Source organism: Streptomyces sp. NPDC001410, from assembly GCF_042895235.1.
Classification (GTDB): domain Bacteria; phylum Actinomycetota; class Actinomycetes; order Streptomycetales; family Streptomycetaceae; genus Streptomyces.
The window spans coordinates 169,586-225,273 of the sequence record NZ_JBIAWE010000002.1; the positions used below are offsets into that span (position 1 = coordinate 169,586).

The window sequence follows — 55,688 nt, forward strand, 5'->3', positions numbered from 1 at the left end:
TACTCGCACTCGTACCGAGGGCGGTTGCCGCGGTCGCGACTCCCGCGGCCTTGACGAGACTCCGGCGGCTGATGGTCTGAGGTGTCACGTGCATGCCCCGGAGACGGACGACATCCGCCGCCGATAACAGAAACTCAGGCTCCGGTCGTCGACCCCGGCCGCACGATCATCAGGATCGTCACGGCCGCCCACAGCAGGTTGAACACTCCGGTGAACATGGCCAGTCGGACGGTCTTCTCGCGTGTGCCCTCACCCTCCACGAGCGCGGTCTGGGCGGGCAGCACCAGCGCGGCGAGTACGAGGGCGGCCAGCGCCGTGAGCGCGATGGACACGATCAGCCAGGCGCTGCCGAGCACGCCCATATTGCTCGCGGTGGCGAACCCGAAGACCGGGACGACGACACCGGCGACGGCGTAGACCTTGCAGATGCGGTGCAGCAGCTGCAGCGTCTCCGCGGCCCGGGCGTCGTCCGGGGCGGGCAGGGCCCGGCGGGCGGCGGGCGGGAACATGCTGGCGGCGACGGTGACGGGCCCGATGGCGACGATCGCGGCGAGGACGTGGACGGCGAGGAGGAACTTGGTCACGCAGGGACGTTAGGCGGGCGGCGGATCTTGGAGAAGTGGCGTGGCTGCCAGGGAGCGACTGATTCTCGCCAGAGGTGGCCGGGGCCGGAGGCGAGGGGCCACCCCCGCAGGCGCGACAGTGGCCCCGGTGTTCTTCCGCTGTTACAGCCAGCGAACCACGTCGACCGTGTCGTTCGTGGGCGGGGGCTCCTCAAGGTACTGCCCGGGGAACAGGGGCCGGTCCTGCTGGTCCTCCTCGTCGATGAGCAGGGCGGCGTAGCCGGTGTTGTTCACCCACGAGGAGACGTTGTCGGCGGCGCTGGGGCCGCCGACGCCGCCGGGCATGGGCAGCCGGCGCAGGTCGACGTAGTAGCCGGCGCCGATGCCGTACGCCGGGCCCTGGCGGCCGTAGTCGCGGTACAGGCACAGGGTGGCGGGCGGACAGGGCTCGCTGTCTTCGAGGTGGATCACGCCGGGGGGCAGGGCGGCGGCGGGTGCCGCGGCGGCGTTGGCCGGTGCGGCGGACAGCGGCAGCAGCAGGGCGGCCGCGGCGGCCGCGGCAGCGGCGGTTGCGCGGGCCAGAGTGAGGGGGCGCCTGATGGTCATCGTCTTCCGATCCTCCTGAAGAGGGGGCGGTGGTTTCCGTTCGGGCTGGTACGTCCCCTCACCCGCGACTGGTCACGCAATGGAGTCGATCTGTGACGCGAAGTCACCACACTGGCCGGGGGACCGCTCTTGCGCCTTCCTGGTACGTGCCTGACCTGCGCCGACAGTGGCCCGCGGCGATCGGCTGAAGCGTTTCCGCGTACGTCGTGGCAGCCGTGCCCCGTCCTCCTTGCCGGTGATCGCGTAGCACGGGGTGCCGCGCGACGATCCCGGTTGCGCGCTCCGGCCCGGGCGAGTTGCGGGCGGCAGTGCAGCTGGCGACAATCCGTCGCACTGCTACGTTCTTGCCATGCACGCCGTGGCCGTCCTGGCGCTGGACCAGGTGATCCCGTTCGACCTGTCCGTCCCGATCGACACCTTCGGCTGGGCCCGGCTGCCGGACGGGCGGCCCGCCTACCGGGTGCGGGTCTGCTCCCCGGCGGGGGAGGTGAGCGCGGGTGCGGGGGTCTTCACGGTGCGGGCGCCGTACGGCCTGGAGGCGCTGGCGGAGGCGGACACGATCATGCTGCCGGGCGTCGCCGACCCGACCGCGCCGCTGCCGCCGGGCGTCGCGGAGGCGTTGTGCGCGGCGGCGGCGAACGGGACGCGCGTAGCGTCGATCTGCGTGGGCGCGTTCGTGTTCGCGGCGACGGGTCTGCTGGACGGTTGGCGGGCGACGACGCACTGGAGGGCGGCCGGGGACCTCGCCGCGATGTACCCGAAGATCACCGTCGACCCGAACGTCCTCTACGTCGACAACGGCCAGTTCCTCACCTCGGCGGGCGCGGCCGCGGCCATGGACATGTGCCTGCACATGATCCGCAAGGACCACGGCTCGGCGGTCGCCGCGCACGCGGCCCGGATGTCCGTGATGCCGCTGGAACGGGAGGGCGGGCAGGCCCAGTTCATCGTCCACGACCTGCCTCCGGCCCCGGCCGGAGCGACCCTGGAGCCCCTCCTGACCTGGCTGGAGCACAACTGCGACCGCGACCTCACCCTGGACGAGATCGCGGCACAGGCCCGCATGAGCAGCCGCACCCTCAACCGCCGCTTCCGCGAGCAGACCGGTACGACACCTCTGCAGTGGCTGCACCGGGCGCGGGTACGGCGGGCGCAGTACCTGCTGGAGACGACGCCGTACCCGGTGGAACGGATCGCGGCCCAGGCGGGCTTCGGGTCGCCGACGGCTTTCCGGGAGCGGTTCCGCCGGGTGGTGGGGACGAGTCCGCAGGCGTATCGGCGGTCGTTTCGGTCGGCGAACGGGGTGGGGTGATTCAGATGTGGGCTGACTCGGCCCCGGCGGTCCGGTCGGCGAACGAGGTCGGCTGGCTCAGCCTCGGCGGTCGGCGAATGACGTGGGGATACTCAGCCCCGGCGGTCGGCGACAGCCCAGGAGGCCAGGGCCACGGCGCCCGCGACACCGAAGACCGACGGCCACGCGCCGACCTTCTTCGCCAGCGGGTGGGATCCGGCGAACGCGGCGACGTACGCGGCGGTCAGCGCACCGGCGGCCTTCCCGCCTGCCTGTTGCCGCCACTGCTGCGCGGCGGCGGCCCCCGCGACGGCCAGGACGGCCCCGCCGAGCTGTCGCTTCTTGGTCCAACGAGCGACGCCGTAACCACCGACGAGCCCGGTCGCGGCGATCACCGAGCTGGGAACCTTCGCCATGTCTGCCTCCCTTTGTCTGTGCCCTGAGGCTAACGCCGGGATCGGCGGACGAGCTGAACCTGAGTCGGGGCTTGTCAAGTTTCCGACGACCCCGGAGGAACCGAGGGAGATGAGCTTCTGATATCGGCAGGCTCTGATATCGGCGAGTTCCTGGTGAAGTCAGTCCCACTGCTCGGCCGCGAGGGAGCTGACCGGCTGGGGCTTGCCGATGACGGCCAGGGCGATGAAGAAGTTGATCTGGCCGATCGCGATGGTGAGGGTGGCCAGCGCCTTCTTGTCGTAGTGCTTCGCCACCTCGGCGTACAGCTCGTCGGAGACGCGCTCCTGGCCGTGCGGGGCGGGCTGGAGGGTGGCCTCCACCAAGGCGAGGGCGGCGCGCTCGGCGTCCGTGAAGTACGGGGCGTCCTGCCAGGAGGAGACGGCCGTGATGCGCTCCTCGGACTCCCCGGCCTTGCGCAGGAAACCGGTGTTCAGGACCGTCAGGTAGGTGTTCCCGACGATCTGCCCGGCGCGCAGGTGGACGAGGCTCATCGTGGCGCGCGGCACCGAGCGGTTGCCCGTGGCTCGGAAGAGGGCGGCGCTGATGTCGTTCAGCTCGGGGACGAACTCGGCCGGGTTGGGCATACGGGAGATCGAGGTGTTCGTCATGTCTGCTCTCCTTGGCGTGGGCCTTGGTTGGCGTCTTCACAGCACTGACGGACGGGCGTACGGGGATGTGACAGGAGTCGGGAGAGATCTTTTTCCGGCGTGCTCCGGGCCTGGTGGGAGCCTGTCTTTGCCTCAACTTCCCTCGTGCAAGGAGTTGTTGATGCCGACAGCACCCGATGCGGCGACGGAGGCGGCAAACCCGTGGCGAGAGATTCGCGCACGTGTACGGCAGTAGCGCGGCACCCTCACCGCTGCCTCGTTCGCCCCGACGGGTGTGCCGACCCTTCATCGTCGAGGCGCGTGGCGGGCGTGGCCTTCAAGCCATGGAAGGATCGGTGCCATGGGCGGCACCGAGAAGCGCTGGGTGTACCGGGTCGACGAGCCGCACGGTTCGGAGGGCTGGCGCCCCTACGGCGGCCACCCCGGGCGCCGGCAGGGGACCGTCACCACCGACGACCCGGCCCATGGCGCGCAGTACGTCGCCGCGCTCGTCGTCACCGACCTGGTGACCGAGTGGGAGGTGCGTGGCATCGGGGAGAGGCATGTGCGCGTGATCGTCTGGGAGGACGAGGAAGGCGTCGGCCCCGAGGACGCGGTTTTCACCGTGGAGATCCAGCCCGACATCGACGCAGGGTGACCAGCTGGTCGCATGCGGATATCCGGAGGCACTACCGGGTACAAAAACAGTCCCCGGTAGTGCTGCACGTGTCCTGAAGCTTCAGTCGTCACTGTCGCCTCGGTATCGCGCCGGCTTGCCGGGGGCCTGAACCACATCCTGTCCAAGTCACTCCGTCGATTAGACGTCCTCATCGACTTTGTGGCTCTTTCGGTGTTGTGGTCTAGTAATGGCCTAGTATGCGATACGTCATGAGTCAATAGGTATTGGGTAAAATTTTCGCATTTGGCGGCGGGGGGAGCCGTGAAGAGGACGGGCCGTCGGCCACGCAGCGCGCGGCCCAGCATGAGCGCGGCGGACACACGGTCGCCGGCTACGCCATCCACTGGGACAGCCCGAAGGGGCCGTACGAGGCGACAAGGGCGTTCCTGTCCACCACCTGAACACCCTTCCCCTGACAGGTCGCCTTTCAGACCCGCTCAAGCGCCCGATGCGGGCGGTCAGGCAGCTCCACGGCGATGGGATCCCCGGGCCGCACCACGCCCCCCACCTTCACCACACCCATGACCCCGGCCTTGTGCACGACGCGCCCGTCCTCACCGCGCCCCACGACCTCCTTCAGGAGCCCCTTCTGAAAGTTGTCGATCTGAGCACAGGGATTGCGCAGCCCGGTCACTTCGACGACGGCGTCGTCTCCGATCCGCAGCAACGCCCCGGTGGGCAGCCCCAGCAGATCGATCCCCCGGGTGGTGATGTTCTCCCCTAGCTCCCCGGCCACCACCCGGAACCCGTTGCCCGCGACCTCCTCGAAAAGCTCCTCATGAATGAGGTGCACCTGACGCAGGTTGGGCTGCGTCGGATCCTGAGCAACGCGGGACCGATGCTTGACGGTGACGCCGGCATGCACGTCCCCCTCGACCCCGAGCCCGGCGAGCAGCGTGATGCTCTCCCGATTCGGCTTGGTGAAGGAGTACTCCCCGTTACTGCTCACAGCAGTGACAGCCCCACCCATGTCGCAACCCCGTTTCCGCCGCTTGTCCGCTCTCAGCTCCAAGATCAGCCGAGAGCCTAACCCGCCTCAGGTGTGACCCGATAGCGGTGGGCTGGGGAGGGGCGGGTGCTCGCCCGACGGGTGATCCGCCGGACAAGCACCCGAAGGTACGGCGACGTCCTACTTCTCGGCGCGGAGGGTGCCGAGGAGTCCGTTCTCCTCGTCGTTGATGCCCGCGGCGAACCAGACGCTGTTACGGCCGCCCGACTTGTCGGTGCCGCGCTGGAGCCCCCACAGCCCGTCGATCACGATCGGGTCCCCGTTGCGGTCCTCAAGGGTTCCCTCGAAGTCGCCGGTCCGCAGGTCGAAGACGTTGATCTTGCCGTCACCGAAGTTGCCGACGAGCAGGTCGCCGGAGAACTTCCCGAACTTCTCGGGCGCCGTCTCCAGACCCCAGGGCGAGTTGAGCGGGCCGTTGCTCGCGAAGCGCTTGAGGAGCTTGCCCTCGGTGCTGAACACGTTGATGAAGCCGTTGCCGGGACCGGGGACGTCGTCCTCCTTGTCCTCGTCCTGCTTGGCGTAGGTCACGAAGACCTTGTCGCCGATCAGCTTGACGTCGAACGGCGCGAAGTCGTCCGGGAGGTTCGGGTCCTGGAATCGGCCGTCCGGCGGCAGGAGGTCGAAGTTCGTGTCGAAGCTGTCGATGCGGGCGTCACGGAAGTTCGCGACCAGCACACGCGGCTCGTGGCACTTGCCGCCCTTCTTGCAGTCCTGCCCGCGCTTCTTGTTGCCTCCGTTCTCCTTCTTGCCCGGCACGAGCGCCAGGCCCTTGAAGACGGCGTTCTCCTCGCCACTGTTCTCGTGCGCGACCCGGACGGCGCTCGTCGGGTTCACGTTCTTGTTGAAGGCGAAGATGTCACCGTCCTCCCCCGCGAAGAGGTAACGGGCGACCCCGGACCTCCCCGACTGGGGGTCAGTGAAGCGAAACCTGTCGGTGTCGTTGCGCACGACCCCGGTCGGGGCGCCGCCCTCGGGGATCGACACGACCGGGGAGAGGATGTTGACCGGCTTGTTGTCCCGGGCGCCCGAGTACGTCGTGGCCAGGTTCGAGCCGTTGTCCGAGACGAAGATGTTGCCGGAGGGCGTACGGACCAGACCCCAGGGGTTGACCAGGTTCCGGTCGGTCTTCTCCGCCCTGCCCGGGATGTCGGACACCAGGTCGCGCTCCCGGAACCCGTGATCGGCCCTGCGCGGCGAGCCCGCGGCCCCGGCCGGCGTAGCGGCGACGAGCGCGCCGAGCGTACCGAGGGCGAGCGTGACCGTGGTCAGCCGCTGCAGGCTGGGGCGGGGTCTACGGGCGGGTGCCTGTGATGCCATGCGGATTACTCCTGTTCAAGTACGGGCAAACCGCTAGAAGTAATCTCATGTGAGCGCATATATACACATAAGCGACACGCAGGGCTCGTGATCGTTGGACGGAATTTGACGCTGCCGTCCATCGGCGCCCGCGGCGAGCACCGGTGCGGAGCCATGGCATCCTTCCCGAGGACCGTCCCTGACCCGACCGGCGGTGAACCCTGTGAACGACGACCTGGACCTGGATCTGGACCTGGACCTCGACCGGGCTCTGGCGGTCGCGACCGACTTGGCAGCCTGGGCATCAGAGACGATCCGCCGCCCGCGTGACGGCGGTGTGCGGGAGAAGGCAAGCCCGGCAGACATCGTCACGCAGACGGACGAGACCATCGAGGCCCACGTCCGCTCGGTCCTACGGGCGTCCTTCCCGAACCACGGCATCGAGGGCGAGGAATACGGCACCGACAAGCCGACAACCCCGAACGCACCGTACTGGGTGGTGGACCCGGTGGACGGCACGACAAACTACGCCCACGGCATCGGCTGGTGCTCCTTCTCCCTGGGCCTGGCGGCCCCCGACGGCACCCCACTACTCGGCTTGGTGGCCGACCCATGGCGAGGCGAGACCTTCACGGCAATCCGAGGAAGAGGCGCCCACCTGAACGGCACCCCGACCCGCGCAGCCACCCACACCACCCTCACGGGCCACCTCTTCCTCACGGAATGGGCAGCCCACGCCCACTGGCCGGGCCTGGACACCCTCCTCACCGCTCTGTCCGCCCGTCACTGCACGGCAAGGGTGATGGGCTCGACGGCCCTGTCCCTGGCCCAGGTGGCAGCAGGTCGGGCCACGGTCGCAGCCATCGGCGAATTCCATGCGGTGGACGGGCTTCCGGCGTACCTGATTGCGAGGGAGGCGGGGGCGGTGGCGCTCCCTCAGGTGCCTGTGTATGACGAGCCGTTGCTGCTGATGGCGCCTGGTGTGGTGGTGGAGATGTCGGAGCTGTGGGGCACTATCCGGAATGGAGAGGCGTAGAAGGTCCAGAAAGCCGCCACGTGTCCCAAAAAAACGGCCGTGCTTATGCCTCCCTTTTACGCTGTCCTCTGAAGCTCAGCGACAACCTGCTTCGCCATGTGACGTGCTGGCTCCAGCCGAGGATCCTCCCGATGGGCACTCGGCCCGAGGATCTTCGAGCACACGAACAACGTCATCAACTGGCCGTCGCGACTCCTGAAGTCCGAGCGACGCTCTCGCCGTACACGATCGGCCAGAGGCGGGACGGCAAGGGAACTTGCCCACAACGAGGCGGAGTCCAGCCCCAGCGGTGCGATTCCCCAGTCCTCCCAGTCAAAGAGACTGAACGTCGGGGCGGTCATGTTGGCCCAGTTCAGATCGGCGTGAGCCGGCACCCACCGCTCAATGGTCGTATCGAAGTCGCTGGGAAAGACACTACGGATGGACTCGGTGACGAGGGATTGGGTGATAGTGACGGTGTCCGGTGTGGCGATGCGCCCGGTGTCCTGAGTCGCGAGGGCATCCAGCGAGACGTTGAGCGCCTGCCACCACTCATCCGGCAGCCCTGGGTCTCCACCGAGCACAGCGGCTCCAACAGGTGAACCAGGCAGGAGCCGGGTCTCATCAGCTCGCCACACCACCGGCTCGCTCGCGTCCTGCCAGACTACGCACCCAAGCCATGCGGGCTGCGCGACGCCCTCCAGACGTGCAGCGCACTCCGTGCCGTTCCAGCCCTGGACTCCGATCCTGTCGACCGCCCGTTTCTCGACGCGTACCCACGTTCCCCGGTCCGTCTGTGCCCCGACCGTGCGGCGCTTACGCACGACCGTGTCGCGGTCCAGGCAGGTGTCAAGCGACCGCTCCACCCGATCGAGCACGTGATCAACTGACTCGACCCGCAGGTCGAACGATCGAGCTGCGGATGCCGGGGGCGTCATAGGGACGACCGTAGCGGCGCAACCTTGCGCAGTGAATCTTTGCCCTGCCTTGGACCCTCGGAGAATCACGCCCGCGTAGACCTCACTTCCGTGCCGGTGGCCGGTGCCGATCCCGGGGAATCAGGCTGGTCACACCATCCCTGTGCGCTCAACGGGACACGTCAGTTCAGGCTTTGAACGGTTCGGAGAGCACGTCACCACCGCCAGCGACAGGTACGAGGGGCGTTCGAGATAGAACCCGAGAGACACATCGCCCCCGAAGCTCAGCTTCTCAACAACGGAGTTGGCTAGGAACGCGAGATCGTTGAAGCTGCGCTCCCATTCGGAGGCAAACCGGGGCGCGTACTCGGCCACGCGCGCCTCGATCCAGGCGGCCGCGTACTTCGCCTCATCCCACGTGCCACGAACTAAGGAGCGCGGTTTGACGAGCCAGTAAGCCGTCTCCAGCGGAGGGAGATCCACGGTCGGGAACTCCGCTGCCACCTCGCGATGGCGCTGGATCAGCTCCGGCTTACTTCCGGCCGGCGGCGGCTCGGGATGCGGAGGCCGCCGGAGGGCCTCCTGGTCGAAACGCTCTTTCGCCCCAACCCATTGATAGCCGTGGTAATGCACCAGTCGTTCCTGTCGGGCGTCGAAGGTCGGGGGAGGACCGGTCCCGGTTCCACGCGGGAGCCGGGACCGGTCCTCGGGGGGAGATCAGACAGGCAGCCCGAACCTCGCCGGATCGATGCCGGCTGCGTCCAGCTCCTCCGTGGTGAACCGCAGCGGCTCCACATCCGGCCGCTTGCTGTCCCCCAGCGCCCAGGCGTCGTCGCCGATCCGGGCGAGGGTCACGCACCCCTCAGTGCAGGGACCTCCGCACGCCTTCACGAAGGAGGCCCCGCTGATGTCGAGCCCGTACAGCTTGGTTCCGTCAAGCATTACTGCACCTTCCTGCTCAGCTGACGCGGCCATGAATGACCGCCGCCGCCCATCCCGGGCGGGAGATCTTGGAGTGACACAGATGCCTCGGGGCGCGGCGGAGCTATCCCCGGTGGGAGGAAACGGTCACACGAGCGCGGTCAGTGCATGTACGCCGGAACAGGTCGTGGCCCGTCTTGGCCGTGTGCCGCATGGCCCACGCGGAGCACTTTTCGTCTCGGTCGGCGATGTGAGAGTCGGCGCAGCCGAAGGTCGCGCAGAAGATCTCCCATGTCACGCCGCCCTCGTTCACGTGACTGATCGTGTAGTTCACGAATCGCCATACAGAACGCGCTGGCATCAGAACCGCCTCGTGTTCATCTCGGTCACGCGTGCTCGCAGGCGTTCGTTGGCGTCGGCCGACCGGAGCTCGTCCGGGTCTGCCTCCCATTCGATGCCCCCACCCAAGGGGCGCAGCAGGGCCCGTCCCGCCTGGTAGTCCACTACCTCACCGACACGGTCTCGCTTGGTGTCGTAGACCAGCTCACCTACGTCAGGAGTCACCGTTTCCGCCATGCGAATCACGCTAGGTAGCGGCCAGGTGCGCCCTCAACGAACGTGCCAGAACTTGCCGACGATCACCCGAGTGCGTCGATCGCCGAGGTGATCAGCTCGCGAGCCTTCGAGCCGTAGACGGCCAACTCCTGCAGTGCAGAGAAGGTCTGCGCATACAGGTCGATCTCGTGGCTCTGCGTCACAGTGAGGTGCGCGGAGACCAGCTCGACGTTGGCGACCTCGGCGTCGTACAGAAAGAAGCCCTCAACGGGCCAGATGCGAGACCGGTCCGCGGTCAGCGGGATGATCCCGAGCGAGACGGACGGGAGGGAGGCGGCGGACAGTAGGTGGCCAAGCTGTCCGGCCATGACCTCGGGGCCGCCGATGCGGTAGCGAAGCGCGGCCTCCTCCAGCACGATTGCGAAGCTGTGGTCGCCTTCGTGGATGACGTGCTGCTTGGCAACACGGACGCGCACCGCTTCTTCGACGTCATCGACCAATTGCCGGCGATCGCGGATCGACGTCAGCACCGCCTCAATGTAGGGGGCCGTCTGTACTGGGCTCGGGATGAGCCAGGACGAGTAAATACGAAAACGGCGGGTGCGCTCCCAGAGTGGGACCACAGACTCTTGCGCGCGACGCAGACCGGATCGCTCCATGCGCCGCCACTCGACGTACATGCCGTCGATACCGCGTGCCGTCGTGACGAGATCGTCAGCGAGGTGGGGCACACCGCAGTGCAGCGCCCATGCCCGAAGATCGGCTTCAGAGGGACTACGAGCCGCACTCTCGTACCGAGAGCACTTGGATTCGTGCCAGCCGGCAAGCTCAGCCAACGCCCGCGCCGTGAGACCGGCGTCAAGCCGGATCTCGCGCAGGCGTTGGCCGAGCGCCTTACGGGCTTCCTGAATGCTGGAGGAAGGGGACGACATGGCGCTGCGTTGGACTCTTCCCCTGCCGATCAGGCGAGTTGGTAGTCGGCGTGAGGGACACCCAGTTTCCAGACCGCTTCAAAGGCACTCGCGCACAGCTTGATTTCCTGGGGATCGGTGCTGAGAGATGGCTCCAGCCACTCACCCTCGCCGTCGAAGTGGTTCACGAGTAGCAGGGACGAGTCGAACAGCCAGAAGTCGTTGCCTGGCAGAGCGACGCCGGTGGCCTTTCTGCGAGGCAGCCAGCGTACTTCTTCGCCTGCGGCTATGTTCAGGCCGTTGGTCACCTCATGCTCGAACCGGATGTACTTGCTCACCGGCTCGGACACGACACGGGCGCGGCGGACCTTCACTCCTCGGCTCGTCGCCTCGGCGACCAGGGCGAGCCAGTCAGCCCACCTTTCAGCGGGGTCGATCACCGCGCCGGCGTCCCAGTCGATGTACGCCGGATCCGACTTCATGTAGGCGTCCCGCATCTCCAGATGGACTGCCGATGCGCGGCAGTCGCGGAACAGCTCCTCAAACGTCGGAACCGTGGTCACGCTGTACCTCCAAGAAGAACTGGACCATGCGTCGCGGGATCTCCACCACGGACTCGTGGCCGGGGATGTCCATCTGGCCGAGCCGCTCGTCGTCCAGCACCTTCCATCCCTGCACGAGATAGGTGTCCTTCTCCTCGTCCAGATACACAGTGGGCGAGCCACCGCTCGGGCTCTCGGGGTCCTTGCCGAGCTTACGCAGGGTCATAGGTCCACCTCCGTCGTAGGTGACGATCCGTATGCCAGAGCCTGCCGCCCAAGACGCTTCAGAGGGCAGAAGCTTGCCAGAACTTGCCAGAAGTGACGAAGCAATCCCCTGCGGCGAGGGGTGCGCACACATTGCCGGCCGAGTCGGACGGCGTCATCACGTGGCGTTGCGGCGGGCTTCGAAGCTGTCATTACAGGAGAAGAGAAGGGCCGTGATCGAAGCGGAGAGCTGAAGGCCCGGGATCCGCTCGCCCGAGGGTGCTCACGCGGCAGATCGATGAGCGTGCGACAGCTGGCGATGAGGCGTACCGGGTCACGTACTACGACCGGCCCGACGGCTCGTTGAACAAGGCTGACCAGGGGATGTGGCGGGGCGAAGCCGCCGTTCAGGTGCCGTCAGCCTTCGGCGCCATGCTTCACGGAACGTATGAAGGAGAGCCAAGCCCCGCTGCCGACGGTGATCTCAGGTCCGTCTGCGCTCTTCGAGTCCCGCACCAAGGTCCGGTCATCCGTCAGTGCGCACTTGACGCACTCCCCTCCCGCACCGTTGCTGTACGACGACGTGCGCCATATCGGTCGGCTGCTCCCGTCCAGGGCTGCAATGCTCAACTCGCGTATCCCTTCAAGACCGTTTCGATGAGTTGGGCCGAACGCTGAGGGCTCAGGGCGGCAGCCCGGAGGCCGTCGAAAGCCCGGGTGTACTCACGGACATGATGCTCGCCCTCCAAGTAGACAGCATCAGTGATGCCGTCCCGGTAGACGATGTCGGGATCCTCAGGGGCAGGAAAGCCCAGCATGGTGAAGGAGCCCGTGGCCGGATAGGTGCCCGAGTCGAAGGGGAGGACCTGCAGAGTCACGGTCGGCAACTGGGCTGTGTCCAGGACGCGTTCGACCTGTTCCCGCATCAACCCCCGATCCCCGATGACGTTGCGCAGAGCGCCTTCGTTCACGATGAACCAGGCTTCTGGCGCATCGGGCCGCGTCAGCATGGCTTGGCGCTCCATGCGCACTTGTACGGCCCTGTCGATGTCCTCGGCGGACATGTGCGCACCGGTCTTGTGGAGCTCGGAGGCGTAGGCGTGGGTCTGCATGAGGCCGGGCACCAACTCGCACTGGTACTGGCGGAAGCTGGACGCGTCCTGTTCCAGGCCGATGTAGATGTTGAACCACTCCGGAACACCTGAGCCGTGGACCTGCCACCAGCCCCGTACCTTGGCCTGGCGGGCCAGCGACTTGAGAAACTCGCGCAGCTCGTCGCTGGTGCCGTAGAACCTGCACAGGGCATCGATGTCCGAGGGCTGGACCCGGCCGCTGCCCGTCTCCATACGGTTGACCTTGGAGCCGCTCCAGTCCAGAGCCTGGCCGACCTGGGCGCAGGTCAGCGTGCTCTGCTCACGAAGCTTCTTCAGTTCGATGGAGAGGCGGCGCCGGCGTGCCGTGGGTGATCCGGCCATATCAACCCCGTTTCGAATAGCGGGCGTTCAGTCTCGCGCCAAGGGGTGGGCTTGCCAATCACTCGGAAGTGGGAATCCCGCTGTGCACATTGCATGAAGGGATTCGCTCGTCGCACTCTGATGGCAACGCAACTCATCGTGATCCCCTGTGACGCTGTGTGGTTCATGGGGTGTCGCCTGCGACGAGAGGGGTTTTCGTGGGGCAGGAAGCGTGCATGACGCGCAAACCGTGGGACCTTGCCTTCACCGCCGAGCCGACGGAAGTGGCCGCCTTGCGACGGGCTATGCGGCTGCACCTCGGCATCTGGGGTTTGCACGAAGTCACCGACGAAGCTCAGCTCTGCGTGAGCGAGTTGGCGTCCAACATCATCACGCACGTCGGCCCTGGCACCCCGGCCACACTCGCGGTTTCGATGAACGGAGTGCACCTGCGTATCGAGGTCCACGATCCCGATACGCGCGTTCTGCCCACCCTCCTCGACGCGAATCTGGACTCGGAGGGCGGGCGAGGCATGGCCCTCGTCGACGCGATCGCCGCCCGCTGGGGTGTGCAGCTCCGCCTCGACCGGAAGGTCACCTGGTGTGAGCTGACAACCGGTCTCACCTCACCGAACGGTCACGTGGAGGGCCCCGGCGTGCAGCGGGCCGAGGCCCTGTTGGAGTTCTACGCAGGTGCGAAACCGCCCCTCCGGCCCGGCTCGGGAAAGCTGGGGAGGGCTGTGGCCGAGGAGTCGGCGATCACGGTCATCGCGGACTTTCTTCATTGGCTCCGCGCGCACGGCTGCGACGTGGACGAGGCGTTGGATCGTGCTCAGACCCGCTACGACGCTGAACTGGGCAGTTGAAGCGAACGGATTGCCTCGCGGGTTGAGTACCTGACGGCGGGAACCGGCCGAGACGTCCCCGTACATGGCGAGCAGAAGTGCATCGTGCAAGCCACCCGGCACCCCCTGCCCTGGGAGGGGTGGTCCTGCACCAAGGCGACAAGCCACTGCTCGCTGCACCACCGCAGTTCTGTCGTGCAAGACCGCCGATCTGTGTCGGTGTCCCCCTGCCGGCCGGATGCTAGTGGCCCACTATGTTCGCGAAGAAGCCCAGATGAGGATCGTCCGGCTTGCCGACGATCAGGGCGCGATCCAACAGGATGTTGTTGTGCTCGCAGCTCGTCTCCGGGAGCATGACGCAGGCGTGGCAGGCGGCGAGGTTGGTTCCGCCGGTGCCCGACACCTCGGTCTCCATACAGAGAGGGTCGGAGGAACACCACTCGGCGCGGCGGACGGCCGAACGGACCGTGCGATCGAGAAGCTCCGGTTCGCCCTGGACGACAAGTCCGCCGAGGCTGCCCGCCGAGTCGCTCGTCGCCGTGTAGACGAGCACCCCGGCCATGTCGTCGGCGGCGTACAGGCGCTCGCGCAGAGAAGCGGCGGGGTAGCCCGCCTCCAGGCTCCACTCGTTGATGAGGATGTGGGCCAGAGTGTGCAGCAGCACCATGCGAGGAGTGGCCGGGGAGGGGACGGCCCGGCTCGGGTCGTCGGCCCGCTGCTCCAGCACCCGCTGGTGGGCGGTCCGCATCCGCTCGACCCGGGCTGCCACCGCCGGGGCCTTCTCCCAGGCGCCGAGTCGGTCCTCGTCCAGGCGGAGGAAGACTCCCTCGCCACGCACCTCCATGGCCGGGAGCCAGCGCAGGGGACGTTCGGAGAGCGGCATCTCCTTGGAATCGGTCGTCGACTCGGCGTCGATGAGCCGGGTGAACGCCTTCAGGGCACGCACCTCGCGGAGCTTCTTGACCAGCATCGGGCCGGCGACCCCGAGCGGGTCGAGCACGCTCTGGTCGCCCAGCGGGGTCTCGCACACGAACTGTTCGTCGCGGGAGTGCTCGCTCTCGTCGTTGCCCGAGCGGAGACGCTCGTACTCCTTGTTGCGCAGGGCGCGGTAGCGGTGGTCGAAGGTAGGGGCCGCCTCACTGTCGGGGTCCTCTTCGCGTTCCGCGGCGAGCAGCGTCATCACCTCGTCCAGCGGCACAGGACACTCGTTGCCCTTGAAAGCTCCCTTGAGGTAGATCTCGACGTGCTCCCGACTGTCGTACTGGCGGAGCGCGTCCCAGTGCTCGGCGAGAGGATCCGCGCGGCCGCTGCTCCACGGCGGGATGGAGAGCGCCGACTTCAGCACCGGCTGCCACACCGAGGAAGAACCGCGCTGGAGCGTGCGCAGGGGGAGACCGCACTCCCGAGCCGGGGCGGACGTGCCGAGCCACGGGCGGGGGCCTCGGCACTTGAGGCCCAGGTCCTTGAGCGCGTTCCTGCGGAAGGAGCCCTCCATCGAGACCTCGGGTGCCTGTCCACAGGTGCAGGAGACGAGGATCGAGCGGAGGGAGGACGTACGCCCGGACGAGCGCAGCTTCAACCTGCCTCCGCATTGTCCGATCGGCGTGGCATCGCGGTCGGGGGAGCGGTGCACCCACTGCCAGTACGGGAACTCGCCGAGATGTCCGGACTCGCAGGCGACGACGAAACGGGAGGGGACGAGGTCGACCTCGCACGTGCCGCAGATGCTTCGGCCGGCGGGCGGGTTGAAGTCGCCGTGTCGCTGCAGTTCGGTGCACTCGGGGCAGGAGTGCATCAAGGGGAAGCGTCGGACCCGGAGACCGTCCTTGCTGGTGTCGTCGGACGCGGGCGGCAGACGGAAGTAGTCGACGCCGAGCACTCGGGCCAGGCGGCGTTCGTGGATCTTCGGGGACTCGTCGCCGTTCCAGCTCTGCTCGGCCTCGTCCAGTCCGGAGACGATGAAGGACTCCTGGTCGACGGCGATGAGCGATCCGACGCCGTACGTGGTGATCGCCTGGGCGCGACGTACAGCACCGCGCCGCGGAAGATTGTGGGCGGGCGTACCGCCGCTCGCGGCGGTACGGCGACGACGGGCGGGGGGCGGGGTCATCGGGTTCCCTCCATGAACAGGGCGGTCTCGGCATCGACATCACGCAGACTCCACAGCGTGGAGTACGCCTCGCGTTCGGACTCGTCGTCGTACGGCTTCAGGAGCGAGGGGGCACGATTGCCCCGCTTCGGTTCGAAGAGCAAGCCACTGTGATTGCTGGCTTCCTTGCGCCACCACTCGACGAACTCGTCGAAGTCCCGGGCCACGGCCTCGGCCTCCTCCGGGGTGACAGCGCTCACGCGGTCCATGAGCACGGACCTGATACGGCCCTCAAGGACGTCTGCGTAGGACTCGACCTTGCCGGCGCCCTCGTTGGATCGGGCGGCCGGGATCATGATGCGGGCGAGGGCGACGATCACCGCGTGCAGGCCCCGTTCGCTGGCGCGGGCGGAGAAGGGGGTGACGGAGGTCGACTCGACCTCGCGGTAGAGAGCCGAGTGGAAGTGCTGGAAGCTCTCGTAATGGGAACGGTCGCGGGGACGCGACGAGTTGAGCATGACCGCGACCAGGCCCGGGTGCGCCCGGCCGACCCGGCTGGTGGCCTGGATGTACTCGGCGGTCGTCTGCGGCTGACCCATCACGGCCATGAGACCGAGGCGATCCACGTCCACGCCGACCGCGATCATGTTGGTGGCGAGCAGGACGTCCACGGTGTCCTCGTCGGGGAGCTTCTTCTCGATGCCCTTGAGCCGTGTGGGGATCTCGCTGGCGTCGATCCGGCTCGTCAGCTCCGAGTAGTTGGCGACCGATCGCACCTCCACGCCCTCACGCTCTGCGAGCAGTTCCAGGTAGGCCACCACGTCGTCATGGACCTGGAGTTCGGCCGCGGAGAGCAGCCTGAGGCTGTTGAAGTAGCCGACGAGACTCCAGTACGCGTCGCGCACCTTGTCCTCGGTGTCTGCGTGCATGGCCCGGTGCAGCAACGTGGCGTAGGTGCGGATGAGCAGCGTGGACTGACTGGTGCCGGGGGCCAGGAGGCCGACATAGCGGCGGCTCGCCTTCTCCTCCCGCGGAGTCTCCACGGCGAACCACGAGTCGCGGGAGTCCAGACCGGCGGGCGGGAACTGCCGTACGTCACGGGCGAAGAGGTGAAGCCCCTGATCGGCGGCGCGACGGATAGTAGCGGTGGAGGCGATCACCTTGGGACGGTCGGCGAGGGCGTCCACGGCGGTCTCGTAGAGGCCGGTGAGGGTTCCCAACGGACCCGAGATCAGATGAAGCTCGTCCTGGACGATCAGCTCCGGAGGAGGAGTGCCGTCGTCGGGGTCGTCGAGGTTGAAGAGCGCGGAGGTCGCCGGCCGCCACGGCATCGAGGCGAACTTGTCGACTGTGGCGATCACCAGCGTCGGTCGGGCGTCGTACACCGCCTCGTCGATCAGGTGGACGGGCAGGCCGCCGGTGAAGTCGCAGTCTGTGCCGGGGCAGCGGACGTACATCCGCTTGGCGTCCTCGTCGACCTCGTAGTCCCGGGCGTCGAGGCGGGTCCCGCACCAAGGGCAGGCGTGCAACTGGACGGGATTCTCTGTGGCGAGGCGCTTGTCGAGGTTCGCGCGCAGCTCGTCGAGCTTGGCGTCGGCCTCGGCCAGCGTGTTGGGGGTGGCGGAGCGCCCCACCCACATGCCGACGGAGAACTCCTCGTGCCCGAGTTCGGGAGTGCGGCGCCGCAGTTGCTCCATGGCACAGAGCAGGGTCGCCGCACGCTCGAACTGCTGAAGGGTGAGCAGCCGCAGCGTGTAGCGCATGAGGACGGTGACACCGCCGCCGTCCGCGCCCTTGCGGATGCGACGCAGAAAGGACGTCAGGGCGATCAGCCCGAGGTAGGCCTCCGTCTTTCCACCACCCGTGGGGAACCACAGCAGGTCGGAGATCTTCCGATCGGGGTGCTCACGGTCGTCGATGCCGGCTATGCAGAGCAGCACGAAGGCGATCTGGAACGGGCGCCATTCGCCAGCCGCAGGGTCGGGAGCGCCGATGCGTCCGTCTTTCACCCACTTGCTGCGGGCGCGCTGGTCGGCCATGGCATGGTTGGCCAGCCGGAACGCCCTCATCAGGTCGGGCTTGGTCCGCAGCAGCTCGATGCCCTCGCGGATCCGGCCGAGCGCCTCGCGGCAGGCCCTCACCTGGTCCCGTGCCGGCTTTTCGTGGGTCTCGCCCGCCAGAGCGTCCGCCTCGGCCGACTTGCGGTCGATCCAGCGTTCGTAACCCGTGGCGAGCCCTTCCAAAGCGGCCAGGACCTCGGCGTCGGAGTTTTCGGCCAGCCCCAGCATGGACAGCGACGAGCTGTCGATCTCCGGGTTGGAGTCGGTGAGCAGCACCTCCACGCTGGGCACGAACTCGCTCCGCACCTCGGGCACGGCGGCCTCATGGACGGTGTCGGTCACGCCGATCGGCGGCGGGGTCCAGTCCCACGCGGCGGAACAGCCGTGTCCGACGGCGAAGGTCGGCGCATGACGGTGCAGCAGCCGACTCGTGGCGATCTCTGGGTCGTGGGCGGAGGTCGGGGCGGAGCGCTCGACGAACGCAGTGGAGCCGTTGGCGGCCCGGACCGTCAGCCCGCACTGGAACAGGGAGAAGGCGTCCTGGAGATCCCGCTCGCCGATCTTCTGCTGGTTGATCAACGTGACGGTGACCGTGACCGTGCCGGTCTTCGGGTCGGGGCGACGAACAATGACGTGCAGCGCGACCTTCTCGGGAAGGAGTGCGATCGGTTCGGCCGGTGCGGGTGCGGTCAGGTCGATGTGCTGGTCCGGGAGCTGGAGCTCCCTGCGCCGCCACTGCTCCCGCTGCTCGGCGGTGGTGCGGGCTTCGGCCCGGCGGGCGGGGATCGGGTTGCTGTCGGCGTCCGTGGGTTCGTAGACGGCCGCGCGGGTCGAGACCACGATCGTGTCGCTTATGGTCGGGTCGACGGCGAAGGTCAGGCCCATGGAGGAGGGGCGCCTGTCCCCCGCGGCGCCGACATCCTGCGTGGTGCCGGACTCCTCGGCGTCGTCGCGGGAAGACACGGACGTGGTGTCCTGGCCGTCCTGTTCGGCGGCCATCTCGACCCTTCGCTCCTTCGAGGCCTGCGGATACAGCACGCCGGTGAGGTAGCGGTCGATCGGCGCGTCCTGGGTGAGGACCTCGTCCCGATCGTGGGGCGCGGCGTCCTCGGCGGGGCCGAGCAATTCACGGCGGAGCCCGACCAGGAGCTCCTCGTCACGGACCCGGTAGTGCTCGGAGTGTCGGCCTGCCACGTGCGTCATGCGCGCTGCTCCTCGTCTTCGTCGGCTCTCCGGTACCGGCCGATGCCGGTGATCCGCGGGGCGATCCACACGCCTCGCTCACCCAGTCCGGCGTTGGCGCCGGCGGCCGTGCTGCCCGTCACGGTCTCCAGGGTGTCGATCCGCAGGTCGCGGATCTCGTCGGGCCACCAGGGGTCCCACGTGCGGTTCACCTTCTGCACCTGGAACAGCTCCTCGCGGAACCGCCGCGACGCCTCGCCGATCTCCCGCCCGTAGTGCAGCAGGGCGTACGGCGGGCTCTGCGTCTCGCCCATCGGCAGGTCGTGGCGTCTGCGCAGTACCGCTTCCTGGCCGGGACGGACCTGTTCCAGGAGATACGCCTGGGTGGCGACGGCGTCCGTCTCGCGGCCGGGCGGATTGTCGTGGCACACGTCGCCCGCCTCGGCAACGATCCCGAACCTGTCGTACGACCGCCATCCGCCGACGTACCTGCGGCCGTTCCTTCGGCCCCCCGCTCTCCTGAGAATCGGCAACTCGGGAGACCGAGCGTGGTACAAGTCCTGGCGGACGCGAGTCATCGCCACATACAGGGCTCGGGCCTCGGCGGGGAGGTCCAACTCGTCCTTGTGCTGTTTGTGGAGCTCGGCGATGGTCGGCGGAGTCAGAACGATCACCCGGTCGAACTCGAGGCCCTTGGCCCGGTGCATGGTGGAGACGACGATCGGTGCGGTCTCCGGATCGGCCGCCTCGTCCGGGAACCTGCCGTCGGCGACCAGGCGGCGCAGCCGCTCCAGATCGAGCACATTGCGCCCGGTCCCGCGTGCGGCCCGACGCAGCGTCGTCCAGAGCGCGGTCGCACGCGGCTCGTACGGCAGAGGAATCCCCGCGAGAAGAGAGCGGAACCGGTCGTCGGTGAGGCCGGTCGCCTCCGTGCGGCGCAACAACTCGGCCACCCAGTAGGGCACCGGCCGCTCCTCCAGGGGGCGCCGCAGCCGGTGCTCGACGCCGTGCTCGTGGAGCAGGCCGGATATCACCAGGGCCTGCCGGTTGTCGCGGGTGAGGATCGCGCAGGTGTCGGAGAGGTTCCGCAACCCGTCCAACGCGAACTGATCGGTAAGGTCGCCCATCCCGTTCGCCGGATCCAGGAGCAGGTCGCGCAGTTCCTCGTAGAGCGTCGCCGCCTCGTCCGTGTTGCTGACCTGCTGCAGCCGGGAACCGTGAGCCAGCGCGATCCGGGCCTCGGGGGTGACGGCCCGGAAGTTCTCGGTGAGGCGCAGCTCCACCAGGTCGTCGGGGTACGAACAACGCAGCCACTCGAAGAACCGGCCGGTCTCGTCGTTGCGTTGGGTCAGATCCTCGATCTGGAAGCCGTAGACGCACTGGGCGGCGTCGCCGACCACGGTGAAGCCGCAGCTGTCCTGGTATCGGTCGAGCAGAGCCTCCACCAGTTCCCGACGGTCGCCCAACAGGTCCTGCACCTCATCGATCACCACATGGGCGGGCGGGATGGTGTCGCCGGACTCCAGCGCGCCCTTCTCGATGGCCTCGACCGCGGCCCGGATCCGCTCGTCGAAGGAGGCCGACCCCCACTCCCGATCGGGGTACGCCTGGACGAGCACCCCGTACGCCCAGGCATCGAAGGTCTGGGCGCGCACCCGACGGGCCCGCTCCCCATGACGAGCGATCCGCTCGCGCAACTCGCGGGCGGCGGCCCTGGAAAAGGTCAGCACCAGGATCTCGGCCGCTTCCAGCGCCTCGTCCGGGTCCTCGTGACCGCACAGCGCATCGAGCCGGCGCACCAAGGTGTGCGTCTTGCCCGCCCCGGCACCGGCGGTGACCAGGACACGCGCGTCCCAGGGCTGCTCGACCACGGTCCGCTGCTCGTCGGTGAGCGGAGGGCTGTCGAGGTAGGCGTCGGTCACTTTCGGCTCCAGAGGTGCTCGAACTGCGTGAACGCGAGCTGGGTGTCGAAGTTGGCGATGTTGTCGCTGACGTTGAGGATCAGACAGGTGTCCTTGCCGCCGTTCTTGGGGCCGCGCAGGCCACGACCGATCATCTGCTGGTAGACGTTGGTGCTGTAGACCGGGCGGGCCACCACCACGACGCGGGTGGCCGGTGCGTCGAACCCCTGGGTGAGGACGCCATAGTTGGTGAGTACCCGGATACGGCCCGTGCGGAAGTCCTCGATCCGCCGGCGCCGGTCCTGGGGGCTGGTCGTCGAGTCCACGGCGGCGGCCGGGATCCCGCGGTCGTTCAACATGGCTGCCAGGTACTTGGCGTGATCCACGGAGGTCGCGAAGAGCAGGGTCGGCCAATTGTCCGGAAGCTTGGCCACCTCGTCGACGATGCGTCGGCTGCGCGCGTGGTCGTCGGCGAGACGCTGCTCGGCGGCCCGGGAGAGCACGGCCATCCGGTCGGCCTGCGCCTTCTCGTCTCGCGTGAGTTCGATGCGGCCGCCCTCGAGGGTGCGGTGCTCGACCTGAGCGAGCATCTCCCATTCCTGAAGATCACGGTAAGGATCACCGGACGGAAAGACACCTTCGTCGAGCCGCCGGTTGCCGAAGCGGTTGACCAGTCGACGGGTCTCCTCCTCGTTGGTGTTGCGGAAGGGGGTGGCGGTCAGACCGATCAGGTGCCGTCCCGTCTCGTACTGAGTGAGTCCCAACTGCGTCAGGATCTCGGTGTACCGCTTGGAGATGGCGGTGTGCGCCTCGTCCACGATCACCAGTGCGGCCTGTCGCAGCCAGGTGTACTGCTCGGTACCCAAGCATCGCTCCAGCTTGGCGTCGGTGGCGACGACCAGATGCGGGTGCTCGACGACGTTCCCCACCTCGTTGCTGCTCCAGAGCCGACTGATGGTGAGCGGCCGCTCCGCACCCACCTTGTTCCAAACGAACTTCCAGCTCTGTACGGCCTGTTCGCACAGCTCCTCGGTCTGCGCGATCCACAGCAGCGGGCCCTCCAGGTCGCCCACCCGCTTCACCCATCGGATCACAGCTTCGGCGGTGACCCGGGTCTTACCGGCGCCGGTGGGCAGCGACAGCATGGCGCGCTGCGGGGCCAGCCGGTCGAGGAGGGTCGAGATGTTCCGGACCAGGTCCTCCTGGTAGTCGTGGAGTCGGGGAAAGTCCCGCGGGCCGTCCACGGTCTCCGAGGCGGGCGGAGACGGCGTCCTGGAGCCGGCGAAGGACACGGGCAGCTTCAGGTCCGATACGAAGGAGATGGCGGCCGACGAACCCCCGTAGGCGACCGGCGCGTTGGCGAACTTCGCCTGGACGTCCCGGGCGTGCTGCTGGAGGACTCCGTCGCCGTGTGCGTTGAAGGCCATCTGCGCGATCCGAAGCCCGGACGGCTCCGCACCGCCGGACTCCTGCAGCTCGGCCTCCATGAGCCCTTCGGGCAGCCCGGAACGCAGGGCCTCCGCGCCGATCAGCAGCTCGATCTTGGTGACCACGTCCTCGGCGTCGCGTATGGCCTTGAGTGCCGCCTTGGTCTCGCTGTCTCGCGCCATGCGTTCCTGGTGCTCCAGCACTGCCCGGCAGCCGGTTGCACCGAGCCCCAGCTCCAGTTCACGGTCGATCAGCCGCAGCATCGGCTCGGGGTCGAGCGGGATACGGACCTTGACCGTGGCACCCTGGCGTACTGCGTCCAGGGAAGTGGCCTGCGCGCCGTTCGGCGTGCGGATCACCTCTTCCAGCTCGGTGCACCGCTGCACCAGGCTGTTCCGGTTGGCGCTGTTCAGCCGCTGGCGCAGCGCGGGGTACAGCTCGACCAGAGGCACCGGGTCGCCGTCAGGGACTTCGCGGGTCTCCCGGCTGATCACGTCGGCGTAGCGGAGCATGCCCCACTTCTCGACCATCAGCTCGGCGTCCTCGAGAGTCGCCACGAGCAGCGCGGGCAGCTGTTCGGCCCGCAGCGCCCGATACTCGGCGGCGCCGACGGCAAGGGTGATCTCGTCGTCCGGACGCGCGCCCCAGACGTCGCCGATGCGGCATCGGGTCAGAGAGTCCTCGGGGAAGTCCGCGCCGAACCGGGTGAGCATCACGTAGGTGGCGCCGACGAAGGTGTCGTCCTCGCTCCGGGACAGCTCGGAGAGAAGAATTTCCCAACGATCGGACGGGACCTCGTCGACCGTGGTCGGCAGACGCAGCTTGCGGGCCTTCTCCGGGGAGATGTCGGCGACCGGCAGCACGTCGCGGTAGGCGGCGAGCTGCGGCCCGACGGCTTCCTTCAGTGGTTTGATCCCCTGGGAGGTGGCGACCGTGCCGTACATCTTGACCATCCAACGGATCGGCGAGATCACCGCCTGCCGACTGCTCGACTGAGCACCGATCCGACAGGTCCAGTTGTCCACCACGTCGTCGTCGGCCAGGGCCTTCAGGAAGGCGGCGCGGGACTCCTCCGAGAGGGAACGGAAGAGGTGCAGCGGGCCACCGATCGCGGAGCCCTCCACCTTCATCCGGCTGAGGGACGGACGGGGGGCACGCTCGTCCAGGCTCCGCAGCAGGGCGGAGTGGACCGCTTCCCGGTACTCCTCGAACCAGGCCTCGCCTTCCGGCTGCACTCCCGTCGAGGGCCGCTCCCGCAGCCCGATCTCCGGGAAGAAGGAGAGGTCGTCGGAGTGGAACTCCTTGTCGACGGCGATGCTCGGGTCGCGCCGGGCGTCGACCACCGCGCCGGGAAGCATGCAGTCTCGCACCGGTCGGAATTTCCCGTCGGCGGTCCGCACGCGCAGCGTCTCGCGAGGTGTCGGCACCCGCTCCAGGACCTTGTGTGCCAGCCGGCGACCGCCGGCCTGTCGGAACAGCTCCCAGAACCGCTCCCATTCGGTGTCACCGTAGCCGTCGAATCCCTGGTCGAGGACGCTCACGAAACGCCCTTCGGCGTCCGCCTCCCGGATGCCGAGGACGTTGAGAGCGTGGGAGAGCGAGGAGTCCTGGGCGATGTCGTCGACCACGTACACCGTGGACTCACGCAGTCCACCCTGGTCCGCGCGGCGGAACACCCGACCGGGCACAGGGGCGACGAGACCGTGCTCCTCCGTGAGCACGATCCGCGCCTTCCGCGCCTCTTCGACGGACGGGTTCCGAACCTCGATCATGTCAGCGAGAATGCGGACGGCCGCGGCGGACGCTTCGGCGCTTCCGCTCTCGACCAGTGCCTCCAGCCACTCGCGCACGCCGGTGCGCTCGTGTCCGGCTGCGTCGAGGATGTGCTCGACCTTTCCGGAGCGCAGAGAGTCGGTCTCGACACTGGGGTGCAGCCAGTTCGTGGGCCGGCCGGGGCACTCGTGCCACATCCGCAGCCAGCTGGCGAGGCGCTTCTGGTCCTTGTCGAAGCGGGGGTGGAAGCGCAACTCGGTCGGGACGCGAAGGACCCCGTCCTGGTCGGGCAACGACGGGCGCACCGCGGCCTTGGCCCAGATCTCCCGCGTCAGGAACTCGTCCGCCCAACTGATCGCTTCCTTCACACGCCCGGGTAGCAGAGGGAGGTAGGCGGCGGGGTCCTCGCCGGGGGCGAGGGAGGGAAGGGCGTCGACGACGAGCGCCGCCGACACTCTGATCATTTCCTGGTTGAAGGGCGAGGAGTCGAGGAGGTTCTGCCGGTCCTCGTTGGTCTTCCAGGCACCGTTGAGGATCCCGCTCAGTGACATCTCGTACTTGGTCGGGAAGAAGGACCAGAAGCGTCCCCGACCACGAGCCCTGGGGCTGACGTGCAGTCCGCTGTCCGCATCCTTCGCCAACTCCGGTACAGCCCAAGCAAGATCGAGCGAGAGCCGGCCGTGGAGCTCACCGGCGTCGGCCCGGGCGGCCGAGCCGGGCTCGTGGGTGACCGTGAAGACGCGCCAGCGCTCGGTGGCCGTGGGCTTTCCGGTCCGTTCCTCGACCACGGTGTGCAGATCGCCGCTCTGCTGGGTGGTCAGCACGCGCCGGGCGAGCGGACGAGGCCGACGGTCCTCCAGGACGACCTTCGCGACGTGCGGAGAGAAGAGCTGGAAGCCGACGGGGAACTCCTCGCGCTGCTCGCCAGGACGGCGCGTGCGACCTCCGTGCATGTCCTGGCCGAGTCGTTCGTCCGCCCCTTCGAGCAGTGGCAGACGTACGACGGTGGTTGCCCGCGTGAGCAGCTCATCGAGGATCGGGTCGGTCGCGCGTTCCTGGCGCTCGTCGAGTGGACGGGCCATCCGCAGCACCGGAGCGTCGAAGTCGGGGCCGTACCGCTCCACGACCCCGGGGACGGACTGGATCTGTCCGTACGACCATGCACGATCGAAGCCGAAGCTGCCGGTTCGACTGAAGAATTCCGGGGTGTCGGTGACCACGAGGACCGACTTCACCCCCACGCCGAACCGGCCGATCTGCCCGCCGCGTTTGCGCGACATGCTCATTCGGAGAATGGTTTCCGCGCCCTCGGGGGTGACCGGCGTTCCTTGGTTGGCGCAGTAGAGATGGGACTCGGTGAGGACGACATGGACGGAACCACCGGGTTCCGCGGCGATTTCGTCGGCCGCGTTCTGGACGAGTTCGAAGAGCTGTCGGTCGCCGTATCCGCCTTGGGTGATGCGCCGTTCGCCGTTCGAGTGTTCCGCGACGAGTCCGGGGTCGACTTCGTACGTCTGCAGAACCCTGGAGGACTGCTCGATCACTGTTCTCAGCACAGGGGTCGGTTCAGCGGACACGGATCTCCGATCCTCGAGCACGGGTGGGGCGGATGATGTCACCGACGCGGTTGCGGCCCAAGCGGTTGCATGGGGAACCGACGTGCACAGAAAGGGCGGATAAGCGGTCGCATTCGCTCACGATTCGGCACTGCTCCGCGATCGCGAATCTCGGGTGCGGTGTCAAGGGGTGCCTGCTCTTTCAGGGAGAGCGGATTCTTGTATACGGCAGAAAAAAAGGAAGGAAGTGTGCGTCTCGAAGGCAGTGAAAACGATCTGTCCGCAACAAGGCACACCTGTGGCGCAACTCGGAGAAATGTTTCTCCCGAGGCATGTGGGGCTGCCAGTGGAAGGACGCTAGTGGATTCGAATCCCGCGCACAAGTCCCCGGATTCGAAGGGGTGTTGGGACTGGAAGCGGAAGCTCTTGGTCCACATCTCCGTGGGGTAATCGGCCCTCCTGTCGTCACGAGTGGAGGATTTCGGACAAAAGGTGTCCAATCCGGCGGTCGATGAGATCGGGGAGCCTCCGTGGAAGTCAAACTTCCTTTGACAGTTGCCCCTTGTGTCAATCTCGGGTTTAGGGTGGGGGGCGTCATAGGAACGAGCCGAGACCGGAGCGCAGGTGACCGTGGAAGCAGGCGAGGACTTCGGCCCTTGGTTGGCACGGCAGTTGAAGCTGGCACGCATGACACAGACGCAGCTGGCCGAGGCTGTGGACGTGACGCGGGCGGCGGTGTCCGCCTGGATCACCGGGCGAGCCACCCCGAGGCCGGAGACGATCGAACGGATCGCCCAGGCCCTGAACACCGACCTGGCGACCGTGCATACGCGCACCACCGACACTCTGGCCGGCCTGCCCATCGGTTGGTACCACCGTCCCGGACACGATGACGGCGGGCGGGAGTTGGGAAACGCCGCGGCGTTCGCCTTCGACGCCGACGTGGGGGTGCTGGCTCGCGAGACCTGCCAGAACAGTCTCGACGAGCGCCTCACGGAGAACGGCCGGCCGGTCCGCGTGCGTTACACCCTTCACGAGCTCACCGGTGGTGACCTGGACGCCTTCCGGAAGGCCATCCTCTGGGACGAACTCCATCCGCATTACACGGCGGTTTCGGAGTCCGCCTCCCAGCAGAAGGTCGGACGTGTCGTGGACGCCGGCGTTCGCGACATGTTCGAGAAGGGCCGATTGCTCCTCCTCCGGATCGACGACTACAACGCCTCCGGACTCACCGGCGACGACTACGGTGACGGCAAGTTCGCAGCCGTCGTCCGCCGTCAGTTGGAAAGCCTCAAGTCGGGGCGGAGTGCAGGTGGTTCGTACGGTCTTGGCAAGGCGACGCTGTGGGCGACCAGTGCGCTCGGCTTGGTCCTGATCAATTCCACGCTCTCCGTACCCCACGAGGGTCGAACCGAGCGCCGCGTCATCGGACGACTCGAGCTGCCGTGGCGTTCCGTCGACGGTCGCCCGTATGCGGGCCCCGCCTGGCTGGGGCGCCCCGACCCCGACAGCCCAGGTGCGAAAGTGGCTCGTTCTTGGTGGGCCGACGAGGAGATGGTCAAGCGTCTGTACCTCGACCGCGACAGCGATGAGCCGGGCACCTCATTCCTCATCGTGGGTGCCCATGACGTGGCGAGCCTCGACCAGAGCACCCTCGACCTCGACGTCGACGACGAGGACGCCAGCGACGACGACGGGACGCGCGACATCCGGGCCATGCATCGACGGCTGGTCGAGGCGCTCGGGCGGGACTTCTGGGCAGCGATGACCAGTGGCGGAAGCCGACTGCCCCTGCTGGAGACCTCGGTCCGCACACTGCGCAACGGCAAGGTCGTCATCGAGGAGGAGAAGGTCGACCCCGCCGTTCACCAACCCTCCCGGACCCGGGCGCTGCGTGCCTTCTACGAAGGGACGACCGTGGACCGGCTCACCGAGGCCGGTCAGGTCGCACTCCGAACGGTGCCGTTCCGGCTGCCGCTCTCCGGCGGGCGTCGTGGCACGCTCGGCACGCACCCCGCCGTACTCCTGGTCACGGAGGCCGAGGACGCGGACGGCATCTCGAACCAGGTCCACTCGCTGCGTGGCAATCGGATGACCATCAAGAAGTCCGGTGTCGCAGGCCTGCCGCTGGGTGTGAACGCCTTCCAGGGCGTTCTCCTGGTGGGACAAGCGGCCGGAGAGTCGGTTCCCTTCGCCGAGGAGGCCGAGGAGTTCCTGCGTGCGGCCGAGCCCCCGGAGCACGATCGCTGGGGCCAGACCGAGGAGTTGACCCTTCGCTGGTCGCACACCGCGCACCATCGCATCGCCCGGTTGACCACCGAGGTCAACGCGGCAGTGAAGGAGTTGGTCGCCAGGCCGAAGCGTTCTGGAGGCCAAGGGGGCGCGAAGCTGCGGAAGGCGCTCACCGTCCCGCGCAAGACCGCGCCCAGGCGCAGTTCCGGGCCGGCCCTCCCGGAGCTGGACGGACTCCACGCCGAGATCGGCCCGGGCGGAGAGTGGCAGATCACCGCCGAGGTGAAGCTGCCTCGCGGTGACGAATTGCCTGCCATGACACCCGTGGTCCTGCTCGACGTGCGGTCGGGCAGCCGTCCCAAGCTCGAGTGGGCTGAACTCGTCGCCGTGGACGGCTGTGCGGTCGAGGACGGTGCACTCCGCTTCACGCCGGGTGCCCGCCGAGCCAGCTTCCGGGGCTTCACCGATGTCGCGGGTCATCCCGTCCGTACGGCGCTCACCCGGCTCGTTCTCGAACTGCGTGCCGGCAAGGGGGAGTGAGGCATGAAGTTCTACCCGTACAAGCGGCTCAACCGCCCGATCGCCCTCCGGGTGACCTCGGCTTCCCTCAAGCTGCTCGACGGCTCCAGGGACCGCCTGGACACCTCGGCCTACTCCACCCCGCAGCGGACCGTGGCCCTGGGCGTGGCGCAGCACGAGGACTGGGTGTCGGCCAGGATCGGCTTGTCCGTCACTCTGCCGCCCGGCGCCAACGCCCCCGATGCCCCGTGGAGCGACCTGCGGGTCCTGGCAGTGCTCACCGACGGCGAGACCAATGTGCGTACCGCCGTCGACCTCCGTCAGGACGCCCCGGGGAGCAGGGAGTGGTCGGGCGAGATCGAGGTGTTTCGCGATGATCACCTGGGCCGTGCAACCCTGGCGGCCCAGGCTGTCGCCACGGTCGACGACGTGCCCGGCCGTGCGATCGCCGAGACCGACGACGACTGGGCCGTCGATGTGGCTGCCGATGAGCCGCTCGGTGGTCTGCGCCTCGACGTGAAGCAGATGAGTTTCTCGAAGAGCGCGCGGGAGTGGTTGCACGCCTACTCCGACGCGCCTTGGATCGTGGATGCCTCGGGTCGGATGCCGACGGTGCTGGTCAACACCGACATCGAGGGTTTCTCCGATCTCTTGGGCGGCGAAGGCGGGGGCATCGAGAACAAGATCCACGAGATGTTGGTCTCCCAGATGGCCACCGATGTGTGGACCGCGGTCTTCCACAGTTCTGTGGGCGACCTGGAGGTCGAACCCGACGGTTCGCCGGTTTTTCCCACTGACTGGCAGGGCGAAGTGCTGCGGGAGATGCTCCCCGACGTGGTGCCGGGCGTCCATGTGGAGGAGGCGCTCCGTCACGTCCACCGCCGGCGCACCGGCGACGCGGGGTGGGTGGAGCTCCAGACCCGCATCCACTACGCGGCCGTGCGGCGTGCCGGGGCGAGCAAGGCGCTCGCCAACGCCCTGCGCGGACTCCAGCAGATGAATCGAGGGGACGGAGCATGATCGAGAAGCCGCACCATCTCCCTCAGCGACTCGGCCTGTTGACCGCGACGGCGGCTGACCCCTTCCTCACCGAGGAGCTGCTCAAGGGGATCCAGGGCCATGGGGGCGTCGATCTCGCCAAGGTCGTCGAACCGCTGCCGGAGGACGACCCCCGATGGGAGGTCGAACCGCTCAGGGAACTCGTGGAGGACGCGATGCACGGGTTCCGGAACAACCGGACCGAGGCCGACGCCTGGCTCGCGCCCAGGCTCCACGCAGCTCTCCGCATCACCCGGCGGGAGGCCGCGGACCGAAGGTTCTGGAACCATCTCGCGCTTGCCGTCGCCCCGGACTACGTGGCTTGGCGGCACTTTTCCCAGAGCAAGCTGAGGATCAACCAGGAGCGCTTCAAGGGCGCGCTCGACCGTCAGTGCTTCTCGCGCCTGTGGTGGGCGGCGGAGATGTTCCGCAACGGCAAGGACTACTCCCCGGTGGTCGCGGCCTGCGGCAACCAGGACCTGATCCACTCCGCGCTGCGACGGGATCTGATCGACCACCGTCCCACGGCCCAGGCTCTGGTACGCCTTTTGGGCCGGGGGATCGCCAGTACCGGTCGTGAGATCGAGGGCCTCATGACGGCGATCAACGCCGCCGGCGCGACCTTGGTCTACGACGTGCTGGCCGCGGACGAGCCGCGCGATCCCGAGGTGCTGCGCCAGTGGGTCGCGGAGGCCGAGTCCGCGCCCCCGGTGCCGCGGCACTCCCTGCCGACCGGACCCGACGAGGAGCCCGTCCCGGAGAAGTCGGTGGTCGCACTCACCGACTACTTCACCGAGCTCTTCGAGACGGCCCCGGTCAGGGGCCGGACGCTTCAGGGGTGAGCGGGAGGGGTCATCTGCCCGTGAGCGGGTGCCCCTTCAATCCGCGGTGCCCGCGAGGCTTGACCGGCTCGGCAGGCTTCCAGGACTCCAGCTTCTCGGCGGCGCGCTTCAGCCTGCCCCTGGCCTTCTTGCCCCTCAGCTCGGGTACGAGCACGTGCTGCAACACGTGCAGGGCGAGCCTGGGCGGCACGGCGTTACCGATCTGCTGGGATACGTCGTTGCCGCTCCACGGGTATTCGACGGGGAACGTCTGGAGCACTCCTGCCTCGGCGTGGGTGAAGCGGTCGAACTCTGCGAGGTCGTCGTCGGTGCCCTTGTGAACCAAGCGGTTCCGTGACACCTTCCCGGTGATCGTGGCAGAAGGGGCGTCGTGGTCGCGTCGGCCGCGCGCCTCGGGGTCCCCACCGGTCCCGTAGTTCGAGACCACGGTGAAGTCGGGACGTTCGTACACCTTCCCCGATGAGATCTTCCGCGCCTTGTTGAGAGCCAGCTCCATGGACACCCAGGACTCTTTCGGAGCTTCTTCGGAATCCTCCTCCGAAACTTCCCAAAGGAGGGTGTCCGAGTGACTTGCCTTCCGCGGCCGAGTGGAGGGGCCTCCGGGCTGGTAGCGCTCGTGGGATGCGGGCACGTCGGGGAGAAGGTCGGTGGGGAGCCCGTTCGGGGGGGCGGTCGGATCGAGACGGGCCATCAGGACCGCACGCCGTCGAGTCTGCGGAACGCCGAATTCCTCGGTGTGCATCAGCTGCCTCCCGGTCCGATACCCGAGGGAGGCGAGCACCTTGGCGTACTCCTTCCACACCGGCATCACCGCGGGCACCTGCTCAAGGATGACGGCCTCGTAAGGCTTCGAGCCGGGTCGCTTGCTCCGTTCGATCACCCACCAAAGCGGTTGCAGGACCAATCCCGTCCGCTCGTCGCCCAACTCCTCGAGTCTGTCCTTCAGTGCGTTGAGCCCGTCGTCCAGGTCGCTGAACGCCTTGAGCAGGCCCTTGAGTTCGTCGTCGTCATCGGGGATCTCGAGATCCTTCGGGGCCTTGAGCCCTTTCAGGAAGCTCTTGACCTGGTTCGGGGATCGTCCGAGCTCTTCCAGCCTGATCCTCATGGCCTTGCGGTTCGTGGCCCTGAGCTCCTCGACCTTGCGTTTCTCGGCCCTGACCTCTTTGGCCTCGAGCTCCTTCCGCCGGAGTTCCTCCGAGATCTTTCGCCAGGTTCGGAAGATCTCCATCCAGTCCGCGTTCTTGGGACGCGCGACCTCGTGCAGCTGCTCGATGTACTGAACCACCTGGTCCAGCGCCCTGCGTCCCGCCCCGTGCCCGGCGACGGTGAAGGTCTGGCAAGGCGGCCCACCGGTCAGCACCTCGGCAAGGGGGAAGAAGGCTGCGCGGTAGTGCCGGACATCGCCGTGGAAGGTGTCCATCCCCGCCGCGCTGCGGGTCGTGCATGCTCCGGCGTCCCACTCGATGCCGGTGACCTCATACCCCAGAACATGCGCTGCCACATCCAGCCCACCCGGGCCCGCAAAAAGGTCCAAAATGCGGAAATTCGCAGGTGGGGACTGACTCTCTTCGATGTGGCTCATGGGCTTGAAGTGTAGCCGGCGTTCGAGTGTGATGGCCCCCACAATGCCTCGGCGGCCGCCCGCCCCAGCGCCTCGCCCACGGCCGGCGGCGCGGCGTTGCCCACCTGGCGATAACGGGCGGTCTTGCCACCGGTGAAGCGCCAGTCCTCGGGGAAGCCTTGGAGGAGGGCCGTCTGGTCCACCGTGATCCGTACGAGTCCGTCGTCGCCGAGGGACGGATCCCACTTGAAGTCGGGACCGGGCGGCTCGTTCCCGAACGATTTCGTGTAGACCCCCATCCGCCGCCACTTCGCCTTAGTGCCGCTCGGTCCGAAGTCTGGACCTCCGTGGGTCTTGGACCCGCCCACCAGGGTCGGCGCCACACCCGTCGCCTGAGCGGCCCAGCGGTCGGCGTCCGGCCAGCCGCGGGTACGCATCGACGGCGCCAGCACTTCTCCGACCGACACGTGCTCCTGGACGGTGGGGCGAGGCGGTCGGAAACCACCCGCCCACTGCTGCTTGACGGCCACGAGGATGCCTTGTTTGCGGTCCTGAGGGACTCCGAAGTCAGCGGCGTTCAGGACGAACCAGATCAGCTCGTAGCCGAGGTGCTCTAACTCCTTGCGGAGGAAGTCCCGGATCGGCGCGAAGGAGTCCTCGTCGACCAAGGTGGGCACGTTCTCGATGACCAGCGCACGTGGTTGGACGGCGTGGACCAGATAGGCGGTCGCCTCGATGAGGCGGAGCTCGGTGTCCGACGATCGACGCGTCACCGTCGCGCTCGACTTCACCCGGGGCAGGCCGGCCGCCAACAGGTCGACGTCGTACACCTCCGGGTGGTCCACGGGGTCGAAGTCGAGGAGATCCGCGTTCAGCACGTTCCAGTGCGGCCGGTTGGCCTTGAGCGTGTCGCAGGCGTACGGCTCGATGTCCAGCAGGAGCCGAGGCGTGAAGCCCGCCTGTTCCAGGCCCAAGGCCAAGCCGCCCGCTCCCGAGCACACGTCGACGAACGTCAGCCCGGTCACCGAGCCCTCCCCTTGGATCGACTTCTTTCAACGGCTGCACGGCGTAGCCGGACCGCCTCCACGATGCGCAATGCCACCGCGGCGGGCGGCTCGTGCTCCCAGAACCGCAGGACCTCCCAACCGGCGGCCTCAAGGTGCTCAGTGGTCTCTGCGTCACGAGCCATGTTGCGATCCAGCTTCTGCCGCCACCACTGTGCGTTCGACTTCGGTTGCGTGGCGTGTTCCGGGCATCCGTGCCAGAAGCATCCGTCGATCAGGACAGCCACCTTGACCGAGGTGAAGGCCACGTCGATCCGGCGTCGGGCCATGCCCGGCACCGGGTACTCCAAGCGGTAGCGCAGCCCCGCCGCGTGGAGCAGGCGGCGTACGGCCAGCTCGGCGGCGGTGTCCTTGCTGACCTGCTTGCTCATGCGTGCCGAGACGGCAGGCGACGACGGCTTCATCGTGCTCAACGCGGCTGTGCCTCACGATCTGGCTCGGTCCTGACGACAGCCGAGTCCGCCCGCCCGAGTCGATCGTGCGGCGCCCGCGGGAGCTGCCCTGGTCGCCCGGACGAGGTGGCGTGACGAGATCGAATGTGGTCACGAGCCCGAGCGGATCGATCGAGCCGTCGGTCTACGGCTGCGGTGTCGATTCCATCACGGGGTCCGGTGCAGCCGCATCAGGTTCCGACGGTCGGGTCGGAAGCGGATCCCCCGCGGCCGCTCTGCATCGGGGTGCCAGCCTTCAGATGCTCCGACGCTCGCTTGTTCCGCGGCGGTTTTTGGTGACCGTCGGGGCTGCCCGCTGCCTTGGCAGTGTCGTGCTTCCGCGGGCCGCGTCAAGGGCGCTTCACTTCGCTGCGCTGCGTTCCGCGTCGGCTGCGCCGATCGGCCTGAGGCCGACCCTTGACCCGGCCCGCTCCAGCACGGGGGATAAGCGAGCGCGCGGCCGGGGAAAGCGGGGCCGGGGCGTTGGTGGCAGACGGGTCTACTGATCAGTCGACCGGCGGAGACGGGCACGTCAGCGCTCCGGGGCATGCCGGGGCGATCTCTCGGTGATCGTTTCCAGGTTGGTTCACCCATGCCGGCCGGGCGGAATGAGGCGACGACCGGTTGGCTTACAGGGAGTGAGCCATGGGGCGGGCTGTCGCCCCTACGCTCCGTGGCACCCCTCGTAAGCCCGACCCGCCCCACACCAACACTCCGCCTGCCTGCGCGGAGGCCACCCCACAGCCCGCCCCCGCGCCGCCAAAGTCGTCGCATACTGCGGCAGCAACGTCACATCCCCCGGCGACGACCCCTCCGACGCCGCGAACGCCTCGTACGACGGGACTGTGCCCGTGACGATGCCGAGGTTCGGAGTGCCGGAACTCGCCAGCTCCCTCAGTGAGGACTCTATGGTCGTGAGGTGCTCGGGGTGGGAGGGGTACTCGTCGGCCAGGTCCGGGTACGCCGAGAGTAGTTCGCCCAGTTCGTCGGCCGGCCAGTGGAGTACGGCCACCGGGAAGGGCCGGGACAGGGCCTGCCGGTACGCGCCCAGCTCCGCCCGCAGGCGGGAGATCTCCGCCTCCAGTTCCGCGGGGTTGTCCGAGCCCAGGGACCACACCCGCTTCGGGTCGTGGAGTTCGTCCAAGGAGACCTGGGACACCGGCGACGAGTGGAGCATGTCCGCCAAGGTGTCCCAGTCGTCGTGGGCCAGGCCCAGCATCCTGCGTACGCGGTGGCGGCCGAAGAGGAGTGGGTGGGTTGAGTAGGGGGGCTCCGAGCCGTCCGGCAGGAGCAGGCTCGCCGCCTCGGTGAAGGTCTCCGCCGCCGCCTGCAGCTCGTCGTGCGACTCCAGGGACTCGGCCACGATCACCCAGGGGGCCGGGTCGCGGGGCGCCGATGCCCGGATTCCGTCGATGATCGCCCTTGCCTCTGCCTCGTGGTCGTACTCCCAGAGGTTCGACGCCTTCAGGGCCCGCACCAGGTGCGGGTTCTCCAGCGAAGCGGGATCGGACAGCAGACGGTCGTAGAGCGTCGTCGCGGCGGGACGGTCGCCGGCCAGTTCCAGGTGGGCCGCGGCGCGCAGGAGCAGGGCCTCGGCGTCCTCGGGGTACAGGCCGGCGGTCCGCTCCAGGCGTGCCGCCTCGGCGGTGTGGTCGACATTCTCGGCAGGCGTGTCGGGGCGCATGGGTGACACCGTACTGCCGGGCGGTGACAAACGTGAGGCGCAAAGGGGAGGGAAAGAGGTGAGAAAGGGGAGGTGGGGAAGTGGCTCCCGGCGCGCGGGAGATGATGGGACGGGCGATATGGACCGCTATCTTCGAGGCGGACATCGACAAGCGGAGTCGGCATGGAGAAGACAGGCGCGCTGGTCGCCGAGGAGCAGGCGGCGGTCGGCACCGTAGCGGATGGTGCGGGAGAGAGTGATGCGAGGCAGGAGCGGGGCCGGTACTGGCCGCTCCTGCTCGTCGGTGCCGCTGTCGTGCCCGGCACGGCCGTGGTTCTCCTCGGGCGCTGGGGGGACGCCCCTGCCGTGCAGGCCTGGCGGACCGTGTGTCTGGCCGTCACGGTGCAGGCCCTGCCCTTCCTGCTGCTCGGCACGGCCCTGTCCGGCGCGATCAACGCGTTCGTACCGGAGCGGGTGTTCACCCGGGTGCTGCCCCGGCGGCCCGTGCTCGCCGTACCGGTCGCCGGTGTCGCCGGGGCCGTGCTGCCCGGGTGTGAGTGCGCTTCCGTGCCGGTTGCCAGCAGTTTGATCGGGCGGGGGGTCGCCCCGGCCGCCGCCTTCGCCTTCCTGCTGTCCGCTCCGGCCATCAACCCGGTCGTGCTCACCGCCACCGCCATCGCGTTCCCCGGGAACCCCGCCATGGTGCTGGCCCGCCTGCTCGCCTCGCTCGCCGCCGCCGTCGTCATGGGGTGGCTCTGGCTCCGGTTCGGGCGGGAGGAGTGGCTGCGGCCCTCCGTACGGCACACCGGGCACCAGGAGGGGCACAGCCGGTGGAACGAGTTCCGGCTCGGGTTCCAGCACGACTTCCTGCACGCCGGCGGGTTCCTCGTCCTCGGGGCCATGGCGGCCGCCACCTTCAATGTCGCCGTTCCCCGCTCCGTCCTCGACACCTTCGCCGGGGCTCCCTGGCTGTCCGTGCTCTTCCTGGCAGGTCTGGCTGTGCTGCTCGCCGTGTGTTCCGAGGCGGATGCCTTTCTGGCCGCCTCGCTGACCGGGTTCCCGCCGATCGCGCGGCTGGCGTTCATGGTGGTGGGGCCCATGGTCGACCTGAAGCTCATCGCCCTGCAGGCGGGCACCTTCGGGCGGGCCTTCGCCGTACGGTTCTCCGCCGCCACCGTCGTCGTGGCAATCGCGTGCAGCTCGGTGATCGGCGGGGTGCTGCTGTGAAGCGATTCCTTCAGCCCCTCCTGCTCGTGCTCTGCGGGCTCGGACTGCTGCACGTCTCCCTCTTCACCGACCTCTACCTGAGGTACGTCAAGGAGGGAATGCGGCCCCTGCTGATCGCCTCCGGGGCGGTGCTGCTCCTGCTGGGCCTGGCCGGCGCCCTGCTCGACAAGCAGAAGGAGGAGGAGGAGGGCGAGGACGAAGAGGGGCACGGTGGGCACGGGCACCATCACTCCGGCATGCCCCGCATCGCCTGGCTGCTTCTCCTCCCCGCGCTCAGTCTGCTCTTCTACGCGCCTCCCGCCCTCGGCGCCTACACCGCCTCTCGGCAGCCGCCCAAGGCCGTCCCCGAGGAGAGTGACTTCGATCCGCTGCCCGCCACCTCGCCCGTTCCCATGACCCTCTCCGACTTCACCAGCCGGGTACGGCAGGACCGGGACGACCAGGACATCAAGGGGCGCAGCATCCTGATGACCGGGTTCGTCACACCCGGAGGGCCGGACGGGAGCTGGGACCTGACGCGGGTCGTCCTCAACTGCTGTGCGGCGGACGCCCAGTCCGTGAAGGTGCGGATCTACGGCGGTCCCGCGCTGTCCGCCAACACCTGGGTGACGGTCACCGGGACCTGGCACCCGGGTGGGAGGCTGGGTACCAGGTCCGCGCCGGTCGCGCTCGACGCCCGTACGGTCAAGGAGGTGCCCCGCCCGTGGAACGCGTACCAGGACTCGCTCCCTCCCGAGCGCTGAGCCGCGGGGCTACACGGTGACCCCGTCCACCTGCAGCGTCTGCACCGACTTCGCCGCGAAGGGGACGGCCACGGTCTTGCCGGACAGGTTGGTGTCCGAGTGGGAGGTGTAGAGGTCCCCGCCGCCCGTGGTCACCGTGTTCCAGCGGGGGACCAGGCCGCCCGTCCCGCCCGTCACCGTCGTGAAGCGAGAGAGGTCGAAGGTGAGCGTCTGGGCCGAGGATGAGGTGTTCGCCGCCACTATCACCAGCCGCTTCGCCGACTTGTCCAGCGCCGCCACCGCGTAGCTCACGCCTGTGTCCAGGATCGTCATCCCGGGGCGGATGTGGCGGCTGAACTGGGCCATCACGTAGTACTTGGTCTGGATGGCCCCGGGCTGCAGCGTGCTCGCGTCGTACGCGATCATCGCCCAGCCCGCGCTCGGGTCCATCACCTGCCAGTAGACCCAGGCCGTGGGGTGCAGCCAGCGGAAGTCGTAGAGGAGGTTGCCGGCCAGGGTCATCCCCGTGCCGTCGCTGTCGCCCGTTTCCGAGTTCCACAGGGCCTTGCCTGCCGTCGTCACCACGTCGGTGTAGAGCAGGTCCCTGCGGCCGCCCGAGCCCTGGTAGCCGTGGACGTTGACCCGGTTCACGTAGCCCTTCGTCGTGGCGGAGAAGGAGTTCCAGGTGGTGCGGGCCAGGTCGTAGCTCGTCTCGTCCGATGCCGAGATCTTCGTGGCCGTCAGGCCTCGTTTGTCCAACTCGCTGCGTAGATACGGGAGTACGGCCGACTGGACCGTCGCGTCCATGTGGCAGCCCTCCTGGGTGCCGGTCGCCGTCCACCAGGACGACGACGGCTCGTTGAAGGCCTCCACCGTCGCGAAGTTCACGCCCCAGTTCTGCTTCGCGTAGAGGGCCACCGCAGCGAGGTGTGAGGCGTGCTGGCGGTAGTTCCAGGACTGGAGGTTGTTGCCGCCGCCGGAGGCGCCGGAGGGGTTGTGGTTGAGGCACATCCACCACATGGGTGAGTTGGCGAACAGCTCGGTCGTCGCGCCCCGCGCCGTCGCCTTCAGCAGCATCGCTCGCTGCGTCGCGTCCGCCGTCCACTTCCACGCCGAGGACGTGGGGTCCTCGTTGTTCCAGTCCTGCCAGTAGCCCTCGATCTGCTTGAAGGACGGGATGTTGGGGGAGGCCACCATCGACTCGCCGCCGACGCTGTTCGAGCTGCACGCGCCCAGGTTGTAGCGGGCGATGTTGAGGCCCAGGCCGGGGAGTGCCGTGCCGTTGTACGTCGTTGTTTTGGTCGTGAAGAAGAGGTCCGCGAAGTCGTCCCTGGCGCCGAAGACGTTCGCCCACCAGGCCAGGGAGGTGCCCCAGCCCTCCCAACTGCCGTAGGTCGTTGACGGGTTGACGGCGATCGTGGCGTCGGCGCGGGCCGTGCCCGTGGCCAGGGCGCTGCCCAGGAGGCCGCCGCCCGCGGCGGTCAGCAGCGTTCTGCGTCGGATCATGGCTTCTTCTCTGCCTCTCCGTGCGGCTCAAACACCGGTTCCCGCACCGGCGTCGACTCGTCCCCCCGCATGCCAACAGGAAGCATCGGGTGTGGCGTGTGAGGTTGTCGAGGGTTGTGACAGCCCTTTCTAAAACCGGTTGAGGAAGCCGACGTCAGTGGCCGGAGGCCTTACGGCTCTGGTGAGTTCACCCGACTCGCCCTATCGTGCGGGCGGCTCCTGGGAGGTGGGTGTGCGGATGCGTGTCGTGCAGCACCGTGATCGGCGCAGGCGGGCCAGGTGGCGGCGGGGGCTGTGGGGTGGCGGCGAGGTGCTCGTCACCGTCGGGGCCGTGCTCATGCTGCTTGTCGTGCACCAGTTGTGGTGGACCAACCGGGAGGCGCGGCAGGGGGCCGAGCGGAAGGTCGCCGCCCTGGAGAAGGAGTGGGGGAGTGGTGGTTCCGCTTCTTCGGGTAGTGCGCCCTCTGCGTCGGCGCCTGCGTCGGTGTCGCCTTCGGTGGCCGCCAAGGCTCCCGGGCGTGCGCGGCAGCGGTCGTACACCCCCGTCCCCGTCCTCGTCTCCGGCACGCCCCGCCGCTCCCAGGCGTATGCCATCCTCACCATCCCCCGGTTGCACCTTCGTGTCCCCGTCGCCGAAGGCGTGAGCAAGCCGGACGTCCTCAACAAGGGCTACGTCGGTCACTACCCGGGCACCCAACAGCCGGGCCAGGCAGGGAACTTCGCGCTCGCCGGGCATCGGAACACCCACGGCGAGCCCTTCCGGTATCTGCCGGCGCTCCGGCCCGAGGACATCCTCCAGGTGGAGACGAAGGCGGCCACGTACACATACGCCGTCGACAAGATCCTTCCGCAGACGTCCGCCCGGGACTCCGGGGTCGTACGGCCCGTGCCGCGGTCGCTCGTCCGGCCCTCCTACGGGTACGACGAGCCGGGCTACTACATCACCCTGACCACCTGCACCCCCGAGTTCACCTCGCGCTACCGGATGGTGGTCTGGGGGAAGCTGGTGTCGATGCGGCCCAGGCCCAGGGGACAGCCGGCCGGACCGAGGTGACTTACGCCCGCTCCCGCAGCACCGCCACGGCCACGGCGCCGAGCGCGGCCAGGCCCGCCGACACCACCATCGCCACGTCCGCGCCGCGCGCCAGGCCGCCGCCCGACGACGTGACGAGGGCGATGGTCAGGGCCACGCCCGCACAGGAGCCGATGTAGCGGAACGTCTGCTGGGCGCCGGAGCCCATGGCCGCCCGGGCGGCCGGCACCGACTCCACCGCCAGGAGAGGCAGGGCGGCGTTCAGGAGGCCGCTGCCCACGCCGCCGAGCACCATTCCGGGCAGGAGCCGCGTCCAGGAGCCCGCGCCGATCGCGCCCAGCATCGCCAGCGCGCCGACCGCGTGGAGCAGGAAGCCGGCGGCCAGCTGCCGGCGCGGTGCCACCCGCCCCGCCAGCCTCTTCGCCTGCAGTGCGACGGTGAAGGAGACCCCGGACCAGAGCAGGAACAGCCATGCCGTGTCCATCGCGGACATGCCCAGGGCCTGCTGCAACAGGGCCGGCAGGAAGCTGAACAGGCCGATCACGGTCAGCCCGGTGAACAGGCCGCCGGCGGAGGAGGCCAGGAAGCGGGGGTGGCGCAGCAGGCCCAGGTCGATCATCGGGGTCTTCGCCACACGGGTCTCCACCAGGGCGAACAGCCCGAGCAGCACTACGGCCGCCGCCAGCAGCAGGCCGACCGGCGCCCGCAGCCACCCGTCCCGGCCCAGCGTCAGCGCGGCCACCAGGGCCACCAGCGCCAGCCCGAAGGTGAGGGCACCGAGCACGTCGGGACGCCCGCCTCTTGGCGCCCGCGACTCGGACAGCCGGCCGAGTGCCAGGCCCGCCACGAGCAGCGCGGCCGCGCCGAGGACGACGTAGGCCAGCCGCCAGTTGGGTATCGCGCCCGAGACCAGCGGGCCGACCGCTATGCCACCGCTCACGAAGGCGCCCCACACACCGGTCGCGTGCAGCCGGCCGCGTGGGCTCGGGAACGCCGTCACGATCAGACCCAGGCTGCTGGCCAGGATCGCCGCGCTCGCCGCGCCCTGGGCGACCCGGGTCAGGGTGAAGGCCCAGGTGGAGGTGGTCAGCCCGCTGAGCGCGGTGGTGAGGCCCAGGGCCAGGGTGCCGGCGAGGAAGACGCGGCGGCGGCCGTAGTCGTCGGCCAGGCTGCCGGCCACCAGGAGCAGGGCGGCGAGGCCCAGCGGGGTGCCGTTCAGGAGCCAGGCCTGGGCGGAGAGGGGGGTGTGCAGCGCGGCCGCGGTGTCCGGGAGGGAGACCGCCGGTGCCGTGTACGTCATCAGGGCCACGCCGGTCGCGGCGCTGGTCAGGGCCAGGGTCGCCCGGGGATGGTGCGGGGGTGCCGAGGGGTGGGTGTCCGGTCGCGCGGCCGTGGGTCTCGCGGTGAGAGTTCTTTCATTGAACCTAGACATGGATGTACCGTAACACCGTAGGTTCGGTCATTGAACCAAGAAGTCGGAAAGTGGCTAAGGTGGACGCCATGGCACTGGGCAAGGACTACGCGACGCAGGAATGCTCGATCGCCCGCGCGCTGGAGGTCGTCGGCGAGCGGTGGACGCTCCTCGTCGTCCGCGACGCGATCTACGGCGTCCGGCGCTACAACGACTTCCTCGTCCACCTCGGCATCCCGCGCGCGGTCCTCTCGGCCCGGCTGAAGACGCTCACCGAGGAGGGGGTCCTCGACAAGCGCCGGTACCAGGAGTCGCCGCCGCGCGACGAGTACGTCATCACCGAGCGCGGTATCGCGCTGTGGCCGGCGCTGCGGGCCCTCGCGCTCTGGGGCCGCGAGAACTTCCAGACGAGCCGGCTGCGGTCCTTCCGGCATGCGGAGTGCGGCACCGAACTCGGGCCGTACGGCGAATGTCCCGCCTGCGGAACCGTCGTACCCGTCTCGGACGTTGTAATGATGCCGGGCCCGGGACTCGATCCCGACCCGGCGGATCCGGTCAGCAGGGCGCTGCTCAAGCCGAAGAGGCTCCTGGAGCCCCTGGAGATCGATCCTGTATAACCGGAAGCGAGCAGAAACAGCAGGTCAGCGAAGGGGGAGGAAATGGATCGCAGTCGTGTCGTCGGCACGCGTCCCGTCGCCCTGCTGCTCGTCCTGGTGAATCTGCTCCTGCTCCAGGCCGCGCTCCTCGACACCGGCAGCCTCTCCACCACCGTCGCGGTCGCCGCGACCGCCGCCGCCGGTTCCGCGCTCGCCGCAAGCTCGCTCGTCGCCGCCCGCTGCGCACCCGCCGTCCCGCCCACCCGGGTCCGTACGGCGATACGCGACCGGGCCCGGCGTACGGCCTTCCTGCCCCAGCGCGACCCCGACGCCTCGGGACGCCGCCGACCCCGGGCACCGGGACACGCCCTCGCGACGATCTGCGCGTAGGGCTCCGCCGGACTCGGTCATAGCCGGTCCCCGCCGGACTCGGTCACCTTGTCCGCCGGCTCGATCACAGCTGGTCTCCGCCGGTGAGGGCTCACCTGGCCCAGCCGAATCCGGTCACACCTGGCCCCAGCCGAATCCGGTCACGCCCGGCTCCAGCTGCACCCGGTCACACCTGGCCCCAGCTGAACCCGGTCACGCCCGGCCCCAGCCGAACCCGGTCACTCCCTGCCCCCGCGCGGGTCGTCATGCCGCCCTGCCATCTCCGGTCACCCCGGCACGACGACACACCCCTGCACGGAGGGTCCCGCCATGTCCGCGTTCATGTCCGTTTTCGCCCGCCTGGTCGAGCAGCTCGCCGACCTGCTCCAGCCGCTCTTCCACGCCTCTGCGGCCGCCGCCGCGATCGTCCTGTTCACCGCGCTCGTACGACTGCTCGTGCATCCCCTGTCCCGGGCCGCCGCCCGCGGCCAGCGTGCCCGGACCGAGCTGCAGCCGAGGATCGCCGAGCTGCGCAAGAAGCACGCCAAGGACCCCGAGCGGTTGCAGAAGGCGGTGCTGGAACTGCATGCCGAGGAGAAGGTCTCACCGCTCTCCGGCTGTCTGCCCAGCCTGCTCCAGCTGCCCGCCTTCTTCCTCCTCTACCAGCTGTTCTCCAACACCTCGATCGGTGGCGAGGCCAACGCGCTGCTGAGCCACTCGCTGTTCGCCGCGCCGCTCGGCGGACGCTGGGCCGACGCCCTCTCGGGCGGCGGGGTCTTCGGGGCGGCCGGGATCGTCTACCTCGCGCTGTTCGCCCTCGTCGCGGCCGTCGCGGCCTTCAACTACCGGCGCACCAAGTTGATGATGGCCAAGAACCCGGTCACGGTCACCGCCGGTGAGGGCGAGCAGGTGCCGGGGCTCGGCGCGGTCAACAAGCTCATGCCGTTCATGTCCTTCTTCACGCTCGTCACCGTGGCGGTGGTGCCGCTCGCGGCCGCGCTGTACGTCGTCACCAGTACGACGTGGAGCGCGGTGGAGCGGGCCGCGCTCTACCGCTGAACCGGCTCGACCCGGAGCACCGAGCCGGGCCACCCGGAGCGCGGAGCCGCCTCCTCCGGGGGCTCGTGGTTACGGTCCAGTCCGTGAACAGGGTCTTGCGGACTGGACACCCGGATTGGAGGATCGACCAGTCCTCCGATGGCTGCACCCATTGGCGGGCGCCCGCGATCGAGGGAGATTGTGACCATGAAGCTGCTGCGAGTCGGTACGGCAGGGGCTGAGCGCCCCGCCCTGCTCGACGCCGAGGGGACCCTGCGGGATCTGTCGGGGATCGTGGACGACATCGACGGGGCGCTGCTCGCGGACGCCGGCGCGCTCGGCCGGGTACAGGCCGCGGCCGAAGCCGGTGAGCTGCCCGCGCTGGACGAGGCGGGTCTCAGGATCGGGCCTCCGCTCGGCCGGGTCGGCAAGATCGTGTGCATCGGGCTCAACTACCACGACCACGCCCGCGAGACCGGGGCCGAGCCGCCCGCCGAGCCCGTGATCTTCTTCAAGGCCGCGGACACGGTCGTCGGACCGAACGACACCGTGCTCGTGCCGCGCCGGTCCGCCAAGACCGACTGGGAGGTGGAGCTGGCCGTGGTCATCGGACGTACGGCCCGCTACCTGGAGTCGGCCGAGGAGGGGCTCGCGCATGTCGCCGGGTACGCGGTGGCGCACGACGTGTCCGAGCGGGAGTTCCAGATCGAGCGGGGCGGGACCTGGGACAAGGGGAAGAACTGCGAGACGTTCAACCCGCTGGGGCCGTGGCTGGTGACCGCCGACGAGATCGCCGACCCGCAGGCCCTGCCGCTGCGGCTGTGGGTCAACGGGGAGCTGAAGCAGGACGGGACCACCGCCGACCAGATCTTCCCGGTGGGCGAAGTCGTCCGCTACGTCAGCCAGTTCATGACCCTGTACCCCGGCGACGTCATCAACACCGGTACGCCGGCGGGCGTCGCGCTCGGCCGGCCCGAGCCGAAGCCGTTCCTGCGGGCCGGGGACGTGGTGGAGCTGGAGATCGAGGGGCTCGGCCGTCAGCGGCAGGAGTTCAAGGACGCCTGAGGCGCCGGGGGCGTCGTGCTTGCCAAGTGACACTTCCGCGGGCAAGCATGGCGCCGTTGCCGGCAGTGCCGAAGGGTGGGGGATGGCTGACACGGGGGCGGACGAGGCTTCGACGACCGGTCGGAGAGCACTCAAGCCGTTCGAGTGGGTGGCCGCTTCGCTGGCGGTCCTCGCCGCGGGCGCGGCCATCGTCCTGTTCTTCACCGCCGAGGTGTGCGACCAGCAGTTGGCCTCGAAAGGGAACGTCGTCAGGGTGTGCCGGCACCCGCAGATGACGGATCCTCCGATGGTCGTCCTCGGCCTTGTGATCCTGGTGCTCCTGGGTGTCTTCTTCTCCGAGGTCTCCGGATTCGGCGTCACCCTGAAGCGCCAGGTGGAGGAAGCGCGGAGTACGGCGCAGGAGGCCATCCGTGAGACGCGGGACATCGACGCCAGGCATCAGGAGACGGCCGGGGATCTGGCCGACGGGGTGCGGGAGGCGCTCAACAGAGCGCAGCCGGGCGACCGGGCAGCCGTGGCGACGCCGCCCGACCCGGTCGATCAGCTGGCGGCGCGGTACAACGAGATCCGCTGGACCATGTCCAGCGGACGTGCGCGGACGCATGCGATGTCCGAAGTGGCGGACGAGATGGTCCGTCTGCTGCGAGGCGCCCAGGACTTCGACGTCGCGAGCCATCTCCGCAGCAGCGACCGCGGGTTGCGACTGGCCGCCGCCGCATACCTGTACGCCAATCCGGATCCGGCGTGGGTGGGCCTGCTTGCCGAGGCGGCGGTGTCCGAGGACAAGCCGTTCAACGAGTACTGGGCGCTCAAGGCCCTGCGCGAGGTGCTCCGGGGGCACTGCGAGGCACTCGACGAGGAGACGAGGGGCCTGCTCCGACGCCGCATGCGTCAGCTGCCCCCGGGTACCGACCGCGCCGAGCAGATCGGGAAGCTGCTGCGCGACTGCCCGGAGGGAAGCGGCGGTCAGGACGCGATCTGAGGCACCCTGACCGACCGGCGTACGGCTTCTCGGTCTCTCGGTCTCTCGGTCCAGGGACTGCTCAGTCCAGTACGGACGCCAGCCTGCGCCATGTCTCGCGCGGCAGCGCGTCGCGCGCACCCCCGTCCACCACCTGGATCGCCACATGGTCCGCGCCCGCCTCGTGGAACGCGTGGATCCGCTCCCGGATCCGGTTCTCGTCACCCCACGCGTAGAGCGCGTCGACCAGGCGGTCGCTGCCGCCGGCGGTCAGGTCGTCCTCGGTGAAGCCGATGCGCAGGAAGCTGTTGGTGTAGTTGGGGAGCGTGAGGTACATGGCGAGGTGGTCGCGGGCCAGGGCGCGGGCGCGGGCCGGGTCGGCCTCCCAGACGACCCCGAACTCGGGGGCCAGCAGCGGCTCTTCGCCCAGGATCTCGCGGGCCCGGGCGGTGTGTTCGGGGGTGACGAGGTAGGGGATCGCGCCCGCCGCCCGGTCCCGGGACAGCTCCAGGGTCTTAGGGCCGAGGGCCGCCAGGACCCGGTGCCCGGCCGGGACTCCGGCGGCGTCCAGCGCGTCCAGGTAGGCGACCAGCGCCGAGTACGGGCGGCGGTACTGGTCCGCGAGCTTGGCGTGGCTCACGCCGAGGCCGAGCAGGAAGCGGCCGGGGTGGGCCGACTCCACCTCGGCGAAGGCGGCCGCGCTCGCGTCGGCCTCGTACTGCCAGATGCTCTGGATGCTCGTGCCGACGACCAGCCGGGACGTCGCCTCCAGGAGCGGGGCGGCGTGCCGGGCGGCGCTGCTGCCGCCCAGCCAGGCGGCGCCGTACCCGAGCTGTTCCAGTTCCGCCGCGGCCTCCGCGATGTCGCCGCGCCGGGCCGGGTCCTCCGAGCGGAGACCCACGCTCCAGACGCCGTACCGGCCGATCGACTCCTTGAAGGCGCGTGCGCTGCTCGTCGACTCGCTCATCGGGTCCGTTCCCTCCGGGTGGGTGTGGTGCCGTGATCGTCGTGCACGTCGGTGCCAACCGGAGGGAGCCGCGCGGTAATCCTGCGACAGGGCCTAGGGGCTACTTGGCCAGGAACTGCTCCAGCGCCTCCACCACGAAGCGGTGGTCCTGCAGCTGGGGCAGGCCGGACACGGTCACCGTGCCGATGACGCCCACGTCCTCGACGTGGATCGGGAACGAGCCGCCGTGGGCCGCGTAGGTGTCCGGGTCCAGGCGGGAGGAGTCCTCGAACGTCGTGCCCTTGGCGCGGAAGCGGGCGCCGACCAGGTAGGAGGAGGCGCCGTAGCGCTCCACCACCCGGCGCTTGCGGTCGATCCAGGCGTCGTTGTCGGGCGTGGAACCGGGCAGGGCCGCGTGGAAGAGCTGCTGGCCGGCGCGGTGGATGTCGATGGCCACCGGCGCCTGGCGCTCCCGGGCCAGCTCGACCAGGAGGGAGCCGAGGGCCCAGGCGTCGTCATGGGTGAACCGGTGGAAGACCAGGCGGCGTTCCTGCGCCTCCAGCTCCTCCACGCTCGGGGTGATCTCGGGGGCGAACTTCGGGGTGATCTTCGGGTGGTGCATCAGAGGGTCACCGTCACCTTGTCGCGGGCGGAGCGCCGGGCAGCTTCCAGTACGTCGAGTGCGGCGGCCGCCTCCAGGGCGGTCACCGGGTTTGGGCCGGCACCGGTCAGGGCCGCCGCCACGGCCGCATAGTAGGCCGGGTAGTCGCCGGGGACGGTCGGTACGGGGCGGCCGCCGCCGGTCAGCGGGGACTCGCCGGAGCCGATGCGGCCCCACAGGGACTCGGGTTCGGCGCCCCAGGAGGGGCCCGGTCGCAGGCCTTCCCTGAGCGCCGCCTCCTGCGGGTCCAGGCCGTACTTCACGAAGCCCGCCTGCGAGCCGAGGACCCGGAAGCGCGGGCCGAGCTGGGCCGTGGTGGCGGAGACGTAGAGGTGGGAGCGGACGCCGTTCGCGTGGGTCAGCGCGATGAAGGTGTCGTCGTCCGTCTCTGCGCCGGGGCGGCGGATGTCCGTCTCGGCGTACACCTCGGTGACCGGACCGAAGAGGACCAGGGCCTGGTCGACGACATGGCTGCCGAGGTCGTAGAGCAGACCTCCGATCTCTGCCGGGTCGCCGGACTCGCGCCAGCCGCCCTTCGGCTGCGGGCGCCAGCGCTCGAAGCGGGACTCGAAGCGCCAGGCGTCGCCCAGTTCGCCCTTCTCCAGCAGCCCGCGCAGGGTCAGGAAGTCGCTGTCCCAGCGGCGGTTCTGGAAGACCGAGAGCAGCAGGCCGCGCTCCTCGGCGAGGGCGGCCAGCTCGCGCGCCTCGGCCGCCGTACCCGCCACCGGCTTGTCCACGACCACCGGCAGGCCCGCTTCGAGGGCGGTGGTGGCGAGCGGGACGTGCGTCTTGTTCGGGGAGGCGACGACGATCAGGTCCAGCTCGTCGGCGCGGTCGAACAGCTCGTCGGGGGTGCTGACGATGTGGACGCCCGGGAACTCGGCCTGGGCCTGCTGCTGCCGCTCGGGGTACGAGGTGACCACCGTGTCCAGGGCGAGGCCCTCGGTGGCGCCGATCAGCGGGGCGTGGAAGACGGAGCCTGCGAGGCCGTAGCCGACCAGGCCGACGCGGAGGGGGGTACCAGTCATGCGTCCTACTTTCGCAACGCTGTTGCCAAAGTGCAAGCGACGGGGAGAATGGGTGGCGTGAACAGGACGAAGAGTGGCGGCGGGCCGGTGGGAGCGAATCTCTTCGCCGTGCGCAGTCACAACACCGCGCTGGTGCTGGATCTGCTGCGCGCGGCGGGGGCGGAGGGCATCAGCCGTCTGGAGCTGGCCGAGCGGACCGGGCTGACCCCGCAGGCCGTCAGCAAGATCACCGCACGGCTGCGCGAGGAGGGGCTCGCGGCGGAGGCCGGGCGCCGGGCGTCCACCGGGGGCAAACCACGGACCGTGCTGCGGCTGGTGCCGGAGGCCGGGCACGCGGTGGGGGTGCATCTGGACCGGGACGAGCTGCGCGCCGTGCTGGTGGATCTCGACGGGGCGGTGGTCGGGGAGCGGCGCGGGGGCGTGGACCTGGGGGCCGGGGCGGAGGCCGTGCTGGGGGCGGTCGCCGACGCGGTGACCGGGCTGGTCGGGGAGGTTCTGGGCGGCGCCGACGGAGGACTTCCCGCCGTCGGGTCGCTGCTCGGTGTGGGGGTCGCACTGCCCGGGCCGCTCGATCACGCGCGCGGGGTACTGCACCGGGTCACCGGATTTCCTGAGGAGTGGGACGGGTTTCCGCTGCGGGAAGCGCTGGCCGGGCGGCTGGGGGTGCCGGTCGTGGTGGACAAGGACACCAACGCGGCGGCGCTCGGGCTCTCGGTGGGGGGCGAGGACGGATCCTTCGCCTATCTGCATCTCGGTACGGGCCTGGGCGCCGGCCTGGTGATCGGCGGCAGCGTGCACCGGGGGGCGCGGACCGGGGCCGGGGAGTTCGGGCACCAGGTGCTGCAGCTGGACGGGCCGCTGTGCGAGTGCGGGAACCGGGGCTGCGTGGAGGTGCTGTGCCTGGGGGCCGTGACGCGGGGCGAGGTGGCGGAGGCCGCCCGGGTGCTGGGGGTCGGGGCCGGGAATCTGGTGGGGTTGCTGGACATCGACCTGGTGCTGCTCGGGGGGCGGACGATCTCCGGAGCGCCGGAGCCGTTCGTCCGCGGGGTCGCCGAGATGCTCGACGCACGGGCCCGGCGGGAGGGTGTGCCCGGCGGAACGGTCCCCGTGCGGGTCGCTCCGCGAGGGGAGCGGATCGTCGCGGAGGGCGCCGCACAGCTGCTGCTGGCGCCGGTGTTCGGGCGGGCGGACGGCTGATTCGCGCGGGCGGTTGGCTGAGTCGAGCGGGCGGTTGGCTGATTCGGGCGGGTGGTCCGCTGATTCGAATGGGTGGTTGATTTGAGTGGGCGGTCGGCTGACTCGGGTCGGCGGTCGCTGACTCGGGCCGGCGGTCGGCTGAGTCGAGTACGCGGTCGCCTGACTTGGGCGGACGGACGGTCGGTTGATTCGGGCGGGCTCGGACGGCTGATGCGCACGGACGCCTGATGCGGCCGGGCGGCTGTGCGGTGCACCGTCCGGACCACTCGTCGGCCCCTTCAGGTGACAGCCGGACGACTCGCGGGCGGAGCACGCGTCGCACGGGTACGGCGTCTGCGCACCGGATCACCGGATGCCCCGGACTCGTGAGGAGAAGAGCGTGTACGCAGCCGTCAGACGGTACGAAGGGGTCACCGATCCGGCCGAGGCCGGCCGCCGGGTGAACGAGGGATTCGTGCCGCTCATCCGTGACATTCCGGGCCTGCTGGCCTACTACTGGGTCGACGCCGGCAACGGAGTCATGGTCTCGACCAGCGTCTTCGAGGACGAGGCGGGAGCCGACGAATCGATCAGGAAGGCGGCGGTCTTCGTGCGCGACCACCTCGCGTCGCTGCTCCCCAACCCTCCCCAGGTCATGTCCGGCCGGATCGTGGCTTCCCTCTAGCCCGTCGGCCGATCGAGCGGACCTGCCCCCGCCCCCGGAGTGGCACGCTCGCCCGGGCTCCCCGCCCGGCAAGGTTATGTGTTCATGCGACCGTGCACGTCCCTGCCCCTCTGCCTCGCCGCAGCCGCCGCTCTCGTGCCCGTGTCGTCGGCTGCCGCGCACGCGGACGCGTCCCCTTCCTGCGCGGCCCCCGGCGGCCGTGCCTTTCCGGTGACCACCCGGATCCACGGCGGGCCCGCCTCCTACGAGGCGGGCGGCGGCTTCGGCACCTGGTACATCGACCTCACCAACACCACCAGCCGCACGTGCGCCGACGTCCACCCCGTCGTCGTCCTCGTCGACGACAAACGCACCCTGAAGCCGTCCCAGCCCCAGCTGGACTTCTACGACGGCTCGCGCGCCCGGCCGGTCACCTTCGAGACCACCGACGAGCAGGAGTTGGTCGGCGTACTGGACGGCGCGGGGTTCGACGGGTTCACCGTGGCGCCCGGCGCGACCGTCACCGTCAGGGTCAGGCTCTCGCTCACCTCCGACGCCGTATCCGACGACATCACCGTCAACGCGGCCGTCGTCCAGCGCCGGGGCGAGGACGGCGACTGGATCGGGGAGTCCAACGACTACCGATTCGGCATCGGACACGAGCCGGAGGACCCCGCGGGGACGCAGGACCCGCAAGCATCGAAGGGGCCGGAGGCGACGGCGACCAGCCCGTCCGGCACTCCCGAGGCCACCCCGAGCAGCACCGACGACCCTGACGCATTCGACGACCCTGACGAATTCGACGCATTCGACGACCTCGACGACCCCGCCTTCCCCTTCGCCGCGGAGGCCGAGGAAGCCGGAGAGCGGGCCCGGGAGCTGGCCCGTACCGGGCTCGGGCTCGCGCACGGGCTGCTCGCGGCGGGCGCCGCTCTGCTCGCCGTCGGCACCGGCGCGTTCCTCCTGACCCGCCGACGCCGCTGAGGCGCGGGCCGCCGTACAACCGACCCGCCCCCGTCTGCGACGATCCCTGCGTGGACTACCCGAACGACCAGGCCCCCGGCGCCCCCGTCCGCTCCGGCATCCCCGAGCACGGGCGCATCCCGAAGTACTACGCGGTCAAGGCGCGCATCGCCGGACTGCTGGGGGAGCTGGGGGAGGGCGGCCTCATCCCGACCGAGCGCGATCTCGCCGAGCGGTACGACGTCGCCCGCGAGACCGTACGGCAGGCCGTGCGGGAGCTGGTGCTGGAGGGGCGCCTGCAGCGGCGGGGCCGGGGAACCGTCGTCGCCGGGCCCAAGCTGGCCCAGCCGCTGTCCCTCGCCAGCTACACCGAGGGCGTGCGCCGACAGGGCCGTACGCCCGGACGTACGCTCGTCACCCTCGACCGCTTCCCGTGCCCGGAGCCCCTCGCCGCCGAGACGGGGCTGACCCGGGGTGAACCCGTCTGGCACCTGGAGCGCGTGCTGCTCGCCGACGACGAGCGGGTCGGCCTGGAGAGCACCTACGTCGCCGTCGACCGGGTCCCCGACCTCGACTCCCGCTTCGACCCCGACTCCTCCTTCTACGCCTATCTGAAGGACCGGGGCATCGAGTTCGGCGACGCCGACGAGCGCATCGAGACCGTGCTGGCCACCCCCCGCGAGGCCCTGCTCATCGGCACCCCGCCCGCCCTTCCGATGCTGCTGATCCACCGCGTGTCGCGGGACACGGAGGGGCGCCCGCTGGAGCGCGTACGCACCCTGTACCGGGGTGACCGGTTCTCCTTCACCACGCACCTGAAGGGCTGAAAACCACCCTCCCGAAGGGTCGAAAACCGCCCAAAATCACCCATCACCCACCCCCTTTATTATCACGAGAAGATAACGGGTCTAGCCCAAACGTGATGGGTCGTTCACGCTCTCGTTGTCAGCCGGGCCCTTCCGGTTCCCTGGGCGTGAGGAGCGTTGCCGTCGTGAGAGTGACAGTCGTCGGAGCAGGCGTGGTGGGCACCATGCACGCCTGGCAAGCAGTGGAGCGCGGCCACCAGGTCGTCCAGATCGAGCGTGAGGCGGAGGCGCGCGGCGCCTCGCTGCGCAACTTCGGGCAGATCTGGGTCAGCGGGCGCGCCGGTGGAGAAGAGCTGGAGACCGCGCTGCGGGCGCGGGAGTTGTGGGAGGGGATCGGCGGGCGCGTGCCCGGGCTCGGCTTCCGGGCCAACGGGTCGCTCACCCCGGTGCGCGGCCCCCTCGAACTCGGCGTCGCCGAGGCCGCCTTGGCCCGCCCGGACGCCGCCGAACGCGGCTACAAGCTGCTGACCCCCGGCGAGGCGCGGGCCCTCAACCCCGCCCTGCGCGGCAAGTTCACCGCCGCCCTGCACTGCGAGCGCGACGCCGCCGTAGAGCCGCGCACCGCTCAGCTGGCGCTGCGCGCAGAGCTGCTGAAGTCCCCGAACTACACCTTCCTGCCGGGGCGCGAGGTGCGCGAGGTGGTCGGTGCCGGGGCCGTCCGGGACGACCACGGCGACGTGCACCACGCGGACGCCGTTGTGCTGTGCACCGGCGCCTGGCTCGGCGGGCTGGTACGGGAGCTGGCCGGGCCCGAGCTGCCCGTGCGCCGCGTCCGCCTCCAGATGATGCAGACCGACCCGCTCGGCGAGCCGCTCACCACCTCGGTCGCGGACGCCGACAGCTTCCGCTACTACCCGGCCTACGCCTCCCCGGCGCTCGACGCGCTCAACGCCGGCCTGCCGCAGTCGGCGACCGCCGCCGAGCACAAGATGCAGCTGCTCATGGTGCAGCGCGCCGACGGCGGCCTGACCATCGGCGACACCCACGAGTACGAGCACCCCTTCGCCTTCGACACGCTGGAGGACCCCTACGACCACCTCACCGAGGTCGTCGAGTCCCTCCTCGGCCGGCCGCTGCCGAAGATCCGGCGCCGCTGGGCCGGCGTGTACGCGCAGTGCACCGAGACGAGCCGGGTCGTGCACCGGCAGCAGGTGAGCGACGGCGTGTGGCTGGTCACCGGGCCCGGCGGGCGCGGCATGACCTGCTCGCCGGCGATCGCCGAGACCACCGCGAACGAACTGGGCTGGTGAGGGAGTTGACCACCGACATGACCACCGACATGACCGCAGACACGACCACCGGCGCCCGCGACATCCGCCTCGTCGTCCTCGACATGGCCGGCACCACCGTCGCCGACGGCGGCCTGGTCGAGCGCGCCTTCGCGGCGGCCGCCGCCGAACTGGGCGTCGAGCCCGGCTCCGCCGACCACGCCGAGAAGCTGGACTACGTCCGCGCCACCATGGGCGAGTCCAAGATCTCCGTCTTCCGGCACCTGTTCGGGGACGAGAGCCTCGCCCAGCGCGCCAACACCGCCTTCGAGAAGGCGTACGGCGACCTCGTCGACGCGGGCCTGATCGCCCCGGTCCCCGGCGCCCGCGAGGTGATCGAGGAACTCGCCGGCAGCGGCCGTACCGTCGTCCTGACGACCGGTTTCGCCCGCGTCACCCAGGACGCCGTCCTGGCCGCCCTCGGCTGGCAGGACCTCGTCCCGCTCACCCTCTGCCCGGCCGACGCGGGCGGGCGCGGACGGCCCTTCCCGGACATGGTCCTGGAGGCCTTCGTGCGGACCAAGGCCGCGGAGGACGTCCGGCAGGTCGCCGTGGCCGGCGACACCTCCTACGACGTGCTGAGCGGCGTACGGGCCGGGGCGGGCCTGATCGCGGGCGTGCGCACCGGGGCCCACGGGGACGCCGAGTTCCGGGCCGCCGGCGCCACCCACGTCCTCGACTCCGTCGCCGCCCTGCCCGCGCTGCTCACGGGAGCCCGGTGAGATGGGCATCCGCTTCGACTCCGTCACGGTCGCCTACGACGGCAACGTCGTCCTCGACTCACTCGACCTGACCGTCGAGCCCGGCGAGGTCATGGCGCTGCTCGGGCCGTCCGGCTCCGGCAAGACCACCGCGCTGCGGGCGGTCGCCGGGTTCGTACGGCCCGCCTCCGGGCGGGTGTTCCTCGGGGCGGAAGGGCGAGGTCCTCGTCTCCTACGACGGCGCGGTCCCCGTCTCCGTGCGCACCTACACCGCCGACGTCCCCTCCCGCACCGAGACCGTCCCGCTCCAGGTCCCACCCGGGGCCCGCTCGGTCCGGGTCCGCTTCCGCTACACCGGAGGAAACAACTGGTACTGGGTGATCGACGGCGTACGGATCGGCCAGTGATCAGTCGGTGATGAGTCGGTCCTGACCAGGGTCAGGATCAGGCCTTCCTCATTAGGCTGGGGGGCGTCGGTACGCCGTGGTTCCGGCGCCCCCGCTTCTTGACCGTACGCACGCAGGAGACGCAAGCACATGGCAGACCGCAAGCCCATCGAGTCGTGGCTCACCGACATGGACGGCGTCCTGATCCACGAGGGCGTCCCGATCCCCGGCGCCGAAGCCTTCCTGAAGAAGCTGCGCGACTCCGGGCGGCCCTTCCTGGTGCTCACCAACAACTCCATCTACACCGCCCGGGACCTGCACGCCCGGCTGCGCCGGATGGGCCTGGACGTGCCGGTGGAGAACATCTGGACCTCCGCCCTGGCCACCGCCCAGTTCCTGGACGACCAGCGGCCCGGCGGCAGCGCCTACGTCATCGGCGAGGCGGGCCTGACCACCGCACTGCACGACATCGGCTACATCCTCACCGACCACGACCCCGACTTCGTGATCCTCGGCGAGACCCGCACCTACTCCTTCGAGGCCCTGACCAAGGCCGTACGCCTGATCAACGGCGGCGCCCGGTTCATCGCCACCAACCCCGACAACGTCGGCCCCTCCACCGAGGGCGACCTGCCCGCCACGGGCTCGGTCGCCGCGCTGATCACCGCCGCGACCGGCAAGCAGCCGTACTTCGTCGGCAAGCCCAACCCGCTGATGATGCGGGCCGGGCTCAACGCGATCGGCGCCCACTCCGAGAACTCCGCGATGATCGGCGACCGCATGGACACCGACGTCCTCGCGGGCCTGGAGGCCGGGATGCGCACCTTCCTGGTGCTGACCGGCGTCACCCAGCCCGGTGACGTCGACCGCCACCCCTTCCGCCCCTCCCAGGTCGTCGACTCCATCGCGGACCTCGTCGACCTCATCTGAGCGGGCGTTCAAACCTGGCCCGTACCTCGTACCACCCGTATGGAGCAGCCGCGCGCCTCCCTGGGATGCGGAGGCGCGCCGTACGGGGGAGCCTCCCACTATCTGGAGGTTCACGATGGGCTCAGCACGTCTCACTCTCTGTACAGCATTCCTGGCCGTCACCGCCCTGACCCCGGCGGCGTACGCGGCCGACGGCGGCCCCGGCGTCACGGTGACCCCGGCCTCCCCGGCCCCGGGCGGTGACGTGTCCCTGCGGGTGCGGGGCTGCACCGGAGCCCAGGGCACCGCCGTCTCCGACGCCTTCGTCTCCGACGCACGGCTCACCGGCAGCCAGGGCGCACTGGCCGGGCAGACCCGCATCCGCACCTCGCTCGTACCGGGCGCCTACCAGGTGCGGATCAGCTGTTCCGGGACGGTCGTCACCGGCAGCATCACCGTCGTCCAGGCGTCCTCGGGCCAGGGCAAGGAGCCGTCCGACACCGCCGCCTCGCCCATCGCCCCCGTCCAGGCGGGTGGCGGCGGCAGCGCACACTTCGCCACGGTGGCCACCAGCGGGTCCGCCCCCGACGCCGGCCAGGCGGTGACCGGCCTGGCCCTCGCCGGGGTCGCCGCGGCCGCCGTCGGGCTGCTCAGGGCCCGCCGGAGCCGCGGCACGGACTGAGGGCGTACCCCGGCCATGTCCGACGAACCCGGGCCCAGCACCGGCGCCGCGCGCCTGATCACCCTCCTGGCCTGGACGCTCCTGCTGCTCGGGCTGTGGCTGTGGGGCCGGGGCGTGACCGACGTACCCGAGAGCCCGTCCGGCCCGGGTGACGTGGCCGGGCTCGGCGCCGACGCGGTCCGGCTGCCGCCCGCGGCGAAGCCGCTCGGCGCCGCGACCCCGCAGCGCATCGACATCCCCCAACTGGGCGTGCAGGCCCCGGTGACGGCCCGCGGCCTGGACAGCCGGGGCGCCGTCGACCCGCCGCCGTTCGACCGGCC

Annotated in this window: 54 protein-coding genes and 1 pseudogene (2 of these 55 running past the window's edge); 26 read left to right on the forward strand and 29 right to left on the reverse strand. The window is 69.5% G+C overall.

The window, feature by feature from the left end:
- The 3 genes from ACFY3C_RS04275 to ACFY3C_RS04285 all read right to left on the reverse strand — a co-directional run.
- On the reverse strand, nt 1–94 hold the beginning of the coding sequence (locus tag ACFY3C_RS04275) for an alginate lyase family protein (protein WP_390769635.1). Its footprint begins 1,379 nt before the window's first position; 94 of the gene's 1,473 nt are visible here — the first part of the coding sequence; it begins with the start codon at nt 92–94; its stop codon lies beyond the left edge, outside the window.
- Nucleotides 95–134: 40 nt separating this feature from the next.
- On the reverse strand, nt 135–584 hold the full coding sequence (locus tag ACFY3C_RS04280) for a hypothetical protein (protein WP_390769636.1): 450 nt from the start codon (nt 582–584) through the stop codon (nt 135–137).
- 141 nt (nt 585–725) lie between these two features.
- The gene (locus tag ACFY3C_RS04285) at nt 726–1,169 is read right to left on the reverse strand and encodes a peptidase inhibitor family I36 protein (RefSeq protein WP_386581758.1); all 444 of its coding nucleotides are present in this window, start codon (nt 1,167–1,169) and stop codon (nt 726–728) included.
- Between the two features lie 349 nt (nt 1,170–1,518).
- On the opposite strand from ACFY3C_RS04285, the gene ACFY3C_RS04290 reads away from it, so the two are divergent.
- A complete protein-coding gene (locus ACFY3C_RS04290; RefSeq protein ID WP_386581759.1) occupies nt 1,519–2,481 on the forward strand; it encodes a GlxA family transcriptional regulator in 963 nt (320 codons plus the stop codon).
- A gap of 92 nt (nt 2,482–2,573) precedes the next feature.
- Here the strand turns inward: ACFY3C_RS04290 and ACFY3C_RS04295 are convergent, their stop codons facing one another.
- Both ACFY3C_RS04295 and ACFY3C_RS04300 read right to left on the reverse strand, forming a co-directional pair.
- A complete protein-coding gene (locus ACFY3C_RS04295; RefSeq protein WP_386581761.1) occupies nt 2,574–2,876 on the reverse strand; it encodes a hypothetical protein in 303 nt (100 codons plus the stop codon).
- Nucleotides 2,877–3,035: 159 nt separating this feature from the next.
- Nucleotides 3,036–3,524, reverse strand: coding sequence for a carboxymuconolactone decarboxylase family protein (locus tag ACFY3C_RS04300; protein ID WP_390769637.1), 489 nt, complete (start codon nt 3,522–3,524; stop codon nt 3,036–3,038).
- 340 nt (nt 3,525–3,864) lie between these two features.
- Between ACFY3C_RS04300 and ACFY3C_RS04305 the strand changes: the two genes are divergently transcribed.
- Nucleotides 3,865–4,161: a hypothetical protein gene (locus tag ACFY3C_RS04305; RefSeq protein WP_386581766.1), complete on the forward strand. Its 297-nt coding sequence runs from the start codon at nt 3,865–3,867 to the stop codon at nt 4,159–4,161.
- A 448-nt stretch (nt 4,162–4,609) separates the two neighbouring features.
- Here ACFY3C_RS04305 and ACFY3C_RS04310 read toward each other — a convergent pair whose 3' ends face one another.
- Nucleotides 4,610–5,152 (reverse strand): MOSC domain-containing protein, encoded by a 543-nt coding sequence (locus ACFY3C_RS04310; protein ID WP_390769638.1) that lies wholly within the window; start codon nt 5,150–5,152, stop codon nt 4,610–4,612.
- 159 nt (nt 5,153–5,311) lie between these two features.
- Nucleotides 5,312–6,508, reverse strand: a complete 1,197-nt coding sequence (locus ACFY3C_RS04315) for a TIGR03118 family protein (RefSeq protein ID WP_390769639.1) — start codon at nt 6,506–6,508, stop codon at nt 5,312–5,314.
- 202 nt (nt 6,509–6,710) lie between these two features.
- On the opposite strand from ACFY3C_RS04315, the gene ACFY3C_RS04320 reads away from it, so the two are divergent.
- Nucleotides 6,711–7,523, forward strand: a complete 813-nt coding sequence (locus ACFY3C_RS04320) for an inositol monophosphatase family protein (RefSeq protein ID WP_390769640.1) — start codon at nt 6,711–6,713, stop codon at nt 7,521–7,523.
- Between the two features lie 56 nt (nt 7,524–7,579).
- Here ACFY3C_RS04320 and ACFY3C_RS04325 read toward each other — a convergent pair whose 3' ends face one another.
- The 9 genes from ACFY3C_RS04325 to ACFY3C_RS04365 all read right to left on the reverse strand — a co-directional run bounded on the left by ACFY3C_RS04325 (nt 7,580) and on the right by ACFY3C_RS04365 (nt 13,027).
- Entirely contained in the window at nt 7,580–8,440 is an 861-nt protein-coding gene (locus ACFY3C_RS04325) for a hypothetical protein (protein ID WP_390769641.1), read from the reverse strand.
- A gap of 129 nt (nt 8,441–8,569) precedes the next feature.
- Nucleotides 8,570–9,052 (reverse strand): hypothetical protein, encoded by a 483-nt coding sequence (locus ACFY3C_RS04330; protein WP_390769642.1) that lies wholly within the window; start codon nt 9,050–9,052, stop codon nt 8,570–8,572.
- Between the two features lie 84 nt (nt 9,053–9,136).
- Complete coding sequence (locus tag ACFY3C_RS04335; protein WP_389175410.1) at nt 9,137–9,361, reverse strand: DUF397 domain-containing protein; 225 nt, start codon at nt 9,359–9,361, stop codon at nt 9,137–9,139.
- 339 nt (nt 9,362–9,700) lie between these two features.
- Nucleotides 9,701–9,916: a hypothetical protein gene (locus tag ACFY3C_RS04340; RefSeq protein ID WP_390769643.1), complete on the reverse strand. Its 216-nt coding sequence runs from the start codon at nt 9,914–9,916 to the stop codon at nt 9,701–9,703.
- 62 nt (nt 9,917–9,978) lie between these two features.
- Complete coding sequence (locus ACFY3C_RS04345) at nt 9,979–10,827, reverse strand: helix-turn-helix domain-containing protein (RefSeq protein ID WP_390769644.1); 849 nt, start codon at nt 10,825–10,827, stop codon at nt 9,979–9,981.
- 29 nt (nt 10,828–10,856) lie between these two features.
- Nucleotides 10,857–11,369: a DUF6879 family protein gene (locus ACFY3C_RS04350; RefSeq protein ID WP_390769645.1), complete on the reverse strand. Its 513-nt coding sequence runs from the start codon at nt 11,367–11,369 to the stop codon at nt 10,857–10,859.
- A complete protein-coding gene (locus ACFY3C_RS04355; RefSeq protein WP_390769646.1) occupies nt 11,347–11,574 on the reverse strand; it encodes a hypothetical protein in 228 nt (75 codons plus the stop codon). Before ACFY3C_RS04355 ends, ACFY3C_RS04350 begins: the two co-directional genes overlap by 23 nt.
- A gap of 395 nt (nt 11,575–11,969) precedes the next feature.
- Entirely contained in the window at nt 11,970–12,182 is a 213-nt protein-coding gene (locus ACFY3C_RS04360; protein WP_386580312.1) for a DUF397 domain-containing protein, read from the reverse strand.
- Nucleotides 12,179–13,027: a helix-turn-helix domain-containing protein gene (locus ACFY3C_RS04365; RefSeq protein WP_390769647.1), complete on the reverse strand. Its 849-nt coding sequence runs from the start codon at nt 13,025–13,027 to the stop codon at nt 12,179–12,181. The genes ACFY3C_RS04360 and ACFY3C_RS04365 overlap by 4 nt, the downstream gene beginning before the upstream one ends.
- 215 nt (nt 13,028–13,242) lie before the next feature.
- Here ACFY3C_RS04365 and ACFY3C_RS04370 point away from each other — a divergent pair, with 215 nt between their 5' ends.
- Nucleotides 13,243–13,872: an ATP-binding protein gene (locus ACFY3C_RS04370; protein WP_386580310.1), complete on the forward strand. Its 630-nt coding sequence runs from the start codon at nt 13,243–13,245 to the stop codon at nt 13,870–13,872.
- Nucleotides 13,873–14,092: 220 nt separating this feature from the next.
- Here the strand turns inward: ACFY3C_RS04370 and drmB are convergent, their stop codons facing one another.
- Genes drmB through ACFY3C_RS04390 form a run of 4 tightly spaced genes read right to left on the reverse strand, consistent with a single transcriptional unit; the run spans nt 14,093 to nt 25,861 of the window.
- Nucleotides 14,093–15,961 carry a DrmB family protein gene (drmB, locus tag ACFY3C_RS04375; RefSeq protein ID WP_386580308.1) on the reverse strand — a complete coding sequence of 623 codons (1,869 nt, stop codon included), beginning with the start codon at nt 15,959–15,961 and terminating at the stop codon, nt 14,093–14,095.
- Nucleotides 15,958–19,203 carry a helicase-related protein gene (locus ACFY3C_RS04380; RefSeq protein ID WP_390769648.1) on the reverse strand — a complete coding sequence of 1,082 codons (3,246 nt, stop codon included), beginning with the start codon at nt 19,201–19,203 and terminating at the stop codon, nt 15,958–15,960. Before ACFY3C_RS04380 ends, drmB begins: the two co-directional genes overlap by 4 nt.
- Nucleotides 19,200–21,104 (reverse strand): UvrD-helicase domain-containing protein, encoded by a 1,905-nt coding sequence (locus tag ACFY3C_RS04385; RefSeq protein WP_386580304.1) that lies wholly within the window; start codon nt 21,102–21,104, stop codon nt 19,200–19,202. Before ACFY3C_RS04385 ends, ACFY3C_RS04380 begins: the two co-directional genes overlap by 4 nt.
- Entirely contained in the window at nt 21,101–25,861 is a 4,761-nt protein-coding gene (locus tag ACFY3C_RS04390) for a DEAD/DEAH box helicase (RefSeq protein WP_390769649.1), read from the reverse strand. The genes ACFY3C_RS04385 and ACFY3C_RS04390 overlap by 4 nt, the downstream gene beginning before the upstream one ends.
- Nucleotides 25,862–26,527: 666 nt before the next feature.
- Between ACFY3C_RS04390 and ACFY3C_RS04395 the strand changes: the two genes are divergently transcribed.
- The 3 genes from ACFY3C_RS04395 to ACFY3C_RS04405 are packed head-to-tail and all read left to right on the forward strand — an operon-like array spanning nt 26,528 to nt 30,471.
- A complete protein-coding gene (locus tag ACFY3C_RS04395; RefSeq protein ID WP_390769650.1) occupies nt 26,528–28,612 on the forward strand; it encodes a helix-turn-helix transcriptional regulator in 2,085 nt (694 codons plus the stop codon).
- Between the two features lie 3 nt (nt 28,613–28,615).
- Nucleotides 28,616–29,611, forward strand: a complete 996-nt coding sequence (locus ACFY3C_RS04400; RefSeq protein ID WP_386580297.1) for a hypothetical protein — start codon at nt 28,616–28,618, stop codon at nt 29,609–29,611.
- Entirely contained in the window at nt 29,608–30,471 is an 864-nt protein-coding gene (locus ACFY3C_RS04405) for a DUF6339 family protein (protein WP_390769651.1), read from the forward strand. Before ACFY3C_RS04400 ends, ACFY3C_RS04405 begins: the two co-directional genes overlap by 4 nt.
- 10 nt (nt 30,472–30,481) lie before the next feature.
- Here ACFY3C_RS04405 and ACFY3C_RS04410 read toward each other — a convergent pair whose 3' ends face one another.
- The 4 genes from ACFY3C_RS04410 to ACFY3C_RS04425 all read right to left on the reverse strand — a co-directional run bounded on the left by ACFY3C_RS04410 (nt 30,482) and on the right by ACFY3C_RS04425 (nt 35,211).
- Nucleotides 30,482–32,053, reverse strand: coding sequence for a DNA cytosine methyltransferase (locus ACFY3C_RS04410; protein WP_390769652.1), 1,572 nt, complete (start codon nt 32,051–32,053; stop codon nt 30,482–30,484).
- Entirely contained in the window at nt 32,050–33,057 is a 1,008-nt protein-coding gene (locus ACFY3C_RS04415; RefSeq protein WP_386580293.1) for a DNA cytosine methyltransferase, read from the reverse strand. The genes ACFY3C_RS04410 and ACFY3C_RS04415 overlap by 4 nt, the downstream gene beginning before the upstream one ends.
- Nucleotides 33,054–33,467 (reverse strand): very short patch repair endonuclease, encoded by a 414-nt coding sequence (locus ACFY3C_RS04420; RefSeq protein WP_386580291.1) that lies wholly within the window; start codon nt 33,465–33,467, stop codon nt 33,054–33,056. The genes ACFY3C_RS04415 and ACFY3C_RS04420 overlap by 4 nt, the downstream gene beginning before the upstream one ends.
- A 724-nt stretch (nt 33,468–34,191) precedes the next feature.
- On the reverse strand, nt 34,192–35,211 hold the full coding sequence (locus ACFY3C_RS04425) for a hypothetical protein (protein WP_390769653.1): 1,020 nt from the start codon (nt 35,209–35,211) through the stop codon (nt 34,192–34,194).
- 162 nt (nt 35,212–35,373) lie between these two features.
- Here ACFY3C_RS04425 and ACFY3C_RS04430 point away from each other — a divergent pair, with 162 nt between their 5' ends.
- Complete coding sequence (locus ACFY3C_RS04430) at nt 35,374–36,417, forward strand: permease (RefSeq protein ID WP_390769654.1); 1,044 nt, start codon at nt 35,374–35,376, stop codon at nt 36,415–36,417.
- A complete protein-coding gene (locus tag ACFY3C_RS04435) occupies nt 36,414–37,160 on the forward strand; it encodes a TIGR03943 family putative permease subunit (RefSeq protein ID WP_390769655.1) in 747 nt (248 codons plus the stop codon). The genes ACFY3C_RS04430 and ACFY3C_RS04435 overlap by 4 nt, the downstream gene beginning before the upstream one ends.
- A gap of 9 nt (nt 37,161–37,169) precedes the next feature.
- On the opposite strand, the gene ACFY3C_RS04440 is transcribed toward ACFY3C_RS04435, so the two are convergent.
- Nucleotides 37,170–38,645, reverse strand: coding sequence for a beta-1,6-galactanase (locus ACFY3C_RS04440; protein WP_386580284.1), 1,476 nt, complete (start codon nt 38,643–38,645; stop codon nt 37,170–37,172).
- A 232-nt stretch (nt 38,646–38,877) separates the two neighbouring features.
- On the opposite strand from ACFY3C_RS04440, the gene ACFY3C_RS04445 reads away from it, so the two are divergent.
- Nucleotides 38,878–39,699 carry a class E sortase gene (locus ACFY3C_RS04445; protein WP_390769928.1) on the forward strand — a complete coding sequence of 274 codons (822 nt, stop codon included), beginning with the start codon at nt 38,878–38,880 and terminating at the stop codon, nt 39,697–39,699.
- A gap of 1 nt (nt 39,700) precedes the next feature.
- On the opposite strand, the gene ACFY3C_RS04450 is transcribed toward ACFY3C_RS04445, so the two are convergent.
- Nucleotides 39,701–41,110: an MFS transporter gene (locus ACFY3C_RS04450; RefSeq protein ID WP_390769656.1), complete on the reverse strand. Its 1,410-nt coding sequence runs from the start codon at nt 41,108–41,110 to the stop codon at nt 39,701–39,703.
- A gap of 68 nt (nt 41,111–41,178) precedes the next feature.
- Here ACFY3C_RS04450 and ACFY3C_RS04455 point away from each other — a divergent pair, with 68 nt between their 5' ends.
- The 5 genes from ACFY3C_RS04455 to ACFY3C_RS04475 all read left to right on the forward strand — a co-directional run bounded on the left by ACFY3C_RS04455 (nt 41,179) and on the right by ACFY3C_RS04475 (nt 45,139).
- Entirely contained in the window at nt 41,179–41,706 is a 528-nt protein-coding gene (locus ACFY3C_RS04455) for a winged helix-turn-helix transcriptional regulator (protein ID WP_390769657.1), read from the forward strand.
- Nucleotides 41,707–41,748: 42 nt separating this feature from the next.
- Entirely contained in the window at nt 41,749–42,075 is a 327-nt protein-coding gene (locus ACFY3C_RS04460; protein ID WP_390769658.1) for a DUF6412 domain-containing protein, read from the forward strand.
- 321 nt (nt 42,076–42,396) lie between these two features.
- Nucleotides 42,397–43,113, forward strand: a complete 717-nt coding sequence (locus ACFY3C_RS04465) for a YidC/Oxa1 family membrane protein insertase (protein ID WP_390769929.1) — start codon at nt 42,397–42,399, stop codon at nt 43,111–43,113.
- A 186-nt stretch (nt 43,114–43,299) separates the two neighbouring features.
- A complete protein-coding gene (locus ACFY3C_RS04470) occupies nt 43,300–44,157 on the forward strand; it encodes a fumarylacetoacetate hydrolase family protein (protein WP_390769659.1) in 858 nt (285 codons plus the stop codon).
- Nucleotides 44,158–44,239: 82 nt separating this feature from the next.
- Nucleotides 44,240–45,139, forward strand: coding sequence for a hypothetical protein (locus ACFY3C_RS04475; RefSeq protein ID WP_390769660.1), 900 nt, complete (start codon nt 44,240–44,242; stop codon nt 45,137–45,139).
- 61 nt (nt 45,140–45,200) lie between these two features.
- Here ACFY3C_RS04475 and ACFY3C_RS04480 read toward each other — a convergent pair whose 3' ends face one another.
- From ACFY3C_RS04480 to ACFY3C_RS04490, 3 genes are all read right to left on the reverse strand, one after another.
- A complete protein-coding gene (locus ACFY3C_RS04480) occupies nt 45,201–46,085 on the reverse strand; it encodes an LLM class F420-dependent oxidoreductase (protein ID WP_390769661.1) in 885 nt (294 codons plus the stop codon).
- Between the two features lie 100 nt (nt 46,086–46,185).
- Complete coding sequence (locus tag ACFY3C_RS04485; protein ID WP_390769662.1) at nt 46,186–46,686, reverse strand: heme-degrading domain-containing protein; 501 nt, start codon at nt 46,684–46,686, stop codon at nt 46,186–46,188.
- Nucleotides 46,686–47,753 carry a Gfo/Idh/MocA family oxidoreductase gene (locus ACFY3C_RS04490; RefSeq protein ID WP_390769663.1) on the reverse strand — a complete coding sequence of 356 codons (1,068 nt, stop codon included), beginning with the start codon at nt 47,751–47,753 and terminating at the stop codon, nt 46,686–46,688. The genes ACFY3C_RS04485 and ACFY3C_RS04490 overlap by 1 nt, the downstream gene beginning before the upstream one ends.
- Nucleotides 47,754–47,801: 48 nt before the next feature.
- Here ACFY3C_RS04490 and ACFY3C_RS04495 point away from each other — a divergent pair, with 48 nt between their 5' ends.
- From ACFY3C_RS04495 to ACFY3C_RS04545, 11 genes and pseudogenes are all read left to right on the forward strand, one after another.
- The gene (locus ACFY3C_RS04495; RefSeq protein WP_390769664.1) at nt 47,802–48,950 is read left to right on the forward strand and encodes an ROK family protein; all 1,149 of its coding nucleotides are present in this window, start codon (nt 47,802–47,804) and stop codon (nt 48,948–48,950) included.
- Nucleotides 48,951–49,329: 379 nt separating this feature from the next.
- Nucleotides 49,330–49,614, forward strand: coding sequence for a hypothetical protein (locus ACFY3C_RS04500; RefSeq protein WP_386580268.1), 285 nt, complete (start codon nt 49,330–49,332; stop codon nt 49,612–49,614).
- A 78-nt stretch (nt 49,615–49,692) separates the two neighbouring features.
- Entirely contained in the window at nt 49,693–50,577 is an 885-nt protein-coding gene (locus ACFY3C_RS04505; RefSeq protein WP_390769665.1) for a hypothetical protein, read from the forward strand.
- Nucleotides 50,578–50,627: 50 nt separating this feature from the next.
- Nucleotides 50,628–51,383: a GntR family transcriptional regulator gene (locus tag ACFY3C_RS04510; protein ID WP_390769666.1), complete on the forward strand. Its 756-nt coding sequence runs from the start codon at nt 50,628–50,630 to the stop codon at nt 51,381–51,383.
- A gap of 164 nt (nt 51,384–51,547) precedes the next feature.
- Entirely contained in the window at nt 51,548–52,672 is a 1,125-nt protein-coding gene (locus tag ACFY3C_RS04515) for a TIGR03364 family FAD-dependent oxidoreductase (RefSeq protein WP_390769667.1), read from the forward strand.
- 17 nt (nt 52,673–52,689) lie between these two features.
- Entirely contained in the window at nt 52,690–53,412 is a 723-nt protein-coding gene (locus ACFY3C_RS04520) for an HAD family hydrolase (RefSeq protein WP_390769668.1), read from the forward strand.
- Between the two features lies 1 nt (nt 53,413).
- Nucleotides 53,414–53,599, forward strand: a pseudogene (locus ACFY3C_RS04525) (ATP-binding cassette domain-containing protein); the annotation flags it as partial.
- A gap of 49 nt (nt 53,600–53,648) precedes the next feature.
- A complete protein-coding gene (locus ACFY3C_RS04530) occupies nt 53,649–53,798 on the forward strand; it encodes a hypothetical protein (RefSeq protein ID WP_390769945.1) in 150 nt (49 codons plus the stop codon).
- Nucleotides 53,799–53,927: 129 nt separating this feature from the next.
- Nucleotides 53,928–54,707, forward strand: a complete 780-nt coding sequence (locus tag ACFY3C_RS04535) for an HAD-IIA family hydrolase (RefSeq protein ID WP_389175310.1) — start codon at nt 53,928–53,930, stop codon at nt 54,705–54,707.
- A gap of 115 nt (nt 54,708–54,822) precedes the next feature.
- On the forward strand, nt 54,823–55,368 hold the full coding sequence (locus ACFY3C_RS04540; protein ID WP_390769669.1) for a hypothetical protein: 546 nt from the start codon (nt 54,823–54,825) through the stop codon (nt 55,366–55,368).
- Between the two features lie 15 nt (nt 55,369–55,383).
- Nucleotides 55,384–55,688, forward strand: the 5' portion of a protein-coding gene (locus ACFY3C_RS04545) for a class F sortase (RefSeq protein ID WP_386580244.1). Its footprint extends 355 nt past the window's final position; the window shows 305 of its 660 coding nt (coding positions 1–305); its start codon is at nt 55,384–55,386; its stop codon lies beyond the right edge, outside the window.

Coding starts and splice junctions, on each gene's coding strand:
- ACFY3C_RS04285 (WP_386581758.1), bottom strand. CDS start 1,169: ATGACCATCAGGCGCCCCCTCACTCTGGCCCGCGCAACCGCCGCTGCC.
- ACFY3C_RS04290 (WP_386581759.1), top strand. CDS start 1,519: ATGCACGCCGTGGCCGTCCTGGCGCTGGACCAGGTGATCCCGTTCGAC.
- ACFY3C_RS04295 (WP_386581761.1), bottom strand. CDS start 2,876: ATGGCGAAGGTTCCCAGCTCGGTGATCGCCGCGACCGGGCTCGTCGGT.
- ACFY3C_RS04300 (WP_390769637.1), bottom strand. CDS start 3,524: ATGACGAACACCTCGATCTCCCGTATGCCCAACCCGGCCGAGTTCGTC.
- ACFY3C_RS04305 (WP_386581766.1), top strand. CDS start 3,865: ATGGGCGGCACCGAGAAGCGCTGGGTGTACCGGGTCGACGAGCCGCAC.
- ACFY3C_RS04310 (WP_390769638.1), bottom strand. CDS start 5,152: ATGGGTGGGGCTGTCACTGCTGTGAGCAGTAACGGGGAGTACTCCTTC.
- ACFY3C_RS04315 (WP_390769639.1), bottom strand. CDS start 6,508: ATGGCATCACAGGCACCCGCCCGTAGACCCCGCCCCAGCCTGCAGCGG.
- ACFY3C_RS04325 (WP_390769641.1), bottom strand. CDS start 8,440: ATGACGCCCCCGGCATCCGCAGCTCGATCGTTCGACCTGCGGGTCGAG.
- ACFY3C_RS04335 (WP_389175410.1), bottom strand. CDS start 9,361: ATGCTTGACGGAACCAAGCTGTACGGGCTCGACATCAGCGGGGCCTCC.
- ACFY3C_RS04340 (WP_390769643.1), bottom strand. CDS start 9,916: ATGGCGGAAACGGTGACTCCTGACGTAGGTGAGCTGGTCTACGACACC.
- ACFY3C_RS04345 (WP_390769644.1), bottom strand. CDS start 10,827: ATGTCGTCCCCTTCCTCCAGCATTCAGGAAGCCCGTAAGGCGCTCGGC.
- ACFY3C_RS04355 (WP_390769646.1), bottom strand. CDS start 11,574: ATGACCCTGCGTAAGCTCGGCAAGGACCCCGAGAGCCCGAGCGGTGGC.
- ACFY3C_RS04365 (WP_390769647.1), bottom strand. CDS start 13,027: ATGGCCGGATCACCCACGGCACGCCGGCGCCGCCTCTCCATCGAACTG.
- ACFY3C_RS04370 (WP_386580310.1), top strand. CDS start 13,243: ATGACGCGCAAACCGTGGGACCTTGCCTTCACCGCCGAGCCGACGGAA.
- drmB (WP_386580308.1), bottom strand. CDS start 15,961: ATGACCCCGCCCCCCGCCCGTCGTCGCCGTACCGCCGCGAGCGGCGGT.
- ACFY3C_RS04380 (WP_390769648.1), bottom strand. CDS start 19,203: ATGACGCACGTGGCAGGCCGACACTCCGAGCACTACCGGGTCCGTGAC.
- ACFY3C_RS04395 (WP_390769650.1), top strand. CDS start 26,528: ATGACACAGACGCAGCTGGCCGAGGCTGTGGACGTGACGCGGGCGGCG.
- ACFY3C_RS04400 (WP_386580297.1), top strand. CDS start 28,616: ATGAAGTTCTACCCGTACAAGCGGCTCAACCGCCCGATCGCCCTCCGG.
- ACFY3C_RS04405 (WP_390769651.1), top strand. CDS start 29,608: ATGATCGAGAAGCCGCACCATCTCCCTCAGCGACTCGGCCTGTTGACC.
- ACFY3C_RS04410 (WP_390769652.1), bottom strand. CDS start 32,053: ATGAGCCACATCGAAGAGAGTCAGTCCCCACCTGCGAATTTCCGCATT.
- ACFY3C_RS04420 (WP_386580291.1), bottom strand. CDS start 33,467: ATGAGCAAGCAGGTCAGCAAGGACACCGCCGCCGAGCTGGCCGTACGC.
- ACFY3C_RS04425 (WP_390769653.1), bottom strand. CDS start 35,211: ATGCGCCCCGACACGCCTGCCGAGAATGTCGACCACACCGCCGAGGCG.
- ACFY3C_RS04430 (WP_390769654.1), top strand. CDS start 35,374: ATGGAGAAGACAGGCGCGCTGGTCGCCGAGGAGCAGGCGGCGGTCGGC.
- ACFY3C_RS04440 (WP_386580284.1), bottom strand. CDS start 38,645: ATGATCCGACGCAGAACGCTGCTGACCGCCGCGGGCGGCGGCCTCCTG.
- ACFY3C_RS04450 (WP_390769656.1), bottom strand. CDS start 41,110: ATGTCTAGGTTCAATGAAAGAACTCTCACCGCGAGACCCACGGCCGCG.
- ACFY3C_RS04455 (WP_390769657.1), top strand. CDS start 41,179: ATGGCACTGGGCAAGGACTACGCGACGCAGGAATGCTCGATCGCCCGC.
- ACFY3C_RS04460 (WP_390769658.1), top strand. CDS start 41,749: ATGGATCGCAGTCGTGTCGTCGGCACGCGTCCCGTCGCCCTGCTGCTC.
- ACFY3C_RS04465 (WP_390769929.1), top strand. CDS start 42,397: ATGTCCGTTTTCGCCCGCCTGGTCGAGCAGCTCGCCGACCTGCTCCAG.
- ACFY3C_RS04470 (WP_390769659.1), top strand. CDS start 43,300: ATGAAGCTGCTGCGAGTCGGTACGGCAGGGGCTGAGCGCCCCGCCCTG.
- ACFY3C_RS04475 (WP_390769660.1), top strand. CDS start 44,240: ATGGCTGACACGGGGGCGGACGAGGCTTCGACGACCGGTCGGAGAGCA.
- ACFY3C_RS04480 (WP_390769661.1), bottom strand. CDS start 46,085: ATGAGCGAGTCGACGAGCAGCGCACGCGCCTTCAAGGAGTCGATCGGC.
- ACFY3C_RS04485 (WP_390769662.1), bottom strand. CDS start 46,686: ATGCACCACCCGAAGATCACCCCGAAGTTCGCCCCCGAGATCACCCCG.
- ACFY3C_RS04490 (WP_390769663.1), bottom strand. CDS start 47,753: ATGACTGGTACCCCCCTCCGCGTCGGCCTGGTCGGCTACGGCCTCGCA.
- ACFY3C_RS04495 (WP_390769664.1), top strand. CDS start 47,802: ATGGGTGGCGTGAACAGGACGAAGAGTGGCGGCGGGCCGGTGGGAGCG.
- ACFY3C_RS04520 (WP_390769668.1), top strand. CDS start 52,690: ATGACCACCGACATGACCGCAGACACGACCACCGGCGCCCGCGACATC.
- ACFY3C_RS04535 (WP_389175310.1), top strand. CDS start 53,928: ATGGCAGACCGCAAGCCCATCGAGTCGTGGCTCACCGACATGGACGGC.
- ACFY3C_RS04540 (WP_390769669.1), top strand. CDS start 54,823: ATGGGCTCAGCACGTCTCACTCTCTGTACAGCATTCCTGGCCGTCACC.